Origin of the sequence: Colwellia marinimaniae, from assembly GCF_002207865.1 — a bacterium.
Classification (GTDB): domain Bacteria; phylum Pseudomonadota; class Gammaproteobacteria; order Enterobacterales; family Alteromonadaceae; genus Colwellia; species Colwellia marinimaniae.
Window position 1 is genome coordinate 173014 of record NZ_BDQM01000004.1, and the last position, 40986, is coordinate 213999.

Annotated in this window: 40 protein-coding genes (1 of these 40 only partly in view); 30 read left to right on the forward strand and 10 right to left on the reverse strand. The window is 39.6% G+C overall.

The window, feature by feature from the left end:
• Window positions 1–100, forward strand: partial view of a bifunctional 4-hydroxy-2-oxoglutarate aldolase/2-dehydro-3-deoxy-phosphogluconate aldolase gene (locus tag MTCD1_RS04295; RefSeq protein WP_057181136.1) — the 3' end only. The gene continues 548 nt to the left of window position 1, outside the view; only the last 100 of its 648 coding nucleotides appear in the window; its start codon lies off the left edge, out of view; the stop codon is at window positions 98–100.
• Window positions 101–252: 152 nt separating this feature from the next.
• Here the strand turns inward: MTCD1_RS04295 and MTCD1_RS04300 are convergent, their stop codons facing one another.
• The 3 genes from MTCD1_RS04300 to rne form a co-directional block, all read right to left on the reverse strand.
• A complete protein-coding gene (locus MTCD1_RS04300; protein ID WP_057181135.1) occupies window positions 253–1206 on the reverse strand; it encodes a DUF4339 domain-containing protein in 954 nt (317 codons plus the stop codon).
• 83 nt (window positions 1207–1289) lie between these two features.
• Window positions 1290–1721: a DUF4339 domain-containing protein gene (locus MTCD1_RS04305; RefSeq protein ID WP_057181134.1), complete on the reverse strand. Its 432-nt coding sequence runs from the start codon at window positions 1719–1721 to the stop codon at window positions 1290–1292.
• 367 nt (window positions 1722–2088) lie between these two features.
• Window positions 2089–5202, reverse strand: coding sequence for a ribonuclease E (gene rne, locus MTCD1_RS04310; protein WP_057181133.1), 3114 nt, complete (start codon window positions 5200–5202; stop codon window positions 2089–2091).
• A gap of 690 nt (window positions 5203–5892) precedes the next feature.
• On the opposite strand from rne, the gene rluC reads away from it, so the two are divergent.
• Both rluC and MTCD1_RS04320 read left to right on the forward strand, forming a co-directional pair.
• Window positions 5893–6975, forward strand: coding sequence for a 23S rRNA pseudouridine(955/2504/2580) synthase RluC (gene rluC, locus MTCD1_RS04315; protein ID WP_082606503.1), 1083 nt, complete (start codon window positions 5893–5895; stop codon window positions 6973–6975).
• Window positions 6976–6980: 5 nt separating this feature from the next.
• Window positions 6981–7634, forward strand: coding sequence for an HAD-IA family hydrolase (locus tag MTCD1_RS04320; RefSeq protein ID WP_057181132.1), 654 nt, complete (start codon window positions 6981–6983; stop codon window positions 7632–7634).
• Window positions 7635–7800: 166 nt separating this feature from the next.
• Here MTCD1_RS04320 and MTCD1_RS04325 read toward each other — a convergent pair whose 3' ends face one another.
• Window positions 7801–8400 (reverse strand): Maf family protein, encoded by a 600-nt coding sequence (locus MTCD1_RS04325; protein ID WP_057181131.1) that lies wholly within the window; start codon window positions 8398–8400, stop codon window positions 7801–7803.
• A gap of 193 nt (window positions 8401–8593) precedes the next feature.
• Here MTCD1_RS04325 and yceD point away from each other — a divergent pair, with 193 nt between their 5' ends.
• From yceD to MTCD1_RS04390, 13 genes are all read left to right on the forward strand, one after another.
• Entirely contained in the window at window positions 8594–9106 is a 513-nt protein-coding gene (yceD, locus tag MTCD1_RS04330) for a 23S rRNA accumulation protein YceD (protein ID WP_057181130.1), read from the forward strand.
• 48 nt (window positions 9107–9154) lie between these two features.
• The gene (rpmF, locus tag MTCD1_RS04335) at window positions 9155–9325 is read left to right on the forward strand and encodes a 50S ribosomal protein L32 (RefSeq protein ID WP_057181129.1); all 171 of its coding nucleotides are present in this window, start codon (window positions 9155–9157) and stop codon (window positions 9323–9325) included.
• Window positions 9326–9364: 39 nt separating this feature from the next.
• Window positions 9365–10414 carry a phosphate acyltransferase PlsX gene (gene plsX, locus MTCD1_RS04340; RefSeq protein ID WP_082606502.1) on the forward strand — a complete coding sequence of 350 codons (1050 nt, stop codon included), beginning with the start codon at window positions 9365–9367 and terminating at the stop codon, window positions 10412–10414.
• 91 nt (window positions 10415–10505) lie between these two features.
• Window positions 10506–11444 (forward strand): ACP S-malonyltransferase, encoded by a 939-nt coding sequence (gene fabD, locus MTCD1_RS04345; RefSeq protein WP_057181128.1) that lies wholly within the window; start codon window positions 10506–10508, stop codon window positions 11442–11444.
• A 124-nt stretch (window positions 11445–11568) separates the two neighbouring features.
• Window positions 11569–12315, forward strand: a complete 747-nt coding sequence (gene fabG, locus MTCD1_RS04350) for a 3-oxoacyl-ACP reductase FabG (protein ID WP_057181127.1) — start codon at window positions 11569–11571, stop codon at window positions 12313–12315.
• 158 nt (window positions 12316–12473) lie between these two features.
• A complete protein-coding gene (acpP, locus tag MTCD1_RS04355) occupies window positions 12474–12707 on the forward strand; it encodes an acyl carrier protein (RefSeq protein ID WP_011043112.1) in 234 nt (77 codons plus the stop codon).
• A 156-nt stretch (window positions 12708–12863) separates the two neighbouring features.
• On the forward strand, window positions 12864–14102 hold the full coding sequence (gene fabF, locus MTCD1_RS04360) for a beta-ketoacyl-ACP synthase II (protein ID WP_057181126.1): 1239 nt from the start codon (window positions 12864–12866) through the stop codon (window positions 14100–14102).
• A 123-nt stretch (window positions 14103–14225) separates the two neighbouring features.
• Window positions 14226–15032 carry an aminodeoxychorismate lyase gene (pabC, locus tag MTCD1_RS04365; RefSeq protein ID WP_057181125.1) on the forward strand — a complete coding sequence of 269 codons (807 nt, stop codon included), beginning with the start codon at window positions 14226–14228 and terminating at the stop codon, window positions 15030–15032.
• Window positions 15033–15079: 47 nt separating this feature from the next.
• On the forward strand, window positions 15080–16114 hold the full coding sequence (mltG, locus tag MTCD1_RS04370) for an endolytic transglycosylase MltG (RefSeq protein ID WP_057181124.1): 1035 nt from the start codon (window positions 15080–15082) through the stop codon (window positions 16112–16114).
• 54 nt (window positions 16115–16168) lie between these two features.
• Complete coding sequence (gene tmk / locus MTCD1_RS04375) at window positions 16169–16807, forward strand: dTMP kinase (protein WP_057181123.1); 639 nt, start codon at window positions 16169–16171, stop codon at window positions 16805–16807.
• A gap of 9 nt (window positions 16808–16816) precedes the next feature.
• Window positions 16817–17818 carry a DNA polymerase III delta subunit-related protein gene (locus MTCD1_RS04380; RefSeq protein ID WP_057181122.1) on the forward strand — a complete coding sequence of 334 codons (1002 nt, stop codon included), beginning with the start codon at window positions 16817–16819 and terminating at the stop codon, window positions 17816–17818.
• Window positions 17819–17827: 9 nt separating this feature from the next.
• Window positions 17828–18154 (forward strand): PilZ domain-containing protein, encoded by a 327-nt coding sequence (locus tag MTCD1_RS04385; RefSeq protein ID WP_057181121.1) that lies wholly within the window; start codon window positions 17828–17830, stop codon window positions 18152–18154.
• A 78-nt stretch (window positions 18155–18232) separates the two neighbouring features.
• A complete protein-coding gene (locus MTCD1_RS04390; RefSeq protein ID WP_057181120.1) occupies window positions 18233–19000 on the forward strand; it encodes a TatD family hydrolase in 768 nt (255 codons plus the stop codon).
• A gap of 485 nt (window positions 19001–19485) precedes the next feature.
• Here the strand turns inward: MTCD1_RS04390 and MTCD1_RS04395 are convergent, their stop codons facing one another.
• Both MTCD1_RS04395 and MTCD1_RS04400 read right to left on the reverse strand, forming a co-directional pair.
• A complete protein-coding gene (locus MTCD1_RS04395) occupies window positions 19486–21072 on the reverse strand; it encodes a cation:proton antiporter domain-containing protein (RefSeq protein ID WP_057181119.1) in 1587 nt (528 codons plus the stop codon).
• Window positions 21073–21443: 371 nt separating this feature from the next.
• Entirely contained in the window at window positions 21444–22064 is a 621-nt protein-coding gene (locus tag MTCD1_RS04400; RefSeq protein WP_057181118.1) for an arylesterase, read from the reverse strand.
• Here MTCD1_RS04400 and MTCD1_RS04405 point away from each other — a divergent pair.
• The 3 genes from MTCD1_RS04405 (at window position 22063) to MTCD1_RS04415 (ending at window position 26533) form a co-directional block, all read left to right on the forward strand.
• Window positions 22063–22776 carry an ABC transporter ATP-binding protein gene (locus tag MTCD1_RS04405; protein ID WP_057181117.1) on the forward strand — a complete coding sequence of 238 codons (714 nt, stop codon included), beginning with the start codon at window positions 22063–22065 and terminating at the stop codon, window positions 22774–22776. The genes MTCD1_RS04400 and MTCD1_RS04405 overlap by 2 nt on opposite strands.
• Entirely contained in the window at window positions 22766–25279 is a 2514-nt protein-coding gene (locus tag MTCD1_RS04410) for an ABC transporter permease (RefSeq protein ID WP_057181116.1), read from the forward strand. The genes MTCD1_RS04405 and MTCD1_RS04410 overlap by 11 nt, the downstream gene beginning before the upstream one ends.
• Before the next feature lie 183 nt (window positions 25280–25462).
• On the forward strand, window positions 25463–26533 hold the full coding sequence (locus tag MTCD1_RS04415) for an AI-2E family transporter (RefSeq protein ID WP_057181115.1): 1071 nt from the start codon (window positions 25463–25465) through the stop codon (window positions 26531–26533).
• A gap of 71 nt (window positions 26534–26604) precedes the next feature.
• On the opposite strand, the gene MTCD1_RS04420 is transcribed toward MTCD1_RS04415, so the two are convergent.
• The 3 genes from MTCD1_RS04420 to MTCD1_RS04430 form a co-directional block, all read right to left on the reverse strand.
• The gene (locus MTCD1_RS04420) at window positions 26605–27036 is read right to left on the reverse strand and encodes a lysozyme inhibitor LprI family protein (RefSeq protein ID WP_057181114.1); all 432 of its coding nucleotides are present in this window, start codon (window positions 27034–27036) and stop codon (window positions 26605–26607) included.
• A 113-nt stretch (window positions 27037–27149) separates the two neighbouring features.
• Entirely contained in the window at window positions 27150–27452 is a 303-nt protein-coding gene (locus MTCD1_RS04425) for a YciI family protein (RefSeq protein ID WP_057181113.1), read from the reverse strand.
• Window positions 27453–27508: 56 nt separating this feature from the next.
• Window positions 27509–28087, reverse strand: coding sequence for a septation protein A (locus MTCD1_RS04430; RefSeq protein ID WP_057181112.1), 579 nt, complete (start codon window positions 28085–28087; stop codon window positions 27509–27511).
• Between the two features lie 438 nt (window positions 28088–28525).
• On the opposite strand from MTCD1_RS04430, the gene MTCD1_RS04435 reads away from it, so the two are divergent.
• A complete protein-coding gene (locus MTCD1_RS04435) occupies window positions 28526–28951 on the forward strand; it encodes a group I truncated hemoglobin (protein WP_057181111.1) in 426 nt (141 codons plus the stop codon).
• Window positions 28952–29180: 229 nt separating this feature from the next.
• Here the strand turns inward: MTCD1_RS04435 and MTCD1_RS04440 are convergent, their stop codons facing one another.
• On the reverse strand, window positions 29181–29792 hold the full coding sequence (locus MTCD1_RS04440) for a TetR/AcrR family transcriptional regulator (RefSeq protein ID WP_057181110.1): 612 nt from the start codon (window positions 29790–29792) through the stop codon (window positions 29181–29183).
• Between the two features lie 147 nt (window positions 29793–29939).
• On the opposite strand from MTCD1_RS04440, the gene MTCD1_RS04445 reads away from it, so the two are divergent.
• From MTCD1_RS04445 to MTCD1_RS04490, 10 genes are all read left to right on the forward strand, one after another.
• Window positions 29940–31988: an NADPH-dependent 2,4-dienoyl-CoA reductase gene (locus MTCD1_RS04445; RefSeq protein ID WP_057181109.1), complete on the forward strand. Its 2049-nt coding sequence runs from the start codon at window positions 29940–29942 to the stop codon at window positions 31986–31988.
• Between the two features lie 476 nt (window positions 31989–32464).
• The gene (locus MTCD1_RS04450) at window positions 32465–33955 is read left to right on the forward strand and encodes an acyloxyacyl hydrolase (RefSeq protein WP_057181108.1); all 1491 of its coding nucleotides are present in this window, start codon (window positions 32465–32467) and stop codon (window positions 33953–33955) included.
• Between the two features lie 52 nt (window positions 33956–34007).
• Window positions 34008–34181, forward strand: a complete 174-nt coding sequence (locus MTCD1_RS22570) for a hypothetical protein (RefSeq protein WP_307188493.1) — start codon at window positions 34008–34010, stop codon at window positions 34179–34181.
• A 332-nt stretch (window positions 34182–34513) separates the two neighbouring features.
• The gene (locus tag MTCD1_RS04460; protein WP_057181107.1) at window positions 34514–35203 is read left to right on the forward strand and encodes a hypothetical protein; all 690 of its coding nucleotides are present in this window, start codon (window positions 34514–34516) and stop codon (window positions 35201–35203) included.
• 419 nt (window positions 35204–35622) lie between these two features.
• Window positions 35623–35898, forward strand: coding sequence for an STAS domain-containing protein (locus MTCD1_RS04465; RefSeq protein WP_057181106.1), 276 nt, complete (start codon window positions 35623–35625; stop codon window positions 35896–35898).
• Window positions 35899–35969: 71 nt separating this feature from the next.
• Entirely contained in the window at window positions 35970–36332 is a 363-nt protein-coding gene (locus MTCD1_RS04470) for a response regulator (protein WP_057181105.1), read from the forward strand.
• Between the two features lie 129 nt (window positions 36333–36461).
• Window positions 36462–38600: a chemotaxis protein CheA gene (locus MTCD1_RS04475; RefSeq protein ID WP_057181104.1), complete on the forward strand. Its 2139-nt coding sequence runs from the start codon at window positions 36462–36464 to the stop codon at window positions 38598–38600.
• Entirely contained in the window at window positions 38597–39124 is a 528-nt protein-coding gene (locus MTCD1_RS04480; protein ID WP_057181103.1) for a chemotaxis protein CheW, read from the forward strand. The genes MTCD1_RS04475 and MTCD1_RS04480 overlap by 4 nt, the downstream gene beginning before the upstream one ends.
• A 96-nt stretch (window positions 39125–39220) precedes the next feature.
• Window positions 39221–39778: a chemotaxis protein CheW gene (locus tag MTCD1_RS04485; protein ID WP_082606501.1), complete on the forward strand. Its 558-nt coding sequence runs from the start codon at window positions 39221–39223 to the stop codon at window positions 39776–39778.
• Window positions 39779–39868: 90 nt separating this feature from the next.
• Window positions 39869–40986, forward strand: a 1118-nt coding sequence (locus tag MTCD1_RS04490; RefSeq protein WP_143760087.1) for a globin domain-containing protein, incomplete at its 3' end; no start/stop codon positions are given.

Genomic DNA, 40986 nt, shown 5'->3' on the forward strand with positions numbered 1-40986 from the left:
TTGTGGTGGCTCATGGTTAGTATCAAGTGAAATTGTTGACAATAAGAACTGGTCGGAAATTACTAAATTAGCCAAACAAGCCTTAGTCCATGTAAAGTAGCTCAGGGGTACAAATTACCAGCAAAAGCACTAAGGGTATAGCTACTCTGAGGGTGAGATAACCACCATTAAAAAAGCCAGTCATTATAAATAATGACTGGCTTTTTATGTATGTCGTTTAAAAGATTATTAATTGCGATAGCAGTAACGATTTTATTGGTTGTTTTGAGCTATTTTTAAACGTTCAGCCATTGATAGTGGTTCTTCTTTAGCTTTATTCGCATCTACATTGACAGTTTTTACTTCTTTCTCTATTTTACTGTCACCTTTAAATACCGATTTCATCATATTTTTCATACCATTGAAACTGTCTTTAGGCGATTGACTGGCTTCGTAGGAGTCATATAAAGGTGATTGGCTTGCCGTTTTTTCTACTTTTTTAGCCGGTTTTTTAGTGACTTTTTTAGCTTCTTGTTTAGCCTGAGTTTTTACGGACTCTTTTATTGCAACCGGTGTTTCCTCAAGCTTTGCTTCGTTGGGTTCAACACGCTGATGAGGGGTAGCTAATATTTCTTGCGCAAGCTTGGCTTTGCTTCCTTGGGCATTGTCTGCTAACAAGTTGTTTTCCTGCTCTTGTAGTATTGCTGTACTTGGAGTACAAGAGGGCATGAAGATATCATTCGAGCTCATTCTATGGGTAAAATCATCAACCACGGCTGACATTTCTGTTTCCGCAATATGTACCGCGTCTTTAACCTGAGATAGCTTACGGCTTAAATTTTTGTACTTCTTCTCGATGTTATCGATAGCACCTTTAACATCATCATTTAAATTTTTGGTCAAGTCTTTATAGCTGGCAATTTGTTGTTCAAACTTAGCTAAAGATGACTGGCTGTGATTAATACTATCGTCAATGGAGGTTAATTTTCCTTCTAAGCGCTGCTTTTTAGCTAAAAACTGATCAGAAATTTCTTTTGGTATTAATGGCGCTTGTACTGTTGGCGGAAGTACATCGACAAATTCACTAATACAATTGACTGGCTTCCATTGATTAAATGAAGGATGCCAGCCATAGACATTAGGGTTAGTGGCTAAATAATCTTTTGCTGCATCTAAATCTAAGGGGGCAGTAATTTCGCCATTATTTGAAAAAAACCATTTTTTCATAGTAAATACTCTTATCTGTTAACTTTAGTGTTTATGATGAATCGGATTCACTGGTTAACTGTTAGTTAAATATGCTGAAGTCATTAGTAATCAGCTTTAATTACGTTAGCTAGGTTCTTTTGTAAAGCGGCGTACTGCTCTTCAATTGTCTTAACGACCACTCTAACTTCTTCCGTTAAATTATGGGCAATAGTGCTATAATTATCTAATTCGGTATCTATTTCATATAAAGAGTCGGAAGTGATTTTAATTGTTTTATCTATACGTTCTAAGGTTGTTATTAATTCTTTTTCTTCGCCAATTAAATCATCAATAAGATCATTGGGGATGGCTACTGGCGGAGGAGGGGGCGTGACTGATGTTTCAAATTCATTAATACAACTAACCGGAACCCAATGAGTATAAGAAGGATGCCAAGCATATAAGTCAGGATTTTTAGAAATAAATTCGTTTGACTCTTTTAATGCTAAAGGGCCAGTTACTTCTCCATTGTCAGAAAAAAACCATTTTTTCATAATAATTATTACTCTCTTTTATATTCGTTACCTTACTCTTAACTAGGTAACAATAATGACCTATCTAATTTATTAACAGCTGGCCGACAACTATTCACCATTTAACGTTAGCCTAGAGCAACAGTCAAGCTATTTGTTAATGCTAAGTTATTGTTTGTATAATACCAATTTGATGAAATTTCTCGCTGAGTGGGAAAGAACTTAATCAACTTGGTATATCTTTCCAGAGTTAGCTTGTTGGGTGATTTAGCTTAGGTCGAGTAGATGACTACTCCTCATATTCATTGATAAAGTAGCTGGGATTTAGACAAAAAAAAGCCAGTTATATTATTTTATAACTGGCTTTAAACGTTAAGTTAGGTGTGCTTTACGGCTTAGTTGCCTGCGCAGCGCTACGGTTTACTACATCAGCCGTTATAGCCGTTCTGCCTGATGACTGATGAGCGAGTCGCTCACTATCGGCCATAAAGCTAGTCGGAATTTCTTTAATGGTGGTGATAGTTTCCGTTTTTGTCATAGGCGCCGTGGCATGGCCAGAAAGGCGATTTGCTTTTTTAACTTGCCTGGCTAGCTTTTTATCCTTAGGTGCCGATTTCTTTGTCACCGGGGCTGCTTTTTTAGTCGTAGTAGCCGGTTTTTCAACTTTTTCAACTGGCACCGTCTCAACCTTTTCTTCTTGAACTTTGCTGTCGGTATTAGCGGTTTCAGTGTCAATAGCTACCGGAGTGACAATATCTTCGCTTTGTTGCTCAACAACTTCAGCCGTTTGATTTGTCACTACTGAGGTTACTTTAGTTTCGTCAACGTCTGCGGTGGTTGCCGTTAACGTTTCTTTAGTTGCAGTAATATCTTCTTTTTGCTCTAAAGGTAACTCTTGTTGAACTTCTGTTACTGGCTCCGCAACCTCAGTTGTTGACGTGTCTTCTTTGGCTTGCGGCGCAGCAATTACTGCTGCGCTTGCTAACGGCTCTTCAACAGTAGATTCAATTGTCGGTGTTGTCACTGCTGCAACGACTTCATCTTTAACAACTTCATCAGATGTTGCTTTATCGACTTCAGTTGAGGACGTCTCTACTTCAGACTGTGCGGCCATTTCTGCCGTAACAGGATTAGCAGTAGCAGGGTAACGCGCTTCTACTGATTCATCGACAGTCAAAGTTTCACTGGTTAATGGCTGCTCTTGCGCTGCAGTTTCAGCACTGTTTTCACTATTACGACGACGACGTTGTCCATTTGCTCTTAGGTGTCTAGGTGAACGTCTATTTCGTGGTCGGTCATCATGTTTTGCTTCGCTTTCTGCCACAGGATTATTAAGCTGTTCAGTCTCAATAACTTTAACTGCGGTTGATTGTTCAGTCTCAATAACTTTAACTGAGGTTGATTGTTCAGCGCTATCAATAGCTTTACTAGGTATTTCAATACGTATTTTTTTGCGACTAGTTCTACGTTGACGACGCTCAGTGACTTTATCTTCTTTAACAACTTTATCTTTATCTAGATTGTCATTCTTACGCGCTTGTCTCTTCGGCTTATTCAGTTCGTCATCACGAGTGGAACGGGTATTTCTTGCTTCACTGCTATTACTGGTTGAGCGAGTCGAAGAATTGTCCTCGTTGCGATCATTTTGTTCGATGCGATTACGATTACCGCTACGACTATTACGACGCTTACCTTGTTGATTCTCACGTCTACTTTGCGAACGTCTAGGCTTATCACTGGTGTTACTTTCTTTTACATCTTTTACATCTTTAACTTCTTCAGCTACTTTTTCAGTAACAAAAAGTCCCTTTAACCAAGCAAATAATCCCTTAGGATTTTCTTGCTTTTCTGTCTTTGTTTGTTCAGCTTTTTTGCTTAAGTCACTTGGTCGTGGGGCAGGTGTTGGTGTTGTCATGCCTTGAATTAAGGGTTCATCACGTTTTGCCGTCACTTTATCAAATTTAGGCATTTTAGCTTCTTCAATTTCAGCTTGTTTTACCGGTAATTCATAACTTGCTTCTTCGACAGTTTCATCAGTTTTAACACGCAGTACTTCGTATTGCGGGGTATCCATATGTGGATTAGGAATGATTAAAACCCTGACATTATGATGCTTTTCAATATGCATCACTGAACGGCGCTTTTCATTTAATAAATAAGTAGCAACAGGTACTGGCACTTGTGCTTGTACCTGTAAGGTATTATCTTTAATGGCTTCTTCTTCCATTAAGCGTAATATCGATAACGCTAAAGACTCAACACCACGTACATGACCGGTACCACTACAACGAGGACATACCCCTTGGCTTGTTTCACCAATTGACGGACGTAAACGTTGACGAGACATTTCTAATAAGCCAAAACGAGAGATCTTACCTAATTGAATGCGGGCTCTGTCCTGGTGAACTGAATCACGCATTCTATTTTCTACTTCACGTTGGTGTCGAACGGGTGTCATATCGATAAAGTCAATAACGATTAAACCACCCAAATCACGTAAACGTAGCTGACGAGCAATCTCTTCAGCCGCTTCCAAATTGGTATTGAAAGCCGTCTCTTCAATGTCACTACCCTTAGTGGCTCTAGCTGAGTTGATATCAATGGAAGTCATGGCTTCGGTCGGGTCAATTACGATTGAACCACCAGAAGGTAGGCGTACTTCACGTTGAAAAGCCGTTTCAATTTGTGTTTCAATTTGGTAATGAGTAAATAAAGGTACATCACTGGTATAAAGTTTTATTTTACTTAAGAAATCAGGGCGAACCACCTCGATGTGCTTTTTAACACTTTCAAAGGTTTTAGGGCGATCAATCAATACTTCACCAATATCACGGCGTAAATAGTCTCGAATGGCGCGTAAAATAAGGTTTGTTTCTTGGTGAATTAAGAAAGGTGCCGGGCGAGTTTTTCCGGCGTCACTGATTGCTTGCCAGTGATGTAAAAGGACACTGAGATCCCATGCTAATTCGTCATAATCTTTGCCAACGCCAGCGGTTCTGACAATTAAGCCCATGCCTTTAGGTAATTCTAACTTATTTAAAGACGCTTTTAATTCGGTTCTTTCATCACCTTCAATGCGGCGTGAGATACCACCAGCACGAGGATTATTTGGCATTAATACTAAATAGCTACCGGCGAGGCTTATAAAGGTAGTAAGCGCGGCACCTTTTTGGCCACGTTCTTCTTTATCTATTTGAACAATAACCTCTTGGCCTTCGCGCAAGACTTCTTTAATGTTAGGGCGACCTTGAAAGGTATAGCCTTTAGGGAAGTATTCACGCGCAATTTCTTTCATTGGTAAGAAACCATGGCGGTCAGCGCCATAATCAACAAAAGCAGCTTCTAAAGAAGGCTCAATACGGGTGATTTTTGCTTTATATATATTAGATTTTTTTTGTTCATGTCCAGGACTTTCAATATCCAAATCGTAAAGTTTTTGGCCATCTACTAGTGCTACGCGCAATTCTTCTGATTGGGTAGCGTTAATTAACATACGTTTCATAGTTTGTCGGACTCATTTTTAGTCACAACACATCATTTGCTTAGGACATAAAGCAATCTGTTTTTCTGATAACAGCAAATTGTCAGCCTCACGGTTGTCACGGTTAACCTGTCATAAAACCAGGTCAAGCTGTTATAAATTCTGATTGTTATTCAATATCACTGCCGTAATTAAAGTAGGCAATGTTAATTTATTTCTTTATGTGCTCAGCTGGTGTGCTGTGCAAAATACCAGCTTAATTCGCATTGGTATTATTTTATAATAATTGCTTTATGGTGCTGGGCTAATAACATTTTAAAATCAAATTGTTAAAACTGTTTTTGCTTTTATGACAATCTACCGCGGTTAAGTTTACAAAACTGATAACTACCTGTGTCAATTTATACAATAGGCCGTACTATTAATATGTCTTATTTACGCTTGTTACCGTCATAATGGTACAGTTAACAAAATAGAATTCGCATAATAATGTGGCCGCAATTTGCCTCTTACGTCTCTCTTTAAAGCTTCTAGGGTTAAATGTTACGTTGATTAGCCTAATGTTAGTTTTTTCATAGGGCGGCTTAATACGGTGTTAGCGTTATATATCAACTAATAACCCTTTAAGTATCCCACTATCTTTTGATTTTAGCCAATAAAAAGCTATTTTAATTGCATTATAAGCGAAAAAAAATGTGTTAAACTGCCGTTATGAAAGAAATTAATAGCAAAAAAGCCAATCACGTGCATAAAAACAAAGCAAGCTCTCAACATCGCTCAGTTGATAAAAAGCATCAACATCAAAAAGTAACTGCTGAAAATAGCACTCAAGTTAAGAGTACTGTTGAAGCCGAAAGACCTAAAGTACGCTACATCACCATAGATAGTGAAGATGCGGGACAACGTATTGATAACTTCTTATTAAGAACACTCAAAGGCGTGCCCAAAAGTCACCTTTATCGTTTAATGCGTAAGGGCGAGATTAGGATAAATAAAAAACGCATCAAGCCTCTTTACAAATTAGTACTTAATGATGAAGTACGCATTGCCCCTATTAGAGTTTCTGAACAAAAAGATGCGGTCTCTACTGGATTAACTATTGTTGCCAATTTAGAGAAACAAATATTGTTTGAAGATGACAGATTAATTGTTATCAATAAACCTTCAGGTATGGCCGTACATGGCGGCAGTGGTTTGAGTTTTGGTTTAATCGAAGCATTACGTGCATTAAGACCTGATGCGCGCATGTTAGAGTTAGTACATAGGTTAGATAGAGATACGTCTGGCTGCTTAGTTGTTGCCAAAAAACGTTCGGCCTTACGGCATTTACATGAACAGTTACGTAATAAAGATGTACAAAAATTCTATCATGCTTTGGTGAAAGGGCATTGGCCAACCAAGTTAACCCGAGTGACTGCCGCATTAAAGAAAAATGACTTAAAGTCCGGTGAACGTGTTGTTGTCGTTGATAATCAAGCGGGTAAAGAGTGTGAAACACGTTTTAGGGTGTTAGAGCGTTATCGAGGTGCTACCTTAATTAGGGCTTTTCCTGTCACAGGCAGAACCCATCAAATACGTGTTCATTGTCAAGTGAGTGGCCATTCCATTGCCATGGATGCCAAATATGGTCATGAAGGGTTTGATGAAGAGATGAAAAGTAAGGGCTTAAAACGTTTATTCTTACATGCTGCCAGTATAGAGTTTACTCATCCTAAAACCGAGCAACGCATGAAAATTGAAGCGCCGCTTGAGCCAAGTTTAGAAAGATTGTTAGCTAAATTGGTTAAAGAATAACGTATATGCCTGAGTATAAATTAATTATATTTGATTGGGATGGTACCTTGATGGACTCGATTGCGCGCATTGTTGTTTCAATGCAAGCGGCAGCACATCATTGTCAATTAGACATACCAACAGCAATACAAGTAAAAGACATTATAGGTTTAAGTTTACCTAAAGCTCTTGCTATTTTATTCCCCTTGGGCTCTCAAGGGCAACTGAAGGCTATGCTTAAGCAATATAAATACCAATATGTCGAAGGTGATAATCCCCCTACACCTTTATTTGATAATGCACTGTCACTGTTAACGGCTCTTAAGGATAATAATAAGTTGCTTGCCGTAGCAACAGGAAAAGGACGTCAAGGTCTACAGCGTGTTTTATCTGAAAGTGATACTGAGCACTTCTTTCATGCTTTACGCTGTGCCGATGAAATGCGCTCAAAGCCAGATCCGCAAATGATATTGAGTCTATTGGCCGAGTTAAATGTATTACCTGAACACGCGGTTATGATTGGTGATACTCACTACGATATGCAAATGGCGCAAGCGGCAGGGGTTGACAGCATTGGTATAACGTTAGGTGTCCATGATAGAGCAACATTAAGTCGCTATCAGCCTAAAGCTATTGTTGACTCGCTAGCAGAGTTGCAACCGTTATTATTGCCAGTGTAAATAACCTCAACTCGTGCTAAGTAAAGTGACTCAACAAGCCATTACGCTATCTATGTGTGTTGCTATTACCAATGATAGCCAGTTATTGCCTGCACAATGATGCCTCCATAGTGCGAAAAATACCAAGGCAGTACATTGAAGAGTACTGCCTTGGTATTCCATTATATCAGCTGGTTTTATGCTGCTCCGCTAATACATCAATACCCTGTTGTTTCAATAAGGCAACTAGCTTAATCAAAGGTAAGCCTATTAAGGTGTTAGGATCATCACCTTCAAGCTTGCTAAATAAACATATCCCTAACCCCTCACTCTTAAAGCTGCCAGCGCAGTTATAAGGCTGCTCTGCATGCAGGTAGTTTTTAATGTCTGCTTGGCTTAATTGCTTAAAGTGCACGGTAAAAGGCTCGACTAAAGCAAGTGTGTTATCCTTTTCACTGTCATAAACGCATAAGCCAGTATAAAAAATAATAGTTTTGCCGCTAAATTTAGTTAATTGTCTAACCGCATTGTCGAAGTTATGGGGTTTACCTATAATCTCGCCTTCACAGACAGCTACCTGATCTGAACCAATAATTAACGCCTTTGGGTAGTCTGCGCTAACCGCTTTTGCTTTTTCAATGGCCAGGCGTTTAACTAAAACTTGCGGTGATTCATCTTGTTGTGCACTCTCATCAATAGCAGGCTTTGCGCAGTGAAATGGTATTTGCAGCTTTGCTAAAATGGTTTTACGAAATGGAGAGGTTGAGCCGAGTACTAAGGTTTTCATATTTAGCCTTTAAAATGGGAATAACGAGAGGAATAGCTATAGTTACGCAATTGTTTACTTAGAGCACAAATGTTGGCTAAATAAACAGTTTTTAGGCAATTATTGCTATTATTGGTTCTATCTTGAGCTTTTAAACAAAATAGTGCAATTTTCTTTTGACACTTGCCTATAGGGACTATATTATGCGCGCCTTATGCAGAATCTTAAACTTCCAATAACAATTAGCCCATCCCGTAGTGCACAGCGCAGACTTGTGTGTGAAGGTGAGTATAAATTGTCAGATATGACTCGACTACTTGCTGAATGCGAAAGCGGAAGCGAGGATGTCAAAGTTAGTGTTAAGTTTAATGTCGATGAACGTGGTTTGACAGTAATGTCAGGTACGGCTTCGACATTAGTTGCATTAACTTGTCAGCGGTGTAACGAAAATTTTGACCATGCACTTAAAGTAGATTTTACTTTTAGTCCGGCCAAAGATGAGGAAGCCGCTGAAAAAATTCCGTCATATTATGACGTAATAGAATTAGATGAAAATGGTGAAGTAAACTTACGCGAATTAATAGAAGAAGAGTTTATGCTCATTATTCCATTAATTCCACGGCATAACATTCAAGACTGTGCAGCTGATGCTGATTCAGTTTGGGGTGAATTGCCAGAAGAGCTTGAGAAGCCAAATCCATTTGATGTATTAAAACAATTCAAGTAGTTAATAAGCATAAAGCCCTTTAACTAATAACCGATTTAGGAGAAACTCATGGCAGTTCAAAAAAGCAAAAAGTCTCGTTCAAGACGTGGCATGCGCCGTTCACATGATGCAGTTACACCAGAAAACTTATCAGTAGATCCAGTATCAGGTGAAACGCATCGTCGTCACCATATCACTGATGATGGCTTTTACAAAGGCGTTAAAGTAATCGCTGTTTAAGCGATTACTTCGTTATAGTAAATAGTTTAGGCTTTTCGCTTGAGCTTAAATACTAATCTAACCATAGCGTTAGATGTTATGGGGGGCGATCAAGGCCCCTTTATAACACTTTCTTCAGCAATCATGGCGATAAAAAATCAGCCTAACTTGCACCTCATACTTTGTGGTGATGAAATCATCATTACAGAAACGCTTGCCCGTCTTAATATTTCTAAAGAAAAATTTGCCAATCATAAGCAATTAAGTCTTTTTGCCACGTCACAAGTCGTCACCATGACCGATAAACCCATTGTGGCGTTACGTAGCAAAAAAGACTCATCCATGCGTAAATCTCTCGACCTAGTTAATGAAGGGCGTGCACAAGCTTGTGTCAGTGCTGGAAATACCGGTGCACTCTTTTCTATGGCACACTTTGTCTTGAAGACCTTACCTGGGGTCGATCGTCCAGCACTTATTTCATCTTTACCGACTCACGATGACGATAAACATGTCTTTATGCTTGATTTAGGTGCCAATGTCTTTTGTGATTCACATGTATTATACCAGTTTGGTGTTATGGGCTCCGTCATGGCAGAACAAGTCGATGGCATTAGTAAGCCGCGCATTGCCTTGCTTAATATGGGTGAAGAAGCCATTAAGGGTAGCGACCATATAAAACTTGCCGCTCTTGAATTAAGTAAAGATGAAGATATTAACTACATCGGTTTTATTGAAGGCTGTGATATTTTTTCCAATAAAGCGGATGTCATTGTCTGTGATGGCTTTGTTGGTAATGTTGCACTAAAAACGTGTGAAGGTGTCGCTCGGTTAGTCTATGAGAAATCAAAAGCGGCTTTTAATGCTAGCTTAGTGGCTAAGGTGTTTGGTTCTTTGTTAAAGCCTAGCTTTAAAAAACTCTTTAAAACCATGAACCCCGACCAGTACAATGGCGCAAGTTTGATAGGATTACGCGGGATTGTGGTAAAGAGTCATGGTAATGCCAATATCGAGGCTTTTTATGCCGCAATTATGGAAGCCGTTAAAGAAGTTGAAAGGCAAGTACCTGAAAAAATCAAAAACTCTTTAGAGCAGGGTTTATCTGCTCGATAATGATTCAGCGTCACTTTTAGAAAAATTGACAACTTCAGCTTCAATAATAAATAATCTTCTTCATTAAATAGCACTTAAATAGAGTATCAATATGCACAATAAATTAGCCTTCATATTTCCAGGGCAGGGTTCTCAAACTGTCGCCATGCTCAGTGACTTTTCAGAAAACACTATAGTACAAGCAACCTTTGCCGAAGCCTCTACCGCATTGGGTTATGACTTATGGCAATTAGTTGCTCAAGGTCCAGTAGAAAAACTAAATCAGACCAATTTTACCCAGCCAGCATTGCTAACCGCCAGTGTCGCCCTATGGCGAGTTTGGCAAGCAGAGTCTGAGGTGATTCCTGAGGTCATGGCCGGCCACAGTTTAGGTGAATATTCAGCCTTGGTTTGTGCGGGTGTTTTTACCTTAAGTGCCGCGGTAGTACTGGTGGAAAAACGTGGTGAATTCATGCAAGCCTGTGTACCATCTGGTGTTGGCGCCATGGCTGCGGTCATTGGTTTAGGCGATGAAGAAACGATTAAGGCCTGTGCAGCGGCAAAGCAAACGCAAGTCGTTGCCGCGGTGAATTTTAATTCCCCTGGACAAGTGGTTATTGCTGGCCATAAAGAAGCCGTTGAGCGTGCCACCGAGCTATGTAAAGCGGCAGGTGCTAAACGGGTTTTACCGCTACCGGTAAGCGTGCCATCACACTGTGCGTTAATGAGTGATGCCGCGACTAAGTTGGCTATTGAACTAGATAAAATCAGCTTTAACGTGCCACTCATTAATGTGGTTAATAATGTTGATGTTGCTAAAGAAACAAGTAGTAAAGCAATCAAAGCCGCTTTAGTTAAGCAATTATACTCCCCCGTTCGTTGGCGCGAAACTATTTGTCTGCTAACAAATGAGGGCATTGATAAAATGGTTGAAGTGGGTCCTGGTAAAGTACTACAGGGCTTAAATAAGCGTATTAATAAATCAATAAAAAGTGTTAGTTTCAACACTATTGACACTTTACAACAAGCAAAAGAACTACTGAATAAGTGAATTTAAATAATAACTTAATGTTATAATTCAAACCATCACATCAAGTTAGTAAATGAATTAAAGTAAAGAACTCGTTATCTTATTCAGCAAGTTAACGTTATAAAATAAAAATAGTAGGTAAAATATGTTTTCATTAGAAGGTAAAGTTGCTTTAGTAACTGGCGCGAGCCGCGGTATTGGTAAAGCTATAGCAGTACAATTACAAGCACTTGGTGCAACGGTCATTGGTACTGCTACTTCAGAAACTGGCGCAAATAACATTACTGAGTACTTAACTGCCAATAATGGTACTGGTATGGGTCTAGTGCTCAACGTGACCAGTGATGAATCGATCAGTGCAATGTATGCTGCGATTAAAGCAGCACATGGGGCAATTGATATTTTAGTCAATAATGCTGGCATTACCCGTGATAACTTGTTTATACGTATGAAAAATGACGAGTGGCAAGATGTTATCGATACAAACCTAACGTCGGTCTTTAAAGTAAGTAAAGCCGCTATTCGTCCAATGATGAAGAAACGCACGGGCCGTATTATTAATATAGGCTCGGTTGTGGGTACTATGGGTAATGCCGGTCAAGTCAACTATGCTGCGGCTAAAGCTGGCTTATTAGGTTTTACTAAAGCATTGGCACGTGAAGTGGCTTCACGTGGCATAACCGTCAATACTGTTTCACCAGGTTTTATTGATACGGATATGACAAAAACACTTACGGATGAGCAAAAAGAGGGCATTTTCTCTCAAGTACCGGCAAAGCGTTTAGGTAAGCCAGAAGAAATTGCTAGCACGGTAGCCTTCTTAGCATCTGATGCAGCCGCATATGTGACCGGTGAAACTATTCACGTCAATGGTGGTATGTATATGATCTAAGCCTTATTTATTAAGGCTTAGATAGTTTTAAATAATATTTTTCAATACTTCAACAGGTTAGACCAGATAAAAAAGTGAATTAGATGCTTGCATGGCAAGCTGTTGACGAATACACTACACCCAATTTGAAAAAATGCACTTTCAGTAAAGGAAATAAAATGAGTAATATCGAAGAACGCGTAAAAAAAATCACCGTTGAACAACTAGGTGTTAGTGAAGCAGAAGTTAAAATTGATTCATCATTTGTTGATGACTTAGGTGCTGATTCATTAGACACTGTAGAATTAGTTATGGCGTTAGAAGAAGAATTTGATACTGAAATTCCTGACGAAGAAGCTGAAAAAATCACTACAGTTCAAGCAGCAATCGATTACGTTACTGCTAACCAGTAATTGTTAATAAGTTCGATATAATCGAGCTTAGTAAAATATTAAAAGCGGTATACTTAATTGTAAGTGACCGCTTTTTTTTATGTCTAAGATGACGGTATTAGCCAATTTAAGTGTTCATTTGGCTAATACAATTAATTTTTCGGAGGCCGCTCTGTTATGAGACGTATAGTAGTTACAGGCATTGGCATGCTTAGCCCATTAGCCAACACAGCAGAAGAAACATGGGAAAAATTACTACTTGGCAAAAGTGGTATAGGTAATATTGATTATTTTGATACCACAGATTATCCAACTAAGTTTGCTGGTTTAATAAAAGATTTTGATGCGCAAAATTATATGGAGCGCAAAGAAGCCAAAAAAATGGATTTATTCATTCAATATGGTGTTGCTGCGGGTGTGCAAGCTTTTAAAGATTCTGGCCTAGAAGTTACCGAGCAAAATGCTCCTCGTATTGGTGTTGCTGTTGGCTCTGGTATTGGTGGTTTAGGTTTAATTGAACAAAACCATAATAAGCTATTAAAAGCCCAAGGTAATCCCCGTAAGTTATCGCCCTTTTTTGTACCTTCAACCATCATTAATATGATTGCCGGTCACATATCTATTATGTTTGGCTTGCAAGGCCCTAATATTGCTATTACCACAGCCTGTACTAGTGGTGTGCATAATATCGGTCATGCGGCTCGTATGATTGCCTATGGTGATGCCGATGTTATGGTGGCCGGTGGTGCTGAAAAAGCGTCTACGTCTCTAGGTATGGGCGGTTTTGGTGCTGCACGGGCTTTATCTCGTCGCAATGACGACCCTGAGGCTGCATCGCGTCCTTGGGATAAAGACAGAGATGGTTTTGTGCTTGGTGATGGTGCTGGTATTATCGTTATTGAAGAATATGAACATGCCAAAGCGCGTGGCGCAAAAATTTATGCTGAGCTGGTCGGTTTTGGCATGAGTGGTGATGCTTATCATATGACTTCACCGCCTGAAAGTGGTGAGGGTGCCGCGCGTGCTATGCAAAATGCGATTAATGATGCAAAAATTGATATCAGTAAAATTGGCTATATCAATGCCCATGGTACTTCGACACCCACGGGTGATATTGCCGAAACCAATGCCGTTAAAAAAGTCTTTGGTAACAGTGCGCACAAGGTCATGATGGGCTCTACTAAATCAATGACTGGGCATTTATTAGGTGCTGCTGGCGCTGTTGAAGCTATTTTTAGTATTCAAGCACTGATGAATAATCAAGTGCCACCAACGATAAACTTAGATAACCCAGGCGAAGGTTGTGATTTAGATTATATTGCCGGTGCTGCACGTGATGTTAAACTGGAATATGTGCTTTGTAACTCTTTTGGCTTTGGCGGTACTAACGGCTCTTTGATCTTTAAGAAAATTTAGCTAAGCGAGTCAAACTAAGTTAAATTACTTGAAAAAAAATGAGTAAGCCTGAATACTAACCCCTACTTAGGGGGAAGTCTTCAGGCTTTTTTATGTCAATAATTAATATTATTAAGATAAAATATGAAATATTGCTCGGTAAATGGTCAACAACAAACAGAAATAGCGGTAACAGAACGCGGATTAGCCTACGGTGATGGCATATTCACCACGGCAAAAATTGTCAATGGCGAAATAGTATTACTGAACAAGCATATAGAGCGATTAACCCTAGGTTGCCAGCAATTAAAGCTGCAAGTTCCATTCATGGCCAAGTTAACGGCACAATTGCAATCGCTTGCTAGGGCTTATCCGCTGGCGGTATTAAAAGTGATAATTACTGCCGGCAGTGGTGGCAGAGGGTATTCAAGAATAGGGCTAAACGATAATGCCAGCAATGTTATTATCATGATCTCTGATTTTCCTAGCCATTATACCGCGTTAGCCCAGCAAGGAATTAACTTAGGCGATAGTAAGCAACAGATCTCTATTAGCCCAATGCTTGCCGGATTAAAGCACCTTAATAGACTCGAGCAAGTGTTATTTAGGGCTGAGCTTGATGAACGTATTGAAGATGATCTTATTGTGACTAATTACCTTGGTGAGGTGATTGAGGTAACCAGTTCAAATTTATTCTATTGGTTAGATGGGCACTTATGCACGCCAGATTTATCAACATCCGGTGTTGATGGTATTATTAGACAGGCCATTTTGGCTAAATATCCGCAGATCAAAGTCTGCCATACTAAGTTAGTCGAGCTTAAACAAGCACCAGCAATGTTTATCTGTAATTCTTTAATGGGCATAGTGCCGGTAAAAACGTACAATAATAACCTACTGACTATGGATGCGGTATTACAGCTGCAAAACGAAATGAAAGACTTTATCTGACGCTTTTTTAGTGGTTAGATAATTTATTACCTGTTAAGGAAAAATGTGTGCTTAGAAATCTTATTATTTTTATGCTATTAATATTGTTGGCTACCGCGGGAACCTTGCTTTACCAATTTGATAAAGCATTATCTACGCCACTAGCGCTTGAAAACGATAGCTTTTTAAAAGTAAAGCCCGGTAGCTCAATCAGCTCTTTTGCTAAGCAGTTAGAGCAGCAACAATGGTTAACTAACCGTTTTTGGCTGAGAACTTATGGCCGATTATTTCCGCACAAAGCCAATATTAAGGCCGGTACCTATCTGGTCACTAAAGGTACTACTTTAGCGCAATTATTAGTCCAGTTGGTTAAGGGTAAAGAACACCAATTCACGGTGACTTTTATTGAAGGCACTCGTTTTCAAGATGCGGTAGTTATTCTGGCAGAGCACCCTTATATTAAAAAAAGCATTCAAGGTGATACGCTCAGTGAAATAGCGGTAAAAGTTGGCATCGATTCAGCAAACCCCGAAGGTTGGTTATTTCCCGATACCTACGCCTTTACTGCCGATACCTTAGATATCATGTTATTGAAACGTGCTTATGCCAATATGCAGACACAGCTAAATCTTCTCTGGAAAAATAGAGCAGAAAATCTGCCTTATAGCACACCTTATCAAGCGTTGATTATGGCTTCCATCATTGAAAAGGAAACCAGCTATGTTGCCGAGCAAGCTGTTATATCCTCTGTTTTTGTTAATCGATTACGCAAAAAAATGCGTTTACAAACCGACCCTACGGTGATTTATGGCTTAGGGGAACGTTATAAAGGTGATATTACGCGAGCCCATTTACGAGAAAAAACCCTGTATAATACCTATCGGATTCATGGTTTACCACCAACACCTATTGCAATGACTGGTTTGTCAGCTTTAAAAGCGACACTAAACCCAGCGACTAGTGATTACCTATACTTTGTTAGTGATGCTAACGGCAAACATGTTTTTAGTAAAACCTTGGCTGAGCATAATCGCGCTTATAGGGATTACCGGAAAAAACAAAGAAAAAAACAGCAGAGCAAAAGTAATAATATTGTTAACTAGTCATTACCCCATAATTTAATATAAAAAATAACTGACCCAAGGTAAAGCTCAAGTATGTCTACAGGAAAATTTATTGTCATTGAAGGCATGGAAGGCGCAGGTAAATCCTCGGCGATTGCTGTTATTGAAAGTATCCTAAATAAACAGGGTATAGCGTATATTAATACCAGAGAGCCAGGTGGCACACCTTTAGCTGAAGCCCTGCGTGACATGGTGAAATCGGTAGAGCATCAAGAAAAGCTCACCGTTGAAACAGAGCTGTTACTTATGTATGCCAGTCGTAGTCAATTACTTGCCAACAAAATACTGCCTGCTTTAGCTGCAGGAAAGTGGGTAATAGGTGATAGGCATGACTTGAGTTCACGTGCATACCAAGGTGGTGGTCGAGGTTTTGAGCAAAGCATCATGGATACCATTAGTGATATAACGTTAAAAGGCTTTCGCCCTGATATCACCCTCTATTTAGATATAGACCCACATATTGGTTTATCTCGTGCTAAAGCTCGGGGGAATTTAGACCGTATTGAATTAGAGCAAATGGATTTCTTTATCCGAGTTCATAATAAATATCGAGAGCTAGCCGCACAAGATAAAGCAATTATTACCATTGATGCGGCGCAAACCATGGTGCAAGTGCATCAGGATATAGAAAAAGTGGTTATTGAGTTTATCGCTGCAACAGACTTGGATTAGAGCGCGAATATGTTACCAATTTGCCGGGAAAAGCAAAGACAATTAAGTCAACAATATCAACAACAAACCTTGGCTCATGCCATACTATTACAAGGTATAACCGGTTCGGGCACAGAGGCATTGGCACAGTGGCTCATTGAGCTGCTAATTTGCCAAGCGCCACTATCAAGCAATGATGCAGTGACTGGCGAGGTTATCAACCTAGCCTGTGGGCAATGTAAAGCTTGTTTACTGAGAAAAAGTAAAAGCTATCCTGATCACTTATTATTAACCAGTGAAAATAAAACCTTAGGGGTTGATGATATTCGCCGCGGTAATGCTTTCCTAGAAAAAACAGCTCACCTTGGTGTGGTGAAAACCATTTTAATTCCTCAAGCTCAAATAATGACGGTTGCTGCGAGCAATGCTTTATTAAAAACCTTAGAGGAGCCAAGTGCTAACAGTTATATTGTCTTAATCACCGATGATCTGGATAGTTTATTACCGACCATAATTAGTCGATGCGCAATATATACTATTAGGCCTATGGTAGGAGAAGCCTTGCTGGCACAACTCAAAACATCGCTGCATGAAAACACGCAAGTTCGTAATGACTCAGCCATGAACAGCGGCATAAATGCTAATGCTTTTGTTAATTTATCCCAACTAGCAGAATTAACTGACGAGGATGTTTTTCAAGCGTTTCAACACTTTAATCAATGCTTTCTAGCTTACTTAAATCATGGAAAAAGTGAAAGTGACTTACTTAATCAGCTGGTTGATAATATTCACGCTTTACGTTGGTTAGAAAAGATAACCTGCAATCTAGTAAGACAATATTATCTTGTTAAAGACCCTGAGCAGACTAATCTTGTGGTTAATAAAGAAATTTCAATACAGATGCTTAATCAAATATATCAAGCTATCATCAGTAGTAATAAACTGATAAAGTCTTTTACACAAGCTAATCGACAATACGTTGGTGCACAGCTACTTATGACGATAAATGATATCGTTAGACCATCGACATAGGAGACCAACTTGGTTCCACTAAACATAGAGTTTCATTCAGAGCGTGATCTATATCTTGCCTTTATGCCTTTTCTTAAAGAAGGTGGGGTTTTTGTTCGTACACCACGCCAATATGAGCTAGGTGATGAAGTTGAGTTACACATATTGCTGCCCGATGCGTTAGAAGAGTCGGTCGTTCATGGTGAAGTTTGCTGGTTGACCCCCATTGGCGCGCAAAACGGTACCCCCCCTGGTGTAGGTATTACTTTTGTTAAAGATCCAGAAAAAATACGCCATCAAATTGAGCAAATCATTGCTCGACACTTAAATTCTTCCGAGCCTACGCTAACTATGTAGCTTGGTTTTCTTGTCACAAAATGAAGTAGTGACAAAAATTATAACCGCTTAACACTTTTAAAGCACAGGAGTTCCTCGTTGTTTATAGATTCCCATTGTCATTTAGATCGCCTTAACTTATCCCTTTATGATGATAATCTGGATAATGTTATCCAGGCGGCCAAAGCGGCTAAAGTAGATAAAATACTTTGTGTCAGCGTAACGTTAGCTGATTTCCCTGAAATGGCAGCAAAAACGGCTCATTATGATAACGTCTTACTTACCTGTGGTGCTCACCCTTTAAATCAAGAAGATGAAATTAGTCCTGAGCAGCTATTAGCCTTAAGTAAAAATGAGCGAGTTATCGCCATTGGTGAAACTGGCTTGGATTATCACTACGCACCAGAGACTAAAGCGCTGCAGCTTGATTCCTTTAAAAAACATATTCACGTTGCCAAGCAATTAAATAAGCCACTTATTATTCATACCCGAGCCGCACAAGAAGATACTTTAGCGTTATTACGCAGTGAAGGAGCAGAGCAGGTCGGTGGTATTCTACATTGCTTTACGGAAAGCTGGGATATGGCTGAACAAGCAATAGCATTAGGTTTTTATATTTCGTTTTCAGGCATAGTGACCTTTAAAAATGCCAGCGCATTAAGAGAAGTTGCCGCCTTAGTACCCGATGATAAATTCTTAATTGAAACAGATGCGCCATATCTTGCCCCGGTACCTTATCGAGGTAAAGAAAACCAACCAGCCTTTGTGGTCGAAGTCGCTAAACATTTAGCCAGTATTCGAGGTCAGTCGGTTGAAAAAATAGCCCAGCTTTCTAGTGATAATTTTAATCGCCTCTTTAAGCTTTAATGGTATTTTAGCACCTTGAATCAATTGATAGCTTGCTAAAATTTAGATAAAAAAAGGCCCAAACATATAGTTTGGGCTCAAAGATTGGCTCAAGGGGTTTGAGCCGTGCGCTAATTAACCATAACCTGATAACCAAGATAAAAACAAAAACAAAAACAAAAATAAACTAGGTGGTGTAATCCTATTTACTAACCTCTTAGCAGGAAAATCTTACTTCATGCTAAGCTTGTGTAACTAAGTGTAGTGGATGTTTTTTAAATAGCGAATGTTTCTGTATGTATTTATTTTATCAAACTAAAACAATGTCTTACATTGATGTTATGCTTTTTTAATTGATTTTTAATAGCGGATATTAACCGTGGTAATAGCGTTTTATCACAGCTTTTACCGCGGATAAAACCCTTGCGTTCTTAGCCTCTTAGGACGGCTATTTTAGCAGAGATTTATCGTTACTAACTGATAATAATCGCAGCCAGCGGTTATCATCAGTTAGTTGTTATCACCTTGCTTTTAGGTAATAAAGCTAAACTTTCCTCAGCAAAACCGACCCCAGCATCGGTATAAAAGTTAAACACTTTATCAATACCAAATTCTTCCAGTTGTAAACGTTCATCATCATAGCGGGCAACAGCCGCAATTTTCCCTTGATAATTTGCTGCCTTTAACTGGGCAGTAATACTGATGGCATCTTGTACCGAGGGTAGCGCCAGCAAGACTAATTGAAGTCGTGAAAGATCAATACTTTCCCAAAAATGAATATCCTCAGCATCACCATAATAAGCTTCGACCCCTTTGTTTGTTAACCAGGTTATTTTTTCTTTATCAGCATCTAAGCCCCATGCAGAGCTAGTACTATGGCTATTAATGGCTTGATAAGCGCCGATGCCAACACGGCCCATGCCGATGATAACTATAGGGCGCTGACAGGGTTGACAAAAAATGTCCTCTTCGAGTTTAACTTGGCGCTCAAATTTTGATAAAAAACCTCTATATTTAGCAAAGAGTGTGTGGGCAAAGCGATAAATGATATTGGTTAAAATAAAGGAGATAGATACACTTAATGCTAGGATCACTAGCCAATCATTACTAAGCCAACCAGCGGTCACGCTTAATGCGCCAACAATTAAGCCAAACTCACTATAGTTACTTAAAGCTAGGGCACTAAGGAAGGCACTACGGCAACGCATTTTTAATAGGCTGAAAATGCCATAAAACAGCACAAACTTAATCGGGATCAACAGCACTAATAAACTCGCTAAACCTAGCATCTCTAGTGTCGGCACCGCAGTAAAGCCAATCGATAAAAAGAAGCCTATTAAAAAGATATCTTTAAAACTCATTAAGGCTTTATTAATTTCAGTCGCTTTAACATGGGAGGCTAAGAACATGCCGACCAGTAGTGCGCCTAAGTCACCTTTAATGTTAACTAGCTCAAATAATTCATAGCTACCTAGCGCGAGAAAAAAGCCCATTAAAGGCATTAATTCACCATGGCCAACATGGCTAATAATCCTATTAATAATAGGTTTTATTAGAAATAAACCCAGTAGAGCAAAAGCCCAAAGCGATGGCATTTTACCGGTAGCGACAACTAAAAAGACAACGGCGACAATATCTTGAATAACCAGTATACTGACCGCTAATTTACCGTGGCGAGTACGCATTTCACCATTTTCTTCTAATAATTTTATCACGCAAACTGTGCTGCTAAAACTTAAGGCAAAAGCAATTAACGCCGCAGTCATTAAGTCTAAGTCACTGAAGTAACTCACCGACATGAGCGCGAGTATCTTGACAAAGGTTATGGTAACAACCATCCAAACTAAGGTGTGTAAAGAGCAACCCAACCAAACTTCGGTTTTGAATAGGTTGGTCACGTTCAGCTTTAAACCTATGGTAAAGAGCATGATGGTGATACCTAAATCACTTAATATACTTAAGCTTTCATCGGCTTGATAACCAGCGATATTTAAGATGAAACCAGCAGCAAGGTAACCTATTGAGGGGGGAAGTGAGGTGGTTTTTGCTGCCAAGCCGCAGATAAATGCGAAAAGTATCCAGATAAAGTCCATAGCATTACTCTAATTTAAGTTGGTTTACTGAGCGGAAAAGGTTATAGATTGTTTTGCACATTATGCAGGTAATAGGTTGACATCTATACAGCAAGCAGCAGTGACTTTTATTAGAACATACCTTCGCAACAGCCACTGTCTTGAAGAGAAGTTTACCTTAAAAACAACCCCTTATACCAATCTAATTAAGGAATTAGCAATTTTTGATGAGTATTGATTATTGTTAACGGGCAGATGATGGGCTGGGTCTGGCATTGGCATGGAGAATAAAGAGGTTATTGGCTATTAAAACCATTTAAAAAGCACCTTAGTCACGTTGAGTGTTAGAAAACCTGCTTGTTTTATAACATCTTTGTTGATTATCGTTTAACTTAGTCTGCTAGCCACTTATTAATCTCACTATACATAAAATCACGGATAATTGGTTGAGCTTTGGCGTTAGGGTGTAAATTATCATTTAGCATTAACGAAGCATCAACAGCAACAGCTGTCATAAAATAGGGCATAAGGTAAGCACCTGTTTGTTTAGCTACTTTACGATAACTGTCAGTAAACATTTTACCGTATCTTGGGCCTAAGTTTGGCGGGATATGAATCTCCATTAAGGCAACTTTTGCACCATGTTGTTGACTTATCGTGACGAGTTGGCTTAAATGCTTCTGCAGTAATTTCACTGGAAAACCTCTAATGCCATCATTGCCACCAAGCTCAATCAATACATGACTAGGTTGATGAGCTTTAAGCCAAGCATCAATTTTCAATAAGGCGTTATCGGTAGTTTGCCCACTTATGGCGGTATTAATGACGGTGATGGGCTGGTTTTTTTCTAGGTATTTATTTTGTAACAAATGAACCCATGCTTGTGCTTGCTCAAGCCCATAGCCAGCGCTTAAGCTGTCACCAATAAGTAAAATTTTGTCGTTTGCTTGGCTAGTAAATGCCAGGTTTGTCAACATTAAGATAATAATAGATTTTAGGAAATAGCGTGTCATGTCAGTACTTTCTCAGTTAAATGTTATTCAAGTGTCAGGCCTTACTAAGCGTGTTAACACACTTGAAGGCAGCCTCACTATCCTTAGCGATATAAACTTTTCTGTCAAGTCAGGGGAGTCAGTTGCTATTGTTGGCGCTTCCGGCTCGGGTAAATCTACCTTGCTTAGTTTATTGGCTGGACTAGATGTTGCTAGTCAAGGTGAAATTCATCTCGATGGTGAAGCCTTAAGTACCCTCGATGAAGAGGCACGTGCTCGGTTAAGAGCAGATAAAATTGGTTTTGTCTTTCAATCCTTTATGTTGGTGCAAAGTTTAACCGCTCTGGAAAATGTCATGTTACCCGCGGAGCTTGCCGGTGATCATGATGCTAAAGCACAGGCGGTTGAACTGCTGGACAAGGTTGGACTTTCACATCGGTTTGCCCACTATCCTTCACAATTGTCTGGTGGAGAGCAGCAAAGAGTTGCCATTGCCCGAGCCTTTATTGGCTCCCCTAAAATACTGTTTGCCGATGAGCCGTCAGCGAATCTAGATCGTAAAAATGGTCAGCTGATCGAAAACCTACTCTTTGATTTAAATAAGCAGAACGGTACTACGTTAGTACTGGTCACTCACGATGAACAATTAGCAAAAAAGTGCCAGCGTATTATACATATTGAAGGTGGCCAACTGGAAAAAATCAGTGAAGGGGGAGCTGCCAATGTGGGTTAAACTGGCTTTTAAGTTATTCTCTCGGGAACTGCGCCGTGGTGAACTAACTATTATCTTTGCAGCAATTGCTCTGGCAGTACTTACTGTCTTTAGTTTATCGGCAATTACCGAGCGAATTTCTTTAAACTTAGCGCAGAAAAGTAGTGATTTTATTGCCAGCGATCGCCGCTTATCGAGCAATCATGCATTTGAGCCACAGCTACTAACGCAAGCGAATAAATTTGGACTGGCAACGGCAGAGATGCTGTATTTTGATTCTATGTTGTTTGCCAATGATGAATTGGTTTTAAGCTCAGTAAAAGCAATAACTGGCTCTTACCCTCTGCGAGGGAAAATCACCATTAAAGACCACCTTACTAGCCCAGCTTATGACGTTGATACTGGACCCAAGGCTGGATCAATTTGGCTTAGTGAAGGCTTGTTTTATACCCTTAACGTCAATGTTGGCGATAAGATTGAGTTGGGTGCCGGACTTTTTAACGTCACCAAGGTGTTAGTAAAAGAACCCGATGCCCCGTTTTTCTCTTTATCGGGTAATAAACGTGTGCTGTTAAACTATGCCGACATTCCGACTACCCAAGCCGTGCAACCAGGTAGTCGGGTCTTTCACCGTTTACTGTTTGCTGGTAATGAACAACAGTTAAGTGAGTATTATGCTTGGCTTAAACCGCAACTCAAAAGTAACCAAACCTGGCAAGGGATTAAAGATAGACAATCACCGTTAGGCAATAATATAGTTCGTGCCGAGCGCTTTTTATTATTGGCCGGTTTATTTGGCATCATGCTGGCAGCCGTAGCGATGGCAGTTTCCGCTAAACGTTATTGTGAACGTCAATACGATCCCGTCGCTATGATGAAAACGCTAGGTGGCAGCCGTAAAGTTATCCGCAATATTTTCCTTTTACATCTAAGTTTAGTAACCGTTTTTTCCATTGTTGCCGGTTTAATGGTAGGTTTTGTCTTGCAAACTATAGGGGCAGATTATTTAGCAAGCTTTATGGGCACTGAGTTACCACAAGCGGGCTTTCGCCCTTGGTTATTATCAGCTTTTATTGGCCTTGTTTGCGCATTGATGTTTTCACTAAAACCTTTGTTAGATTTATTTGATATTCCACCACTGAGAGTATTGCGCCGTAATTTAGGGGACACCTTAGCCATCAGTCGAATTCATATTGCTCTTTCAATGATGACTATTTTTGTGTTGATGTGGATATTTAGTGGTGAGATCATGACTACTTTAATTTTATTTGCTTCGACTTTATTAATCATTGCGATTTTATTTGCCATCTCACGGTTATTATTTGCTGCTGGTCGCCGGCTAGGACTTAGACCAGGGTCTAGTTGGTCTTTAGCGCTAGCGACGTTACAAAAAAGAGCCAATGCCAATGCCATTCAGCTGATCAGTTTCGCTTTAGCTATTAAGCTGATGCTATTTTTAGTTATCTTAAAAAATGACATCATTACCGACTGGCAAATGCAAGTTCCTGCCGATGCACCTAATATGTTCATCATCAATATAGCCGAAGAACAGGTTACGCCTATTAAGCAATTCTTTCGCGATAATAACATCGCCCATGAAGATTTCTATCCGGTATTTAGTGGTAGAGTTGATGCGGTAAATGGTGAAAAATTTGCCCGTCGAGTGTCAAAACAAGAAGGGGAAGAAAAAGATAAAAATGCCAAGAAAGGGGTCAGTAGAGAGCCCAATTTAACTTGGTTAGCGTCCTTACCTGAAGGCAATGTAATAACCGAAGGGCAATGGTTCACTTATGGAGTTACTGGCGGTAATGATATTGAAGTATCCGTCTTTGATGGTTGGCAAGACGTTCTAGGGCTAGAACTTGGTGATACGATTACACTGTTGGTTAATGAACAGGTGATAAACGCCAAAGTCACTAGTTTTAGGAAAGTTGATTGGGGTACACTCAAACCTAATTTTGTTATGATCTTAAGCCCCAATATGGCCGGTAAAGTCCCGGTAACTTACTTTAGTGCCGCTAAATTGCATGACAGTGATACCAAAGCGATTAGCCAGCTGTTACAGCGCTACCCAACGATAAGTATGATTGATATTAAGTCTCAAATTGAACAGGCACAAGCAATTATCGCCCAAGTGTCTTTAGCGATAGGCTTTGTTTTATCGATAGTGTTAGTCAGTGGTGCTTTAGTGCTTGTTTCTCAGGTGCAAGCAAGCTTGGCAGAGCGCATGGAAGAAATGGTGATATTACGTACCCTAGGTGCTAAAGGCCGTTTAATTAAATTGGCGACACTTTATGAATTTATGCTGTTAGGTGGCATTGCCGGCCTAGTTGCCGCCATAGTGAGTGATATTGCTTTATTGGTCATTCAACAGCAACTCTTTGATGTCGCAGGGCGCCTTCACCCTTATATATGGCTGTTAGGACCGTTAAGTGGCGCATTATTTGTTTCGAGCATAGGTTACTTTATGGTAGCCCATACTATGAGGCAAAACACCCAAGGATTGTTAAGGAAGCTTGGCTAATTACCGATAACGGTCCCTGTTTATGATGGGGCCGCAAAGTCTAAATAAAGGGTAAAGGCTAGCGGGGAGTATTGCACCGTTGAGGCATAACGAATTGATTACTTGAGCTTAAACACAAGTAATCTAGTGTAGTTAGGGGATTTAAGGTATATTGAAACGATAAAAACATAAGGATTGATTTTCATGGTTTCACATTCAAATTCAAATCATAGCTCTATCGTCAAAGCTTTTGTTACGGTAGCGGCTATTTTTATCATTTTTGCCGGTATTAAAATAGCGGCGAATATATTAGTGCCGTTTTTACTTTCCGTATTTATCGCCATCATCTGTAACCCACTCATCAGCAAAGCCAGTGAATTCAAAATACCGAAAGCAATTTCAATTATTTTTGTTATCGCAGCTTTTGTTACCATGGCGGTGTTTTTAACGGGTTTAGTGGGCAGTTCGTTAAATGAACTTTCACAATACATTCCTCAATACCGGGTGCAACTTAAACAACAATTTGTCTGGTTAACGGATTTTTTTGCCAAACACGACATTCAACTTTCTACTGCTATCGTGACAGAGTATTTTGATCCCGCTGCTGCCATGGGCTTAGCCGCGGAAATGCTATCAAGTTTTGGCTCAGTGATGGCAAACTTGTTTCTGATCATCTTAACGGTGGTGTTTATGTTGTTTGAATCCTCTTCATTTCCTCATAAGTTACATTTAGCGTTAGATGATCCACAAATGCGTTTGAAACAAATTGAGCGCTTTATATCTTCAGTAAACCATTACATTGCCATTAAGACCTTGGTTAGTCTTGCCACTGGCTGTATTGTTTCGCTGATGTTATGGGGTTTTGGTTTAGATTTCTTTTTATTATGGGGCGTATTGGCTTTTTTACTTAATTATATTCCTAATATTGGCTCTATAATTGCTGCAGTACCACCAATGACCCTTGCCATTTTACAACTAGGTATTGGCGATGCTGGCGCCATAGGTGCAGGTTTTATTTTAATCAATATGGTGATGGGCAACATTATTGAGCCTAGATATCTAGGTAAAGGTTTAGGGTTATCGACTTTAGTGATTTTTTTATCACTGATATTTTGGGGCTGGTTACTTGGCACGGTTGGTATGTTATTAAGCGTGCCATTAACCATGATATTAAAGATCGGCTTAGAAAATTCGCCAGAAGGTCGTTGGTTAGCTGTGATGCTAAGTGATGGCAATGAGTTGGATGATAAAACTGAGCAAGCATTACTTAGCTAATGTAGGCTTAGGTTAGTTTAGTTGAATTAAGATGAGTTAATTCAACTAAAGTCGCTCGGTAAAAGTAAAACCTATGTCGTAGGGTTGGTAGTTTTAATTTTACTTAGCGTGCTTATCCGGCTTTTACTTAATAGCACATAACAAGTTTTGTACGCAATATTGGCGCCTTTCTCTGGGGATATTGCTAGATATTGCCAGCGACAATCATTTTCTCTATAGGTAATAAAATTACTTTGTGAACGCTTAAACATTTTTAATGCAGAATAGCGGCCATTGACTAAGGCTTTTTCCTCTAAATTAAAGGTGTGCAAATTAACCCAGGTTTGTAACTCCCTATCCACAGAAGAAATAACGCCGTCTAAACACCGAGACATGGCCGCCGATGATAGTTGTTCTGCGGTTTGCTGTTGACACACGCTAATACTTTTTACCGCATAAGCAGGGTTCATCATCAATAATGGGTATAACAATGATAAGGCTAAAAGTGTTTTCTTATAGATCATTTTTCGTTTATACACTCTAATAGTTACAAGGACAAAGTACGCAAAGACACTACAAAACGGGTCGACTAGATAGCAATCTTTGCTGTTAAGTTTAGTTGAGTATTTTAGCTTTATTAGGCAGGTAATACCTTTTTGTAGGGTTTTACTGTGACTTTCTTATAAACACCTGCGCTGATATACGGGTCTTGATCTGCCCAAGATTGTGCAGCAGTTAAACTATCAAATTCAGCAACGATTAAAGAACCGGTAAAACCGGCTTCACCGGGATCTTCACTATCAATGGCTGGGCATGGGCCTGCTATTAATAACTTTCCTTGCGTCTGTAAGGCTTTTAAACGCTCAATATGCTTATCGCGTACCGATAGGCGTAAACTAAGTGAGTTTTCAACATCTTCACTGTAAATAAGATAAAACATGACGGATATATTCCTTTAAATAATAGGGTGACTTAGTTCGTTATGACGAGGGCAACTTAATTTGATTTACTACTTTTTTCATCTTTAACTTTATCGTTATCATCTTCTTCAAGAGGTAAATACTTGTATAAAAATAAAATTGACGTGATAGAGAAAATAAACATTAAGCCAGTTAAACCAAAAACCTTAAAATTGACCCAAGTATCAAGGTCGAAATTAAAAGCTACGTAATAATTTAAGCCGGCACAAAATAGGAAGAACATGGCCCAAGCAAGGTTTAACCGAGTCCAAATTTTTTCAGGTAGCGCTAAGGACTCGCCTAAAAACTGTTTAATGATATTTCTTTTGAATAACAAATCACTCACTAATAACGCACCAGCAAAAAAAGCATTAATAATGGTAACTTTCCATTTGAGAAAAGCATCATTTTGTAAATAAATAGTAAGACCACCAAAAACCACCACCAAGCCAAAGATAATCCATTGCTTAGTGGGGATTTTTTCTTTCTTAAATTTATAATGCAGCATTTGTATACAAGCAGCGATAATCAAGCTACCCGTGGCCCAGTAAATACCGGCTACTGAATTAACAATGAAAAAAACAATAAGCGGGAAGTATTCAAGAAATAACTGCATATAAAACCAATATTAAATGAGCAAGTAAAGCGAAATTAATAATCGCCATGGTACGAATAAGACAATTTTAACGAATGCGAGTTTAATAGCCAAGCTTATATTTACATATTGCTAAACTATAAAAATTTCATTTCACTCGCATCATTGCAGCTTATCACTGAACGAGTGCTTTGACTGGTACTGCTATACCGGTTCTACTGCAACAGGCATGTGCAGGAATGTTATTCCCTTACAAATAGCAGTAACAACGAAGTGGTGTTGCTCGACATTTAATTACCGCCAATGGGCCATCTTGGTCAGCCAATATGGCGGATTTGAACTCAGCGCTCTGTTTAACTTATCGATAGTTAGGGCAATTAAATACCTTTTAGCTATTTTCCCCCTATAGTTTAGCTAGCTAATAATTCATAGCGCTAGTATTTGAGTAGCATATAAATAATGACAAGATTTGAAAACTTTAACCGCATAGGGGGCCGGTCTAGCCTGGTGGCTATTAACAAAGTCTTTTATGATAAAGTCTACCAGCACCCCTGGTTAAAACAGTACTTTCTTCATATTTCACAGCAGCATATTGAAGATCAGCAAGTTGATTTTATGCAAAAAGTGCTTGGTGGGGAAAATAACTATATTGGCAAAGCCCCACCCATAGCCCATCGCCATATTTTTATTCCAGACGAGTTATTTGATATTAGAAAACAACTGCTGCTGGACTCCTTTAGTGAGACTAATACCCACCCAGAATTGATGAACAAATGGCTTACTCTTGATGAATCATTTCGTCGTATTTTGGTGAAAAAATCAGCAGCTGAATGTATGCCTCGTTTTAACAGCGATGCTATTTTAAATTTTGATAAACCTAAATAACCGGCACTTATTCAATCAGCCCCTTTATTCTATGCTCTGCGTTAAAACGTCGATAAATAGCCCGCGATTGATAAACGTTTTACCTGAATAGCCATCACACCTTATGCAGAGTTCAGCTGGAATAGTTTTCGGGTGACCGACATCGCAACGAGGTAATACTTTATTGCTACGGGCAAGCCTAGCTAGCTATTCATTAGTTAAGCCTAAGGGTGAGTTATTTAGCTGTTAACTAATGAACCAGAAACATATCAACGGCGTAATCACATATTTCTTCAACATGGGCAACGTCGGTATAAATGCCATCGATAAGTAATTTAGCAATACCATGAACCGTGCCCCACAGCACTTGTGATGCACGTAAAGCATTGTCTTCACCGCTGTGGTTAAGCAGTTTAAGTTTTTGCCATTCACGAGTCATGGTTACCTGATATTGAAAACAGGGGTAGGCGGCAGCGCGCAATTCTTGTGTGCTATTTTCTTGTTTCCAAATGGTACGACCAAACATCAATTCATAAAGATCTGGATTGCTCTTGGCAAAGTTTACATATTCATGGATAAAAAGTGAGAACTTTTCTTTAGTTGAACGACCTTCAGCATTAAAGCTACGGTTATTCATGGCATGTAATTGCTTAAAACCAGCTTCAGCAATACCACAAAGCAGGGCGTTTTTATCTTTAAAGTGGTGATAGGGAGCTGTTCTGGATACCCCGACGCGGGCGGCCAATTTACGCAATGAAACTTCTTCAATGCCGCTTTCTTTGAGCATTTCTCCAGCAACGTGAAGTAAAGTCGTTCTTAGATCACCGTGGTGATACTTTGATTTTTCGGGAGTATTTTTCATAATAGCTAATTTAGCAAGCTATGGTTTAATAATCAATCTTGACACTGTCTAATTTAACCTGTATTTTGTTTTTAATCAAACTAGACAGTGTCTAAATTAAGTATCTACCTTGAATGGGTTACTTGATAAATACAAAGAGAGCGAGTTATGTCCCAAGTTAATATTGCAGCCACAAAAAAGAACAATTTTTCCAAATTATTAGCACCACTTGACCTTGGTTTTACCACCTTAAAAAACCGAATTTTAATGGGTTCAATGCATACCGGTCTTGAAGAGCATCCTGACGGCACCAGGCGTATGGCGGCATTTTATGGTGAACGTGCTAAAGGCGGTTGTGGTTTGATAGTTACCGGTGGCTATGGCCCAAGTAAACGTGGAGCGACGCACCCTAATACTCAAATAATGACCAGCGCAGAGGATATTGCTAAACATAGGGTTATTACCGATGAAGTACATAAATATGACAGTAAAATTTGTCTGCAAATACTTCATACTGGCCGGTACGCTTTTAATCATAAGCTGATTGCGCCCTCGGCTATTCAGGCACCTATCAATCCATTCACACCCGAAGCGGTCACTGTTGAAATGATTGCCGAAGAGTTGCAAGCTTTTGTCGATTTAGCCGTTAAAGCACAGCAAGCAAATTATGACGGTGTTGAGGTAATGGGTTCAGAAGGCTATTTTATCAATCAATTTACTGCCTTAAGAACCAACCAACGTGATGATGAATGGGGCGGCTGTTATGATAACCGCATTAAATTTGGTGTTGAAGTGGTGCGCCGAATTCGCCAAGCGGTTGGTGAACATTTCATTATTATCTTCCGTCTGTCGATGATGGACCTAGTTGAGGGCGGCAGTAGTTTTACCGAGGTGGTTAAGTTCGGTCAAGCCATTGAAAAAGCTGGGGCAACCATTATTAATACCGGCATTGGTTGGCATGAAGCGCGTATTCCGACTATTCAAACCAAGGTGCCTCGAGCAGCATTTACTTGGGTAACCGCTAAATATAGAGAACATTTTACCATTCCGGTGATCACCTCAAACAGAATTAATACCCCCGAAGTTGCCGAGCAAGTATTACAACGTGGCGATGCCGATATGATTTCAATGGCAAGACCATTTCTAGCCGATGCCGAATTTGTTAACAAAGCGGCAGCAGGGCGCAGTGATGAAATTAATACCTGCATTGGTTGTAATCAGGCCTGCCTTGATCACGTTTTTAATGGTGAAATGGCCAGTTGTTTAGTTAATCCACGGGCTTGTTTTGAAACTGAACTTAATATTGTGCCAGCAAAAACAAGCAAAAAAATTGCGGTGGTAGGTGCAGGGCCGGCAGGTTTATCTGCGGCAACGGCGGCGGCAGAAGCAGGGCATCAAGTGACTCTGTTTGATGGTGAAAGTGTTATTGGTGGCCAATTCAATATTGCTAAACAAGTACCAGGTAAGGAAGAATTTAGTGAAACCATTCGCTATTTTTCTCGTCAATTAGAATTAAAGGGCGTTACGGTAAAGTTAAATACTCGGGTCTCGGCCAATGAGTTAAACAACAGTGATTTTGACGAAATCATCATAGCCACGGGCATCAATCCACGGTTGCCGCCCATTGAAGGCATTGACCATGATAAAGTTTTAAATTATATCGATGTCATTAAGCACAAAAAAGCGGTCGGCAAAAAGGTGGCAGTTATCGGCGCTGGAGGTATTGGTTTTGATGTCGCTGAATACTTGGTCCATTCTGGCACCCCAACCAGTCAAAATATTGCTGCCTACATGAAAGAATGGGGCGTTGATATGACGTTAACGGCTCGAGCGGGAATTGAAGGGGTCAAAGCTGTGGTTTCACCGCCGGCACGTGATGTTTATCTGTTACAACGTAAAGACACTAAAGTCGGAGCCGGTTTAGGTAAAACTACCGGTTGGATCCATCGAGCTGGGCTAAAAAACAAACAAGTAAAAATGCTGTCATCGTGTGTTTACCATAAAATTGACGATGCCGGTCTGCATCTGTCTATTGCTGGGGTAAGACAAGTATTAGCCGTTGATAATGTCATTATTTGTGCCGGGCAAGAGCCAGCAAGAGAGCTGATTGAAGGGCTAAACAAACCTTATCACTTGATTGGTGGCGCTGATGTTGCCGCGGAACTTGATGCTAAACGCGCGATTAAACAGGGTTTAGAAGTCGTTGCCATGCTTTAACATTGTTTATAATCTTAGCTAGCCAGAAGGAGAACGAGTATAAATAGAGCAGCATAAAGTGATTTCTTTACCACAATATTTTTGAAAATATGGTGCTGCTCAAGATCAAACTGGTCATCAATTGTTAGTCCGTTGTTGCTCTACTCAAGGTAACAGAATATAATGCGGACCTTTCCGGGTACATGCTTGTTGTACATTGGTTTTCTTGACATAAAGTGTCATGACTAATTCAGAATACACTTTTAAGTTATTGATTTTTAAGTTATTGATTTTTAAGTTATTGATTTTTCAGTTGTTGGTGTGTTATTTGAGCAGACTTAGGGGCTTATAGCCCTGTTAGCGTGCAAATATTTATCGCACCGCAACAGTGAATAAGCCGTTAGCTGAAAAGTTAATGGCTCTTTTCATCAATAAATAAAGAAAATAATTACTGATAATGAAGTGATTATGCGTTGTAAGTAATTAAGGATCTGCGTTTGACCATTTTGGACCTGAATAAATATTTAACTAAGAGCAACAATATTAACCCTATTGTTTTAGCCGTATTACTCGTAATCTCTGCAATATTACCCAGTCAATCTTTTGCTCAAGACTTTACTCAAGACTTTACTCAAGACAAGAAGCACCAAGAGGCAAAACTAGCTATTGCCAATGCACAGTCACAAACTGACAGTGACATTGAGTTTACTGCCGAGATCAGCGTTGAAAACCTGGATGAAATTTATCGAGAAATGGCGAGCAATACTCTGTGGGAAGATTCTACCCCAGCCGCTGACTTTTATGATTCTCCTTTTCAACTGTCTATTTTCTCCGATGCCAACGGTGAAGATAGTGACAGACTTTGGTCACAAACCAATTCAATTTTTACCTACGGTTTTGGTGTTATTGGTATAATTGCTTTATTACCAGAAGAAATTTCTAACTGGGATAAAGAAGAGGGTATTATTGGTAAATGGTCTGATAATGTCAAAGCTGGTCCGGTATGGGACAGAGACACTGGCATGTTAAACCTTATTGGTCACCCTTATTTTGGTGGTGTTTATTATCAAGTAGCGCGTAAATCAGGTTATCGTCAATGGGATGCCTTTTTGTATTCGGCGATTATGTCGACCTTCTACTGGGAATACGGCATTGAAGCCTTCGCGGAAACACCCTCGATTCAAGATTTAGTGATTACCCCAGTACTCGGTTGGGCATACGGTGAGTGGGCTTTTAATACTGAAATGGACATTAGAGAACAGGGCGGCACAGTCTTGGGCTCGAGTATGTTAGGTAGCACAGCATTATTTTTTTTAGACCCAGTAGATAGTATGAGTGTCGGTATTAATAATCTATTTGGCAAAGAAATTATTAGAGCGGGTACGGGCTTTGTTAGTTTTAACGAAATCCCCTACGGAGATACTGGCCAAACTGACAGGCAAATAAACTTTAATCTATCCTTACAATTTGGTGATGGTGGCAGTTACACACCAAGCACAATGAAAAGGTCATCCTATAAAAATGATCCTATTGATACCGGTATCATAGGCGTGAGTTATGGTGTCGGTAATGTAGTACTCGATGATTTATGGGACATTGCAGACGGAACCACCACTGAATACAGTTTAGGTTTATATTTTACCCGTCAATTCTCCAGCAGAGTCACTTATTCAAAAGCTAAGTTGACTAATAACTTGAGCGCAGCAGAAGATAACTATGAAAATTACAGTGTAGATAGCCAGTTTTACTTCAATACTGACAGTGATTTCAGACCATACCTAACCGCGGGTTTTGGTGAAACCTTGTGGCGAAGGGATATCGACAGCAAAAGATTCCAAGTCAATGCCGGTGCTGGTCTACATTACAAACTTAATAATAACTTTGCTCTGCAATTAGATTGGCGCTTTTATCACAGTACCAATGCCAATACCTCAGACCACAATACCAGCCTACGCTTAGTCTATTTTTTAGGTAACGGTGAACGTTAATTCCGTTAGCTAAAAGCGCTTCAGCTTGTGGTACTTGTAGTCAATTTTCCCCTTGCTCAATAACCTAGTTAAAAAATATCAAGGTAAAGTGAACGTTGTTATGCGTTATACGCCATTACACCAAGGCTCAGCGCAGTATTCTTTATCGACCGCATCTGTTGGTATATTTTATCAACCTCATCAAAAAACATTTCTGCTTCGTCGCTTGGGTTTAGCCGACCTTTGACCCGTTTAAATAAGTAAAAATCGACTTGTATCTCCACGTCAGATAATACTTTACTGACCTATGGCTGTCATCGTTACCCTTACCAAGCAAGCAGATACGTACTAAACGGAAAGAACGAGTCAATATCCTATACTAACAATATGAATTGATTAATTATTTATATTTATGGGTGAGTTGTTAGCCCAGCTAATGGCCTGATTTGATCACGAAACCATGCCTTTATGGAGTAGAAGTAATTGATATTCATGCCTATTAATAAAAAATAGCGAATGATTAACATAGCCATTGCAGTATTAGCCACATAATGTACGGATATGCTTTAAGGATACATCATGAAACCAGATGAAGAATACGTTCTTGCGACTTTAGCGTCTAAATTCGGGGGGAAATATATCGATGGTGAAGACCCGCCAGACGGTTATTTACTACTAAATAACCGCAGAATTGCCGTTGAAGTTACCAAACTGGTTGAGCACATCAATGAAAATGGCAAACGGCGCTCAAGGCTGGCAGATGATGTACCCATCTCGAATATCGTCGCACAGTTAAATGAAGAAATAGGCAAGCTAATTCCTAAGAACCGATGGATTCATCTTGTTATTCCTAGCCCAATTAAGCGTATCAATGACTTTAAAAAAGAGCTGACCGGCATAATTATCAATATGATCGCGATCAAGAAATACGATGCAGTGATAGACATTTTAGGTTATGTGGTATCAATCAATTTATATAAGTGTCAACACCCGCCAAAGATAAAAGTGGTGCCAGCAATAGCAACTAAATTTGCTTCGACAAACATTCAGGAAAACATTCTATTCCTGTTAGAAAACAGGATCAATATCAAGAATAAAAAATGCAATGCCAATGGCGATATAGATGAATATTGGCTGGCACTATTTAATACTTATTGCATGGCCGACATTGATTCATATCGGGCAGCCTATGACTCTCTAAAATTAGAGCATAATTTTAGTAAAATCTACTTAATTGATGGCTACCGACATGTTTATAAATTGTGCTGACGTTTGGTACGGGAGTGTCGGCTCAACATCTAGTTGCTAACCCTGGGGGGGTTCAGTTTAATTATTGATGATTGAATAAAGAGCGGCTTATGAATAAGCAATGCGATCACCTGTTGCGCTTTAATGGCTAGTGTTTCGCCAGGTGTAAAAAGTGCTAGGGTTAAAGCCAAATTTATTTGTCGATAATCCTCTAAAAAGTGTAAGAATAGTTAATTTCTCTTGTGTTTTCAATATTTTATGCTAGCCGAAATAATGCCGTTAAACCTTGAGGCATAGTTACAAAATGTTATATTAATACTATAATTATCAACTAGTTATATCATTTTTGTATTTTCGGATACTCTTTCTTGCATTCCGTTAAATCTGTCATATGCTTTAAGTCACAAAGCACAATAATAAAAATACGGATATTTTAATAAATGATCAAATTCCCCAATGACTTAACAATTGCTCAGGTTGACGAGTATCGAGCTCTAATCATTCCCTTAATTGATGACCAAGATGTAATAACCATTGATGACAGTGAATTAACACGAATCGATACTATCGGCGTGCAATTTATCCTTGCCGTTGTTACCTATATCACTGCCCAGGGTAAAGAAATTAAGTGGCAATCAAAATCCAGCGTTTTAAAGGAAAGTATTCAAAAACTTGGTATCAGTGATGCCATTTTATTGCAATACATCATGGATTGAGAACTTTTTCTTATTAAAAATATATCAATAGAATACAGCACTCCAATGCATTAAACGATGAGGAAACCAGTATGACTAAAGTGTTAGTTGTTGATGACTCAAACTCCATAAGGGACATGGTCAGTTTTACCTTAAAAAGTGCCGGATACGAAACGGTTGAGGCAAAAGATGGTCAAGAGGGTTTAAGTAAAGCGAAAAGCAGTAATTTCGACTTGGTGATATCCGATGTAAATATGCCCAATATGGATGGCATTAGTTTATGTACCGAGTTACGCAAACTAGTAAATTTTAAATTTACCCCTATTTTGATGTTAACCACAGAAAGCTCTGCCGAGATGAAAATGCGTGGTAAATCGGCTGGTGCAACTGGTTGGTTGGTTAAGCCGTTTAACCCGGAAAAGTTGCTAGCTACCATTAAACGTGTGGTTAAGTAACGTTGTTAAGTTAAAAAGTCTGTTTAATAAATTTAGTTCAGTAACTTAGTTATCTTAGGTGCTTTTAATACAAGTACCCTGTCGTGATAATACCCCTGATTTTGACAAGGAAAGAGTAGGTAATCACTTATGACTGTTGATTTATCGCAATTTATTCCAAGTTTTTTAGAAGAAAGCTTTGAAGGACTCGAGTTAATGGAGTCAGAATTATTAAATTTAAAAGAGGGGGATAATGAAACTATTCACTCAATTTTTAGAGCCGCTCACTCGATTAAAGGTGGGGCTGGCACTTTTGGCTTTGATAAAGTAACCGAGTTTACTCATCTAGTGGAAACCTTACTCGATGAAATGCGTGATGGACGACGAGAAATTACCAGTAAAGATACCGAGATATTACTTGAATCTGTCGATTGTATGCGCTTACTCATTGAAGCTGCTCGTGATGATGATAATTATGACCATGATAAGGTTGAGCAAACCACTAGCCGCTTAGCTGAAACATTAGGCGATGAGCCGTCAAGTGACAGCGATAATCAAAGTGAAAATATAGTTGCAGCAAGTAATGTCTGCGGCTATACCATCAACTTCATTCCAGAGCATAGCTTAGCCAAAACGGGTAATGATCCACTCTTTATATTCAATGCCTTAGCAGAGTTAGGCCAGTTAACACTTAGTGCCGACTGCAATGATTTACCTGCTTTAGTGGATATTGATCCGCAAGAGCTCTATTTAAGCTGGCAACTAACGCTTTACACCGACGTGGGTGAAGCTGAGATTAGAGAAATTTTTGAATGGGTTGAAGATGAATGTTTATTAGAATTAGTGCCCATAGCAGACACCTCAAATACATCTCAAGATATTGAAGTACTCGCCCCAGAAGAAGAGCCGCAATCGCAAAGCACGACAACCAACCAAGAGCAACTGGCGAGTACACAAAACGCTAGTTCTGCAATAGCAGGTGCGAAAGAGTCTACTGCTGAAGATACAAATATCCCCGCTACAGCTAAAGATAAAGATAAAGCTAAAGCTAAAGCAGATGTTGGCTCCATTCGGGTTGGGGTAGATAAAATTGATAATTTAATTAACTTAGTTGGCGAATTAGTTATCACCCAATCAATGTTATCTGAGTTAGGCAATGATTTTGACATGGACAAGGTTGATCGCCTTACCAGTGGCCTTGAACAGCTATTACAAAACACCAAAGAATTACAAGAAAGCGTTATGCGTATACGTATGCTGCCTATCAGCTTTGCCTTTAATCGTTTTCCTCGTCTTGTCCATGATCTAGCGATAAAAACGGGTAAGAAAATGGAATTAGTGATTAAGGGTGAGCAAACTGAATTAGATAAAACTGTGATGGAGCAAATTGGCGATCCCTTAGTACATTTAGTAAGAAATGCTGCTGACCACGGCATAGAATCATGCGAAGTTAGACTTGCTAAGGGTAAACCGGAAAAAGGCACCATTTCATTAGACGCCTATCACCAAGGTGGCAATATTGTTATTGAAGTGAAGGATGATGGCGCCGGTATAGATCGACAAGTTGTGTTGGACAAAGCGGTCGAAAAAGGTCTCATTGAAGCTGATGCTATCTTAACGGAAAGCCAGGTATATGACTTATTATTTGAACCAGGTTTTTCAACCGCGGCAGAAGTCACTGATATATCCGGCCGTGGTGTTGGCATGGATGTGGTTAAGCGTAATATTCAATCACTTGGCGGCCGAATTCAAGTTGAGTCAACCCTGGGCAAAGGCAGCTGTTTTAGGGTGCATCTGCCGCTAACACTCGCCATTTTAGACGGGCAACTAGTCAAAGTGGGTAGCGAAACCTACATCATCCCTCTTATTGCGATTGTTGAATCCCTGCAAATTGATAACAAGCTAATTAATCGTGTTTCTGGCGATATGGTGCTTTATCGTTTACGTGATGACAACGTGCCCATTTTACCCATTTATCAACTGTTCAATTTAGCGACAAAATGTACGGAAATAGATAAAGCCCTACTTGTCGTTGTTGAAGCTGACGGTCAAAAAATAGGCTTGATGGTGGATGATTTACTTGCCCAGCAGCAAGTGGTTATAAAAAGTTTAAAAGATAATTATCAACAAGTTGCTGGTATCTCAGGGGCGACAATCCTTGGTGATGGCTCAGTCGCAATGATTCTTGATATACCGGGTATCATTCATATGGCGTTAGCACAAGCGCAGCATGCCCAACGGGAAAAAACCGACGGCAATGCTAGTGTAACAGCGGAGGTTTGTTTATGAATATTCAAGCGATGGCACAAGATATTCCCGTCGAAGGTGAGCACACGATGGAAGGTGTCGACTTTATCACCAGCGGTGATCAATATCTGACATTTTTATTAGCACAAGAGCAATATGCCGTGGATATTTTGTGTGTCGAAGAAATTAGAAGTTGGGAGCAACCAACAAAAATACCTAATGCGCCAAGTTATATTAAAGGTGTCATTAATATGAGAGGGATTATCGTGCCAATTGTCGATTTACGTCTCAAATTTAGTATTGGCGAAGCGAGTTACTTAGATACAACGGTAGTTATAGTACTGACTTACCAAAGCGATAATAACTCACGCACTATTGGTTTTGTTGTTGATGCCGTTTCTGATGTGCTCAATGTTGACAATGCTGATATTAAACCTGCACCGGCATTTGGCGGCTGTGTTGGTCCCCAATATATTGAGGGCTTAATTAATAGTGAAAATAAGGTAGTAACCATACTCAATGTTGCCCACTTGCAAAAAGTCGAGCCGCATAGATTGCATAGTTAATTTTTACCGGAGCCTCTGTAACAAACCGCAGTATAAATGTCTCGGTTATTTATATAACAGTGAGAATACCCTAACTATTTTGTTTAAGGAAAGAGCATGACTGATATAGAACAAGAATATCTTACTTTCATCCTTCAGGGCGAAGAGTATGGCGTTGACATTCTATGTGTGCAAGAGATCCGTGTCTGGAGCGCTGTGACCGAACTTCCTAACAAACCCTGTTATATCAAAGGGGTAATTAATTTACGGGGCGTAATTATTCCAATTATCGATTTACGTTTACGTTTTGGTCAGCCAAAACTTGCTTATAATGATCAAACCGTCACCATCATTTTACGCCAGCAATCTAAAGAGAGCACTATGGTAGTTGGTATTGTTGTCGATGCAGTTTCAGAAGTTTACAAGTTTAGCAAGCAATCTATACGCCAAGCACCTACTTTTGGCAGCAATATAGATAGCTGTTTTCTAAAAGGGCTAGCGTCAGTCGATGAGAAGTTAATTATTTTACTCGATAGTGACTCGCTATTAAATGAAGACGATCTATATCGCACTGTTCATGAAAATGAAAATGAAAAAAGTACTGAGCAGGAGACCGTTGACTTATCGGGTAGCGAAGCGCTAACCACCTCAGCACCTACTTTATCGAGTGCTTAACGATAATTATCTAGCTAATTAAAATCGAGAGTAAAAGAGAGTTCCCCCCCATCAGCCATTATTAAAAATAACCACACAGGAAAATAACTTATGACCCCCAAACAAATAAGTTTAGTGCAAGACAGTTGGCAAAAAGTATTACCCATCGCGCCACAAGCCGCAGAAATATTTTATGACACCTTGTTTGAAATGGACCCTTCATTAAAAACTCTATTTCCCAACGATATTACCGAGCAAGGCAAAAAATTAATGGCGATGCTTGATACCGCGGTTAAGTTACTTGATAAACCAGATAAATTAATTCCTGCATTAGAAAACTTAGGTGCCAAACATCATCATTACGGGGCAGAGCCTGAACATTACGATACGGTTGGCGCCGCGTTACTCAAAACTTTAGCACAAGGTTTAGGTGATGACTTTACCGCACCCATTAAAAAGGCTTGGACAGTGGTATACCAAACCTTAGCAACTACTATGATTGCCGGCGCAAATGCTGCCGCAAAAACTCAGTCAGCAAAAGGACCTAACATGGAACAGAATACTGTCGAAAATAATAAAAGCTCAGATTTAGTCACAAAATTTCAAGGGGCACTCGATCAATCTGCGACCGCATTTATGATGATTGATCGTGATTTTAACGTCACGTATGCTAATCAGGCGACCTTGTCTTTATTAAAGAAACATGAAGCAACCTTTGCCGAGAATTGGCCGGGTTTTAAGGCAGATAAAGAAACCATTCTGTCGGCCAATATTGATAGTTTCCATACCAACCCGAGCCATCAACGGGAGTTATTATCAGATCCAAATAACCTGCCATATAAAACTGATATTAGTATCAAACATCTTACCTTTGAGCTTAATGTTAGCGCCATCTTCAACGAAAAAGATGAATACATAGGTAATGCCCTTGAATGGCAAGATGTGACCGTGGCGCGAGCGCAAGAAAACAAAGCCGCGCAGTTACAAGGGGCTATTGACCAATCGGGTACTGCCAACATCATGATTGATAGGGATTTCAATATTACCTATGCTAATGCCGCGACCTTAGCTTTACTGAAAGAACATGAAGCTGTCTTTGCTGAGAATTGGCCGGGTTTTGTCGCCGATCCAGAGGTGATTATTGGCACTAACATTGACAGTTTTCATAAAGTTCCAGCACATCAACGTAAATTACTCGATGATCCAAATAACTTACCGTTTAAAACCGA

Coding starts and splice junctions, on each gene's coding strand:
- MTCD1_RS04415 (WP_057181115.1), top strand. CDS start 25,463: ATGGTTTCACATTCAAATTCAAATCATAGCTCTATCGTCAAAGCTTTT.
- MTCD1_RS04465 (WP_057181106.1), top strand. CDS start 35,623: ATGATCAAATTCCCCAATGACTTAACAATTGCTCAGGTTGACGAGTAT.
- MTCD1_RS04400 (WP_057181118.1), bottom strand. CDS start 22,064: ATGACACGCTATTTCCTAAAATCTATTATTATCTTAATGTTGACAAAC.
- MTCD1_RS04435 (WP_057181111.1), top strand. CDS start 28,526: ATGACAAGATTTGAAAACTTTAACCGCATAGGGGGCCGGTCTAGCCTG.
- acpP (WP_011043112.1), top strand. CDS start 12,474: ATGAGTAATATCGAAGAACGCGTAAAAAAAATCACCGTTGAACAACTA.
- MTCD1_RS04300 (WP_057181135.1), bottom strand. CDS start 1,206: ATGAAAAAATGGTTTTTTTCAAATAATGGCGAAATTACTGCCCCCTTA.
- MTCD1_RS04320 (WP_057181132.1), top strand. CDS start 6,981: ATGCCTGAGTATAAATTAATTATATTTGATTGGGATGGTACCTTGATG.
- MTCD1_RS04405 (WP_057181117.1), top strand. CDS start 22,063: ATGTCAGTACTTTCTCAGTTAAATGTTATTCAAGTGTCAGGCCTTACT.
- rpmF (WP_057181129.1), top strand. CDS start 9,155: ATGGCAGTTCAAAAAAGCAAAAAGTCTCGTTCAAGACGTGGCATGCGC.
- MTCD1_RS04395 (WP_057181119.1), bottom strand. CDS start 21,072: ATGGACTTTATCTGGATACTTTTCGCATTTATCTGCGGCTTGGCAGCA.
- yceD (WP_057181130.1), top strand. CDS start 8,594: ATGCAGAATCTTAAACTTCCAATAACAATTAGCCCATCCCGTAGTGCA.
- MTCD1_RS04380 (WP_057181122.1), top strand. CDS start 16,817: ATGTTACCAATTTGCCGGGAAAAGCAAAGACAATTAAGTCAACAATAT.
- MTCD1_RS04475 (WP_057181104.1), top strand. CDS start 36,462: ATGACTGTTGATTTATCGCAATTTATTCCAAGTTTTTTAGAAGAAAGC.
- MTCD1_RS04430 (WP_057181112.1), bottom strand. CDS start 28,087: ATGCAGTTATTTCTTGAATACTTCCCGCTTATTGTTTTTTTCATTGTT.
- MTCD1_RS04440 (WP_057181110.1), bottom strand. CDS start 29,792: ATGAAAAATACTCCCGAAAAATCAAAGTATCACCACGGTGATCTAAGA.
- pabC (WP_057181125.1), top strand. CDS start 14,226: ATGAAATATTGCTCGGTAAATGGTCAACAACAAACAGAAATAGCGGTA.
- MTCD1_RS04470 (WP_057181105.1), top strand. CDS start 35,970: ATGACTAAAGTGTTAGTTGTTGATGACTCAAACTCCATAAGGGACATG.
- MTCD1_RS04420 (WP_057181114.1), bottom strand. CDS start 27,036: ATGATCTATAAGAAAACACTTTTAGCCTTATCATTGTTATACCCATTA.
- MTCD1_RS04445 (WP_057181109.1), top strand. CDS start 29,940: ATGTCCCAAGTTAATATTGCAGCCACAAAAAAGAACAATTTTTCCAAA.
- fabF (WP_057181126.1), top strand. CDS start 12,864: ATGAGACGTATAGTAGTTACAGGCATTGGCATGCTTAGCCCATTAGCC.
- fabD (WP_057181128.1), top strand. CDS start 10,506: ATGCACAATAAATTAGCCTTCATATTTCCAGGGCAGGGTTCTCAAACT.
- rne (WP_057181133.1), bottom strand. CDS start 5,202: ATGAAACGTATGTTAATTAACGCTACCCAATCAGAAGAATTGCGCGTA.
- fabG (WP_057181127.1), top strand. CDS start 11,569: ATGTTTTCATTAGAAGGTAAAGTTGCTTTAGTAACTGGCGCGAGCCGC.
- tmk (WP_057181123.1), top strand. CDS start 16,169: ATGTCTACAGGAAAATTTATTGTCATTGAAGGCATGGAAGGCGCAGGT.
- MTCD1_RS04480 (WP_057181103.1), top strand. CDS start 38,597: ATGAATATTCAAGCGATGGCACAAGATATTCCCGTCGAAGGTGAGCAC.
- MTCD1_RS04460 (WP_057181107.1), top strand. CDS start 34,514: ATGAAACCAGATGAAGAATACGTTCTTGCGACTTTAGCGTCTAAATTC.
- MTCD1_RS04425 (WP_057181113.1), bottom strand. CDS start 27,452: ATGTTTTATCTTATTTACAGTGAAGATGTTGAAAACTCACTTAGTTTA.
- MTCD1_RS04485 (WP_082606501.1), top strand. CDS start 39,221: ATGACTGATATAGAACAAGAATATCTTACTTTCATCCTTCAGGGCGAA.
- MTCD1_RS04325 (WP_057181131.1), bottom strand. CDS start 8,400: ATGAAAACCTTAGTACTCGGCTCAACCTCTCCATTTCGTAAAACCATT.
- MTCD1_RS04305 (WP_057181134.1), bottom strand. CDS start 1,721: ATGAAAAAATGGTTTTTTTCTGACAATGGAGAAGTAACTGGCCCTTTA.
- MTCD1_RS04410 (WP_057181116.1), top strand. CDS start 22,766: ATGTGGGTTAAACTGGCTTTTAAGTTATTCTCTCGGGAACTGCGCCGT.
- rluC (WP_082606503.1), top strand. CDS start 5,893: ATGAAAGAAATTAATAGCAAAAAAGCCAATCACGTGCATAAAAACAAA.